Raw genomic sequence first — 57,671 nt, 5'->3', positions numbered from 1 at the left:
AATTTCTTCTTGCATATAAAATTCATTGCTCACAAAAAAACTACCGAAAGAAAATCTTTCGGTAGTTTTACTGTATTAACGATATAAACGAACAGCACCAGCAGAATTATCATCAGCTTGTCCTACTACTTCAAACTTCAGGCCAAGATTCGGTAAAATACGTCCTGCATCTGGAATCTGTTTATTAATATACGTTTTCGAATCATCAAACTTCGGTACACCTGCTAAGCCATTATACGTATACGTTCCGCGCGTTGGAGATACAACTTTCCAAGCTGGCGTTTTATCAAATGAGAACGCCGCATCAGCGATTTGGAATCGTGTACTACTTGCTACTGTTGGTTTACCATTTAAAGTTCCAACAATTGCTTCTGGATGAGAATCAACTACGCCAAGGAAACCATGTCCTGGATGTAAACCAACCCAGTTATCTGTATAAGCTGAGTCTGCATACCATACAACCATACCTGTGTTGTATTCTGGACCGCGAGCATATTTCAATGCGTTATCCGAACCAGCATAGTTTCTCCACTCTACATAATAGTTATGTTTTTTCTTCTCTGTTCCATTAGATACAGCGAATCCATCTAATTTGAACTGCGGTGTACCTTCTGCATCATCAGAGAATACTACTTTACCATCTACATTTAGTGATGCATTATCAAGTAGGAAACCGTTTAATGCTAAACCACCATCTGTAATGTACTCAAATGTTAATTTTACTTTCTTACCTTTGAATTGGCTTAAATCGTATGATTTGTCAATCCATTTTCCATTTGTTGAATGTGCATTTCCACTATTTGCTTTCTCACCAAGTTTTTCGATTAATGTTTGCTGACCATCTTCTGTTACAGCATGTACTTCAAGGAAATCATACTCTGCTTCAATTTCATACAATGACTTGAAATCAAATTTCGCAGTCGTTGCATTTGTTAAATCGAACAGTGGCGTCTCCATTTTTGTGTGAAGATTGTCACCTTTTGTGCTGTAGTAATACTGCTTACCAAATGCTGGAGCAATTGTTTTTATATCTTTATCTGGCAAGTTAACACGAATCATACCTGGGCGGTTAGATTTCGTAACACTTTGGTCTAAATATGTTGCTAGACCGATACCTTTATTTAATTTCTCGTAATCTACTTCTACGATATTTGCCCAGTTACCACCGATTGTTTTTTGGAAAAACTCTTTATTTTGTGGTGAGAAACTCGTTGGCGTTGTTCCTGCAATGTTACCAGCCCAGCTTCCGCCACTCATAACAGACCAAGCTTGAATTGGTTCACCGTCACCAGTATAGTCTGTATCATACTCATCTGGAAGACCTAAATCATGACCATATTCATGTGCGAATACACCAACTGCGCCATCTTCTGGTTCAATTGTGTAGTCGAATGCTGCGATCTTTCCGCCCCAATATGGAACTTTCGCTTGTGTACCTTCAATTGGGAATGGTTTTGGTCCAACAGTCCAGCGATGTGACCAAATTGCATCGTCACCTAATTTACCGCCACCTGCTTCTTGTCCAACACCCGCATGGATAATCATTAAGTGATCAATTAAACCATCCGGTTGTTTTTGATTTCCATCGCCATTTACATCATATTGATCGAATTGGTCAAACTCTGATAAATCAATACCGCTATCTACAGCTGCTTTTAATGCATCTTTTACTAAATCACGTGGTCCTTTTGGCCCTTTATTATCATGACCTGTCGCACCATCTGCACCGTAATCAGCAGCTTTACCAGGAACTGTTAACCATTTTGTAACTGTTCCGTCTACTGTATAACTACCGCCAGATTGCTCTTCGTAATATTGTTTAAACGTTTCGATTTTGCTGCCATCCTCTAATGCGAATGGCTCATTACCGAATAACATTTTTTCATAATGTTCTTTGTTAAAATCGTCAGTATACATATAACCAGGTTCTTTATCAATATTGTTATGTTTAAAGTCAGCGTACTCTACAAGTAAAACGAGTACTTTATCTTTACGAACTTCACCGTTATATTCTTTTCCCTTTGCTGGAGAAGTTGGTACTTTACCATTTAGACCACCCTTAACTGGGCCTGTTGCTGCAGGTGTTCCTGTTGCTGGTTTGTCTAACTTTTCTTTCGTATCAGCTTTCGCATCTTTCACTTTCTTTAAAAAGTCAGATGCTTCTTTCGTAAGTGGGTCCCCATTTGATACTTCTTTCCCAGGATTTTCACCCTTTTTGTTCTCTACGTATTTTTCGACGGCTTTCTTTGTTTCTGTCTCTGAAGCCTTCGAATCAATTACCCCACGGTTTTTTAGCGCATTCGCTAAACGTTCTTCTGGAATTAAATGATCATCGACTGGACTCGTAGCTGTCTTATTCACAGGTGTTTCAGCATATGCAGACTGGCCACCCGCTCCGAATGAAAGACCTAACACAGCTGTCAAAGCGATTGATGACAAAACTTTGAACGGTTTCTTGTTCATCCCTTATTTCCTCCCCTAATAAAAAATATGTATTACAAATTGAATTTTATTAAAAATTCAATATTTTTTCAATATTTAGTTATATTATGTAATTTTTTTAACATATTTGTAAAAATTCCATAGTTAGCATACGAATATATCACAATTCAACAATGTTTTCTGAAAATATTGAAAATATTTGTCAGAAACTTTATAATCGCCATAGAGGGAATTTAATGGGGATTTTATCTTTGTTTTATCTACAAAATATTTGATAATTCACTATATAAAACACAAAATACGATTGCTTATCATATATTCTGTAGCAGCAGTTATGACCGATAATTAGGGAGGAATTACATTTGTACAAAGATAAGACTGACGCACTGGACCAAGAATGGATTGATTTAATACTTGAAGCTCTAGACGCTGGTATCGCCCTGCAAGATATCGAACATTTTTTCCAACGTATGAAGCCATCCAGTCAGGCTCAATAGGCTTGTTCTTTTTAACGAAGTTTATGTTATAATAATGACATCATAAGACGACTACATATTGATAGAAAGGTGCGCAAATATGATTGGAGAACGTATAAAACGCCTTCGCTTACAAAAAGGTATTTCATTAACTGAACTTGCCGAAAAAGCTGGTGTTGCTAAATCTTACATTAGTTCTATAGAACGAAATTTACAAAAAAACCCTTCCATTCAGTTTCTTGAAAAAATTGCAGCAGTTCTACAAATTCCAGTTGATACTTTACTTCATGATGAAACAACAAAGGAAACTAATCTAGACTCCGAATGGACACAGCTTGTTAAAGATGCAATGAACTCTGGTGTCTCCAAAGAACAATTTCGTGAATTTCTTGAATTTACAAAATGGAAGCAAAATCAAAAATAATAATAGAAAGAAGTGCTAACAACCAGCACTTCTTTTTCTTTATAAAAAAAGCGGGGGATACCCGCTTTTTTATTATTTTTCTTCGCCAGCTTCTTGGTTAGCATTGAATGTCCATTCTAAATTCAATGAATCACCTTGGAAGATATTTTGTTCTTTCCCATTATCTACAAATTCAAATTGTACCCACAGATAATCCTCTGTGCCTGCTTCTAATCCACCCTTTTCTCCCCACTCAGGAGCAAAGATGTCTTTAGCTAAAAGATCTGGATCAGCATTTTGTAAATCAGCTAAAGTTGTTTCATATACAGGCTCACTTTGTTTATCCCAGTTCCAAAGGAATTTCACTTTAACGTGCTTACCAAAGTCTTCACCAGCATTATCGCCTTTTGCATCTTTCACAGTATACTTTGTCGCTAGTTTAACGTCTTTAATTGTTAATGAACCGCTATTCTTTAATAAGAACTCTTTCTTAATAGAATCCCCTGGTTTTAAATCTTTAATATCTACAAGCGTTTTAGGGTCTAATGTAAGATCTAACGTCCCAGCTGCAAATGTATTGTTCGATACTTCTTTATCGCTAAAGTAAGCGAATGTTCCTCCACCAATTAAAGATAACCCCAATGCTGCTGATGCAACTCCCATACCTAATTTCTTTTTCAGACTCACAATCAATTCCCCCTAGCTGTTTTTTATATTTTTGTCTCTTATTTTTCAATAAGAGATATAAAGAAAACTATATTAGCTTAGCTAATGTTCGTTCTCTTTTAAAAACCTTAAGTTCATTATAACGAACATCACTCTATAAATACAACAAATATTTATTAGTATTTTCAATTATTTTTATTTCTCAATATTATTTCGTTTTTTCTGAATTCTTATGTTTATATTTTAAGAAATACAATAAGTGCGGGGGCAAATACTCCCTCACACTCATATACATCATTTTTATACCGGTCGTCAGTTTATTCTGATGATTTCTCATTATGATCCGTGGTAGTAGCCTTTTCATGAGTTCCTTGCTCAAGTTTTTTAGCTGTCTCTACTTGTTTCTGCTCTTCTACCTTCTTCTGTTCTTCTACTTTCTTCTGTTCTTCTACTTTCTTCTGCTCTTCTACTTTCTTCTGCTCTTCTACCTTCTTCTGTTCTTCTACTTTCTTCTGCTCTTCTACTTTCTTCTGCTCTTCTACTTTCTTCTGTTCTTCTACTTTCTTCTGTTCTTCTATTTCATTCTGTTTCTTTACTGTTTCATCTTTTAATAGTTTTTGTAAAGTCTGAATTTGTTCATCAATAGCTTGCAAACTAACTTCTTTCACGATATAATCTCGCTTCTCTTTTATACTGAGAAAACCTTCATTCACATATACGGCCACTTGTTGAATCGATTCACTTTTATTCACTTTTAATTCTTCTTGTATTTGATTATAAGGAGTTTCTATTGCAGTATATACATTTTGCAGCGCTTCCTCCTCAGAAGCAATTTTCTCACGTCCTTGTTGCCACACTACAATTGCCTGTTCAATTTCTTCTCTAGAAGTTACTGCCAACTTCCCCTTCATTTCTCCATACTGATGCTCAATAAACTGTTTATGTTTCTCAGCTTCCTCTTTTAACGTATCAACTGTCTTTGGAAATATAATCGCTGTAGAAAGAGCGGCTTCCACTTTCGTTTCATGAATAAATGCAGCTTCTGTATACGTCATTATTTGAGAGCCTAAATAAAACGTAATGGAGCACATACAAGGCAATATAAGCATCTTTTTTAATTTGCGAGGTGTTTTCAGCATCTTAATCTCTCCCATCGAACAAGATGTTCTCTATATAGAACGTTACTTTTATTATAATAAAGAACGATACAAAATGATAGCTATATACTAGAAAAATAGAAAAAGGGCTATCCATTTGATAGCCCTTTTTCATATTATTTTGTTTCACCTTCTGTTTGTTGTGCATCAAACGTCCAAGTTAATTGTAACTTATCACCCTGGAATTCATTTTGATCTTTTTTATTATCAACGAACTCAAATTTCACCTTGAATTTATCAGATTTACCTGCAGAAATACCTTTTTCATCCCAGAACCAAGCAGCTAAATCATTATCTACTGCTGTAAGTGTATCACCCTTCAATTTATCTAATGTAGTTTGTTTCACAATCGTCTCATGCTTATCTACATTTTTTAAGAATGTTACTTTAATATGTTTACCAAAATCATCTTTATTATCTTTCTTCGCATCTTCTACACTATAGTCTGTTTTTAATAGAACTTTTTTAATATCTAATGTACCTTTATTTTCTAATTTAAATTCTTTTTCAACTGTATCACCAGGTTTTAAATTCGATACATTAACAACTGTTGATGGATTTAATGCTAAATCCAGTGTACCAGCCGCAAATGTATTGTTTGACACTTCTTTATCACTGAAAAATGCAAATGTTCCTCCGCCAACTAATGCTGCCCCTAACACTGCTGATGCGATACCCATACCTAATTTTTTCTTTAAAGTCATGTCCATATCCCCTTAATCTATATATTTGTTAACTTCCTAAACGGAAAGTATAACCAAACAAACTAGACGGATTGTTCTACTTTTTTCTCTTTCTTTTCCCCTTCAATGCTGCGAATCGCACCAAAAATAGAAATCGCGGAATAGCCCAGTAAAAAGACCCCTGGAATAATAAGAAGCAATGCAGCTCCAGCCTTTGAACTAGCATAATTTAATGCATATCCTGCATAAGGAACTGTAATATCCGCATATTTCCCAATGACATTCTCCGCACGTACTGGTTCTAAATCAGGGCCGTTGTTGTTATCCCCTTTTGTTTCATACGTTACTTTTCCATTTGTATCTTTCACACCGATAATACGGTGAGTGATAATTTTTTCATCTTTCTCTTTAAAGGTAATAACATCACCTTTTTGATATTTCGAACCATCTTTCGTCGGTTCTATCGCAATGATTGATCCTGTTAAAAATGTCGGTTCCATCGATCCTGATAGCACTGATTTAAATTGATATCCCAGCACTGTTGGATCTCCGCCACTCGCTTTTGACGAAATAACTATAAAAGCTAGAAAAACCATTAATGCAAATAAAACAAACGAGATAACGTTGCTAATCACTTTCCAAATTAATTTCATCGTCTCTCTCCCTCTCCGTTGTTTTATATTATTTGGAGTATATAATACTAAATCAGTTCTTTAACAAGAACACAACTAAATAATATAACGAACAACTCGTAAATGCAATAAGAAAATTTACAATTATTAGTTATTTTACATATACAAAAAAGACTGTGACAAAGTCTCTTCACAGTCTTTTTACTAGTAATTTATTTTTCTTCTGATTTCATTTCTGTTGTATTTCGGCGTAGCACTACAAATAAAATGGCTCCAAATAGTACAGCGGCACCTATCCCAATGCTTATTATTTTCACATTTGATTCATTTACTTCAGGCGTAGCCGTATCTTTTTTAGGCATCGCAAAAGTAACATCTTCTTTTGAAAGAACATTTATCGTCGCAATTGTTTGATTATTTTTCGTGATGTCAACTGCACCAACTACCTCACCACGATGAATTCCTTTATGATACAAAGAATCTTTATCTAATGAAGCCGCACGGAAAATCGTCCTCACATTTTTACCTTCATCTTTCTTAAGCATAAGCTCTGCACTTTTTTCAAGCTCGCTATCAATATCTTTATTTAAATACGTTGCCTTTTGATGCCAGCTATGTTTATCTAATACAGTTTGCTTCACAAATTGACCGAAAGAATAATCCGCCATCTGCTTCAAATCTTCATAAATTTCAGGTCTTTGGGAAGCCATTACTACATTTATAATGCGATTGCCATCCTTCTCATTTAATAGAACGAGTGTATTACGCGCTTCATTTGTAAAACCCGTCTTCCCGCCAATGCTATATGGATTTTCAAAATAAGTAGACTTATTAAAAATAGAAACCGTCTGGCTAGATGTCGTAACCGTCGTCCTTTTCGTATTCATCGCTTGTAAAATCTCAGGATACTTTTGTACACCTCTCGTAATCATAGCCATATCATACGGCGTCGTATAATGGTTTGGATCATGCAATCCATTTGGCGTTACAAAGTGACTATCTGTAGCCCCTAATTGCTTTGCTTTCTCATTCATCATATGAGCGAACTTCTCAACATTTCCGCCAATACGCTCCGCAATCGCATACGACACATCATTTGCACTCAGCACCATTAAAATCATAAGCGCAGTATTTCTATTAATCGTCTCACCAGGTTGAAATTCAATTTGATAATTACTCTTCTCTTGATCTAATGCTAATTGTGAAAACGTAAATTGATCCTCTGGCTTCGTATGCTCCATAAGTAAAATCGCTGTTAACACTTTCGTCATACTAGCCGGAAATGCACGATGATGTGCGTTTTTGTTATACAAAACATCTCCAGTTTTTGCATCAATCGTAGTTGCAAACTGACTAAAAACATTTGGTCCTTCCGCAGGTGGTGGTGCCACTTGTTCTGGATTCACTCCAACATTCGTCTCCGCACGTAACGTCATAGGTGTCAAAAAAAATAAACAAATAACGGTAATAAAAGCCAAAACTTTCTTAAAATTTACCATATGACTCTCCCTTTTCACTATACTCTCACAGTTTAAAAACTGAATCTACCAATCCATATGTAATTTGTATTAAATTGGAAGAATATTCACTGTTTTTTACTATATCATATTTTTACGATGAAGAACATAAATATACAATAAAAAATAAGAAGGAGTTATTCTTTCTTATCCTTCTCATCAATCAACGAATCTATTAAATTTTGACTAGCTTCCTCGGGTGTAATCTCATCTGTCATCCCCATAAACGACCAACCTTTAGAATCGACCCACTCAACAAACTCTTGTAAAAACTCATCATGTGTAACATCCACATCAAGAATCGAGCCATTAATCGAAATCGTTCTATTTTTAGATACACGCATCTTGAACGTTTTTCTTACCATTACAATAATTCTCCCTCTACTACTGAATATTTATAAAGTGAAACTTTAATCAGCCTTCACCAATCGGGCTTTTACGAGCAGCCTGCCACCACCTAACTTCTTTGCTTTCGCTAAATTTTGAGGTGGGGATCTTACCGTCCGCAAATAGCGGGGTAAAATAATCTTGTATCTCTGTTATACATGATTTTAAGTAAATTGTAAAAAGGATATATTGGCCAATTTGCATATTGAAACTGAAAACCTATCAACATGCAAAAATATCAAACGGTATATAAATGATCATAAATGACTAAATAAATCCACATAAAAAACAAAACAACTTACATTTTATCACACCAAATACAAATGAATTTCGTACAATATAATGGAATATACTAGAAAAAACCTTAATATGAGGAGGAACTCTATGGCGCGTTGTACGTATTGTAAAACGAAGTGGACAATAAAAGATGTATGGTCAATACTCGTGACATTTGAAAAAGATTGTCCGTATTGTTTCAGAAGACAATATCTATCAAAGAAAACATTGAACGCTATGCCAGAACTTATAAGCTTACCTTTACATTTCTTATTCCCTTTTCTAGTTGATTTGAGTGATGAGGGGCCTTTGGATTGGTATCGGAAGTCATAACACCTCAGTATCTTCTATTTATTACATATAAAAACATACATACTAATACACCTCTAAAATAAAAACTATTTTCTATTACACTACCTCTTTAAAAACTTACTACACAAAAATATTGTAAATTTTCAGTTAATTATGTATAATTGCTTTAACATAATGATTAAAATTACAAATACATAATCATTTTTGAAGATCCCGTAGCTCAGCAGGGAGAGCGCCACCTTGACAGGGTGGAGGTCGTGAGTTCGAGCCTCTCCGGGGTCATAAAAAAAAGAAACCATATCAACCTTCTACGTGATATGGTTTCTCTTTTTTATGTAAGTCAATCACTTCCCACCAAACATCTTCTCCAAAGACTTCACATTAGCAAACAATACTTCTTTCAAGTTATCATCTGCAACGATTTTATAGTCGCCATCTTTGTTTTTCTTTAAGTTCAATGTAACTTCGCGAGTTGCCATGATTGCATCTTTATCTGATAAGTGTTTGACGATTGCTGATGTCATCGTTTTTTCGATTGCTTTTTCAGACTGTTCTTTGTCTTCGCTAAATGCGCTAGCAAAGGCCATTGGCATAACTTCTCCCATTGCTTTTGTTACAGCAACAGATAGATCAGCAGATGTAATTTCCACTTTCACTTCTGCTTTGTCATCTTTTTTCGATACTTCTTCTAGTTTTTCAAATTTAAAGTTTTTTGTAATTGCACTTAGCATTGCTTTTGCCTCAGCATCATCTGTTTTTTCATTTAGTTTGTTAAATTCCTTGTCACTCTCAACAAATGTACGAGCCTTTTCTATATCACCTTTTTGTATCGCTGTTAAAAATTCTTCTGTAGTATCTTTCGGATTTGCACACCCTGCTAAAACGCCTACTGTTAATCCTACTACCATCATTAACAGTAATAGTTTCTTTATCTTTTGCATGATCATTCTCCTCTTATCTTTTCTAGTAAGTCATCACTATATAATAGTATAAAACTGACATTACAAACATTTTTTAGTATAGCATTTATATGATTCCTTTTCTATTCATTCCCAAAAGATAAAGAGCCTTGCAGCTTTCCTACAAGGCTCTTTTCTATCAATCCGTATCCGTGGCACAGATGAACCACATTTTCTGCTTCTTACTATCTAACACCATCCAAGTAGCATCCCACGCAACATCATAAAACCAATCTGTCCAAGGGCTATAGCTTTCAAAAACTTTAATATCTTCGTATCGATCTTGGAACATATATTGACATAGATTAACTGCTAATTGTTTTGCGATAACTGGTCGTTCCTTAAATGTTTCATATGCTCCGCCCGACAAAATTTGAGCGGCAATGCTACCATCAAGCATGACTGCCCATTGCTCTTTAAAACGAAACTTATATTTTTCTGACGTATGTATTTTTAACTCTTCTAAGCTATTGATTATATCTAAAGAGTTACAGATTCTTCTAAAGAAGTGCTCGTGTCCATCTTTCCAATATGGTATTTCTTTGAAAAAATTTTCGTTATGTACTTTAAAACAGCTTATAACCGCTCCGCCATTTACGTTTTGTTCCTTGAATGTATGTATGAGTTTCTCAATAGATGAGTCATTCGTTTCTATTTTTTCAAACGTTCCTGTTTTCCATCTCATAACGCCCACTACTCTCTATTAAAAATTTGTTTCTTCATTATAAATAGCAAAATAAAAACCAGCAACTTTAAGATTGCTGGCTTATCTCTTATTCATATTCGAAAAAACAATAACAATTGCTCCAATTATATAATGCCCCGCTACCATCCACATACTCCAATCAAAGATCATAAGCGATAACCAAAGCGATAGATTAATAGCAGCAAATAATACATATAAAATGAAGTCTCTCTTTTGTAGTGCTTCTCTATTCCTCAAAATATAAATAGCGCCGATTGGTGGAAGGATGAAGCAAAGGAAAAAAACAAACATTTTTTCTTAACGACCATGGATATGAAGTTACTGTCTGCATATGAGTCTCCTTTTCACTTTATAGTACATGTAACATCGGTCTTGCTATTCTATATTCGTCACTATAAGGCTCCTTTATGATTAAAGGTAGGTGAGGATCTCCCTCTTCTTCTATCATTATGAATACTTCTGTTTTTTCTTGTACTATGTTGGATTCACTGTTTTTAGTAGGTTTTTTACTTGCTTCAATTTTCTTCGTTACTTCTCCAAGCCTTTGTCCAACTTTTTCAGCTTCGGCAGGTTCATTCGTAACGTAGTATTCTTGATCCTCCCATACTAACATAGGTAGCACTTGTTCTCGTTTGTTACATATTATATAAGTAATACTAGCTATAAGTAGTAGGCATGTTAATAAAAAGAAGATAGTTTTTTTATTCATATACTATGCTCCCTATCTATCATTTTATTAAATTATATAATATCCATTATATGTAGTAAATGGATTTCATAGGATTTTTTGGATTTTGTATCAAAAAGAAAAACCTTACTACAGTAAGGTTCCATTTTCATATTCTATAGTGATTGATTTATTAAAACGATCATTACGATAATCGCTATAAACATAACGACTAAACAGCCGATCATTTTATAAAAGCCTCTTTTCGTTAACGTCCCACCTTGAACGTCTTTACGAATAAATAAGAATACGGCTAAAAATAATACAAGTCCAATGCCAAAAGCATACATCATTTGCATATGTTAATCTTCCTTTCTCTCTTCCATCTTAATATCTTTTCGATAAAACAACAAATGAGATAAAAACTGTACTCATCGTAAGTGCCATAAGTATGTTTAATAGTTCAACCGCAGATAGTGTAATTACGTGTAGATTTAAACCGAAAGAGAAAAGAAGGTAATATGCCGTTAGCGCAAAAAAGCTGAAGAACATTCCTTTATAACGAATGAGTTTCATTCGCTCATCTTTTTCTTTAAATTGCGGATGTAAGTAACTTAAGCAGAAACACATAATCATCATCGCAAGTACTGTATACGTTGGAGCCGGTGGTGCGGAATGCGTCATTATGCCCGCTAATATCATGGTTCCACTCATAATAAAGAAAATAATTCCCATAATTAAAAAGTACTTTTGTGAATAATTCATCCCTATTCCCCCTCTTCTTTTCCTTCATAAATAAATACATGTTCTATCGTTGTCTGAAATGTTTTCGCTATTTCAAATGCTAATAGAAGAAACTTTTTCATTTTCAGCACGTCTATTTTGAAATGAAACATGGAACACTGTAATGAACCGTTACTATATTTCCTCCTCTCTAATTTTAAAATTTAATATCTCCCTATTTGTTTTATCCTTTTAAAATATTTCATTTATCTCTTTATTCCACAAAATGCGTTATTGGTTTTACGTTGTTTTTCGTCATATTTATAGAAACTAACTGTTTATGAAGCATTTTTTATGTTTAGCAACTTTTTTTGTAGAAATCCTTCGCTTTCCTTTCAATATTTAACACTATCTAAACAAAGTTTACGATAAATTCATAATTTTTTATTTTTTATACTATATTCCGTTATATTGTTGTATAATATCAATGAAAGCGCTTATTATTTCAATATACATAATTCGAACTCATTTTTATCGAAACATTCTAATTATTATACTTATATTTACATGCAACAATTTTAGTTATCCGTGTAGATATACCAAATATATCCACCCTATTTTTCTGTAAAATTACTTTATAACATGAAAGATTAACTTGGGTGATAAGTTATTGTGAATGTTTTTTTACAAAACAGATAAGTAATAGTGTTTGGTATTATGTAAATTATTGTAATAACATAAGAGTAAAGAAAACATTTACATTGATTATTGGTTCATCAATTATTGAAAAGAGCAAAATGCACCTTTTGTTTGGAAAAAGGATTATATGCATTGGGAGGTTTAAACAAATGACGAGGAAGAATACAACGACAAACCCTTGGGCCAAGTTCCATGGTCCGAACCTTGGTTATGTTATTGAGCAGTATGATCTTTACGTAACTGGAGCAGGTTCTGTTGATCCGGAATTACAAGAGCTTTTTGAAATTTTTGGAGCTCCTTCGTTTCAAGATGATGTCGTAACAGGGGACAACACAGCAACACATTTTTCTCCTCAAAACACAGGGAACATTGAAAAAATTCTTAAAGTCGTTCAGCTTGTTGAACAAATTCGTTCATTCGGGCATACGTTGGCTCACATCAATCCGATGGAAGATGCTGCTAATGGACAATCTCTTCTTGAGAAAGCAATGAACGAACTGAGCGATGCTGACTTGAAAGCGATTCCAGCGAAAACAGTATGGCAAGATGCACCAGAAGGTATTCACACTGCACTTGATGTAATTCATAGATTAAAAGACGTTTATACAAAATCTTTAGCTTATGAATTTTCTCATATACAAGATAGTGAAGAACGCGCGTGGTTGCATCAAATGGTGGAATCAAATTCATTGCGTCAACCACTATCAAATAAAAAACGAACTGCTCTTTTAAAACGTTTAACAGCTGTTGAAGGTTTCGAGCAATTCTTGCATAAAACATTCGTTGGGCAAAAGCGTTTCTCTATCGAGGGCGTTGATATGCTTGTACCTGTTCTAGATGAAATTGTTCTCGAAGGTGCAAAGGGCGGCGTAGAAGATGTCATGATTGGTATGGCTCACCGCGGTCGTCTAAGCGTACTTGCACACGTATTAGAAAAACCATATAGTCACATGTTTGCTGAGTTCAAACATGCAAAAATAGAAGGCGCAGTGGCAAATTCTGGATGGACTGGCGACGTGAAATACCATTTAGGTAGAGAACAAGTCGTTAGTAACGAAGAAGTTAGCACTCGCGTTACATTAGCAAATAACCCAAGTCACCTTGAGTTCGTTAACCCTGTTGTAGAAGGTTTTGCACGTGCGGCTCAAGAGAATCGTAAAAAATCTGGTCTTCCAGAACAAGATACTTCAAAATCATTCGTAATTTTAGTTCATGGTGATGCTGCATTCCCTGGTCAAGGTATTGTATCTGAAACGTTGAACTTAAGCAGATTGAACGCGTACCAAACAGGCGGAACAATTCATGTTATCGCAAACAATGCAGTTGGCTTTACGACTGATAGCTATGATTCTCGTTCTACGAAATATTCAAGTGACCTTGCAAAAGGTTTCGATATTCCGATTGTTCACGTGAACGCTGATGATCCAGAAGCTTGTCTTGCTGCTGCTAACCTTGCGATTCAATATCGTACATTGTTCAAAAAAGACTTCTTAATCGATTTAATTGGTTACCGCCGCTACGGACATAACGAAATGGATGACCCAGCAGTTACGCAACCACAAGTGTACAAAAAGATTAAAAATCACCCGACTGTAAGAGCGATTTATGCAGATCAATTACAAGCTGCTGGTGTTCTAAATGCAGATGAGGTTGAAACAATGACTCAGTTTATACAAGAGCAATTAAAATCTGACTATGCACAAGTACCGCCAGCTGATACGAGCGCTGCAACAATTGACGTTAAAGTGCCAGATGTTGTTGCAAAAGGCATTCAGCCAATTGATACTGGTGTTGAGATTGACTCACTTCGTGCAATTAATGAAGGTCTACTATCTTGGCCAGAAGGCTTTAACGTATATCCGAAAGTAAAGAAAATTCTTGAACGCCGTAAAGACGCTCTTGAAGAGAACGGTAAAATTGAATGGGCACTTGCTGAGTCATTAGCATTCGCTTCTATTTTACAAGAAGGTACGCCAATTCGTTTAACTGGTCAAGATTCACAGCGTGGTACATTCGCGCACCGTCATATCGTATTACACGATACTGATACAAATGAAACATATTCGCCATTACATCGCTTGCCAAACATTAATGCATCCTTCTCTGTTCATAACAGTCCGTTATCAGAAGCTGCTGTTGTTGGTTATGAGTATGGCTATAACGTATTCGCTCCAGAAACTCTTGTTATGTGGGAAGCGCAATATGGTGACTTCTCAAATACTGCGCAAGCATTATTTGATCAATATGTTTCAGCAGGAAGAGCAAAATGGGGTCAAAAATCTGGTTTAGTTCTTCTATTACCGCACGGTTATGAAGGTCAAGGACCAGAGCATTCTAGTGCACGTCCAGAGCGATTCTTACAGTTAGCCGCTGAGAATAACTGGACAGTTGCAAACTTAACGAGCGCGGCACAATACTTCCATATTTTACGTCGTCAAGCATCTATCTTAGGAACAGAAGCTGTTCGACCATTAGTATTGATGACGCCAAAGAGTTTATTACGTCACCCACTTACGCTTTCAACTGCTAGTCAGTTAAGCGAAGGACGTTTCCAACCTGCTCTAGAACAAGAAAACCTTGGCATGAAACCAACTAAAGTAAAACGTCTTGTTTTAAGCACAGGTAAAATGGCGATTGACTTAGCAGCAGAAATTGAGTCTGGTAAACATGAGTATAACTTAGATGAAGTTCATGTCGTTCGTATTGAACAGCTGTACCCATTCCCTGCTGAGAAAGTTCAATCTATTATTAAACGCTTTAAAAACTTAGAAGAAATTATTTGGGTTCAAGAAGAACCTCGTAATATGGGCGCATGGCATTACATGGCTCCAATTCTGTTCGAACTTGCTGGAGATAAAGTGAAAACAGGTTACATTGGACGCCCAGATCGCTCTAGCCCATCTGGTGGCGATCCATTCGCTCACAAAGCTGAGCAAGAACTAATTGTTGCACACGCTTTAGATGTGAAGTATAACTTCCGTCAAGATAAACAAGAAATTGAAGTTTTCAGCAACTGAAAGTAACAATGAAGGTTTCTAGCTTGTTCCCCGGGCAGATCTTCTGCCCAGGGGCAGGCTAACAAATGGAGATTACCGAAGACAAAAGAAGAAAAAACACACCGTTAGGCAAATAAGGGGAGGACATTTAAAATGATCGAAATTAAAGTACCTGAGCTTGCAGAATCTATTACTGAAGGAACTATCTCACAATGGCTTATCAACGTAGGCGACAAAGTTGAGAAAGGTGGCAGCGTTGTTGAGCTTGAAACTGATAAAGTCAATGTAGAAATCATTGCAGAAGATTCAGGTATTGTATCGAAGTTACTAGGCGAACCTGGGGATACAGTTGAAGTTGGTGCAACTATCGCAATTTTAGATGCAAACGGAGCACCAGTTGCAGTAAGTACACCTGCACCGGCTGCTGAACAGCCAAAACAAGAAACAACTGAAGCACCGAAAGCTGCGGCACCAAATGCTGAGCAAACTACAACTTTACAAGGTTTACCGAATACGAACCGTCCTATCGCATCACCAGCTGCTAGAAAAATGGCTCGTGAATTAGGTATCGACTTAAACGACGTACGTAGCACAGATCCACTTGGACGTGTGAGACCACACGATGTACAAGCTCATGCTGCCGCACCAAAAGAAGCACCAGCTGCTCCAAAAAGTCCAGCTCCTGCTCCAGTTGCAAAAACGGAATTCGAAAAACCAGTTGAGCGCGTGAAAATGTCCCGCCGCCGTCAAACAATTGCAAAACGCCTTGTAGAAGTTCAACAAACATCTGCAATGTTAACAACATTTAACGAAGTTGATATGACTGCAATCATGGAATTACGTAAAGAGCGTAAAGATGCTTTCGAGAAAAAACATGATGTACGTCTTGGCTTCATGTCATTCTTCACAAAAGCAGTTGTTGCAGCATTAAAACAATTCCCATTATTAAATGCTGAAATTCAAGGCGATGAGCTTATCATTAAAAAATTCTATGATATCGGTATTGCAGTAGCAGCTCCAGATGGATTAGTTGTTCCAGTTGTACGCGATGCTAACCAATTAAACTTCGCTGAAATCGAAAGTGAAATTCGTAATTTAGGTATGAAAGCACGTGACAACAAACTTTCATTAAAAGAGTTACAAGGTGGTACATTCACAATTACAAACGGTGGTGTATTCGGTTCTCTAATGTCAACACCAATCCTAAACAGCCCACAAGTAGGTATTTTAGGAATGCACAAAATCCAAGTACGTCCAGTTGCAATTGATGCAGAACGTATGGAAAACCGTCCAATGATGTACATCGCTTTATCTTACGATCACCGTATTGTTGATGGTAAAGAAGCAGTTAGCTTCCTTGTTGCTGTTAAAGATATGCTTGAAGATCCAAAATCATTATTATTAGAAGGTTGATAGATTAATAATCTATTACAGGCTGTAGAATGAATTATTCTACAGCCTTTTTTTATTGCGTTCATATGGGACAAATTTCATAACATAAGCTAATAATGTATGCCTAAAACGTAAGGAGGATTAAAATGAATAACCTTCCAATTGATGCAAAACTTAAAGCAAATAAGGATACTTTTTTCCTCCCCGACTCAAACGGGGGTGTCTATTTTCGAAATAATGCCAGTTCATTTCGTATGGACGGTGATGGAATTTACAACTGGATTGAAAAATTAATGCCAATGTTTAACGGGAATTATTCTTTAGCAGAAATAACCGATGGTCTCCCTCTCCCCTATCAAAATCGTGTATTTGAAATTGGAGAGATTTTATATGAAAATGGTTTCGTTCGGGATGTAAGTCAAGATGCACCTCATGAATTAAATAGCGCATTACTTGATAGATACGCTTCACAAATTGAATTTTTAGAAGCTGATTCTCATTCAGGCGCTCTAAAATTCGAAACGTATCGCGCGGCAAACGTCCTTATAATTGGTTCTGGAGATATGCTTACTTCCTTAGTTTCTTCTTTATTAGAATCAGGATTACCTACCTTTCATTACCTTGTTACAGATTATGAGGAAACAAATTACGATCGCATTCATGAGCTAGTAGAACTTGCACATGAAGTTGATGATCATGTCCTTGTTCAGGAAATAGATACGACAATTGATCGTCCCCTGCATGAAGTGTTCGAGCCTTTCGACTGGATTTTGTATGTTTCTCAAAATGGAGATATTGAAGGCCTAAGAGCAGTTCACACGATTTGTAGAGAAGTAGGAAAGAACTTCATACCTGCCGTCTGTTTATCAGCACTTGGTATAGCCGGCCCTATCGTAACAGCTAATCGTGAAGAATGTTGGGAATCCGCATGGCATCGGCTACATGAAACGACTTTACAAAATGAACATTCATCAGCATCATTTTCACCACTTCCATCTGCAATGTTAGCAAATATAATCGTATTTGAATTACTTAAGCATGTCGCTGATGATTCCTACCGAGAAAAAGAACCACAATTCTTTTTATTAAATTACGAAACACTCGAAGGAGCATGGCATCCTTTTATAAAACATCCTCTCGCAACTGATGAAAGTTTTACAATTGATACGATAGAAAATCTTTCTGAACAACTTGAGCAGCGGTCCAACCAACATACCTCAACTGATTTATTCCGCTTTTTCGACTCATTAACTTCTAAAGAAGCTGGTTTATTCCATGTATGGGATGAACAAGATTCATATCAATTACCGTTATCACAATGCCATATTCAAGTAGCTACTCCACTATCAGATGGTCCTGCTTCCCTCCTGCCTCTTATGACTTGTGGTGGTTTAACTCATAATGAAGCGCGCCGAGAAGCTGGTTTAGCAGGAATTGAAACATATGTAGCGGAAATTATGCACCGCCTTATTCCTGAACATAATGATATCGGTATTGGCGCTGGAGAAACGATGACAGAAGGTGTATACCGGGCGCTACAACAACATTTAAATAATAAATTGTATGAGCGGCAGTCACATATGCTAGAAGAAATTACGACGATTGATTTAACTGCAATTCATGATAAACATTGTAGATTTTATTACGATGCTCTCTCTACAATTCATGAAACACCTAAAATAGCAGTAAGTGAAGAGATTCTCAGCTTTCCTGTCGTTTGGGTCGGTATAAATGATCGCTGGTACGGTGCATCTAATATTAATATGACGTTAGCCTTACGAAACGCACTACAACTATCACTACTTCATATTCAAAATGAAGAGACTCCTTACAGAGCTAATATCTTGCCTGAATCCTCTATTATTTTATATGACACGGATTCTTTTAGAGTGGAAATACAAGCGGAAGAAGAAGTTCCAGGTGTGCAATCTGTGCAGCTTGCCTTGCAACATTTAGAAGAACATAATTTTTATCCATTCGTGTTTGATTTAGCCATTGAATCATTTTTGAAAGAAAACTTAGATGGTGTGTACGGTGTATTAATTGCAAAGGAGGACAGTCTATGACTCAAAATATATTGCTTATAGGAGATGGCTTACTTGCAAACTATGTACATGATCAACTATGCAAACAATATTCTATCATTCGCCAACATAACCTTACAGAAGAACTCCCTGAAAATATTCATCTCGCTCTCGTATTACATGATGGCTCTCCTTCTACTATTCATCATGATGCCGAGCTAATGTTTCGATCGAATCATATTCCATGGCTACGTGCATTCACTTCATTTGGTGAAGGTATTATCGGTCCTTACATTCATCCTCTTGCAACTGGCTGTTCCAACTGCTCTGATGGACGCCGATTTATCGCTGGATTTGATCAACAAGAAATGTGGGCACTACAGCGGAAATATGCGTTAAAAGCAGATAATGTAACAAGGCGTGATGTACGTGCCACCCAAAATGGTATGTTACAAATGTGCCATCTTATTCGTGCAGAAACAGAGAAAATATTAACTCATAACCATTCTTCTTTAGAAAATGAACTCATTTTACTAAACTTACAAACACTGCAATGTACGCGGCATTCTTTTCTTCCCGATCCGCTCTGCCCTGTATGTAGCAATTTGCCTGATGATACGGCAGATGCAGCAACGATTTCGTTACAACCGAGCTTAAAAACAAGCGAAGCAACATATCGCTGTCGTTCCATTCATGAACTAAACACATTTTTAACGAGAGATTATTTCGATTATCGCGTCGGTATGTTGAACGGAAAAATGCAGCATTCTTTATTACCATTTGCTGACGTTATTATAAACATGCCATTAATGTTTGGAAACGAAGGTGTTGCAGGCCGAACTCATTCATTTGCAATGAGTGAAGCGACTGCTATTTTAGAAGGTTTAGAACGATATTGTGGTATGTCACCTCGAGGAAAAAAGACAAATGTACACGGCAGTTTTCGTGAGTTAGAGGATCATGCACTTAATCCCCTCTTGCTCGGTGTACATACAAATGAACATTATAATCGGAATAGTTTTCCGTTTAAACCGTTTGATCCTGACTATGAACAAAACTGGGTATGGGGCTACTCTTTATTACAAAACCGGCCAATTTTAGTTCCTGAATCAATTGCTTATTATAGCCTCGGTCATCGAGATGCTTTCGTGTATGAAACATCAAATGGATGTGCAATTGGTGGTAGTTTAGAAGAAGCAATTTTTCATGGCATTTTAGAAATTGTAGAGCGTGACGCCTTTTTACTCACTTGGTATGCCGAATTACCTCTCCCTCGCCTTGATCTTAGTTCAGCAAATGATACGGAATTACAATTAATGATTCAGCGGCTATACACGATTACTGGGTATGAATTACATGCTTTTAACGCAACGATGGAACACGGTATCCCAAGCTTATGGGTAATTGCGAAAAATACGCGTGAAAATGGAATGAACGTTGTTTGTGCGGGAGGCTCTCATTTAGACCCTGTCCGCGCTTTAAAGAGTGCCATTCATGAAATAGCAGGCATGTTACTAATAGCAGACGATGAACTCGAACAAAAAAGAGAGCATTACGAAAACTGCTTACAAGACCCTTATCTCGTAAATAAAATGGAAGACCATAGTATGCTGTACGGATTAAAAGAAGCAGAAGAACGTCTTCACTTTCTTTTACGTGACGATGCACCGATGCAATCATTCCAAGAAATGAATGCATTACAATCAGTTGATCTAGATTTAACATCCGATCTTCATCAACTTTTAAACCGTCTGCAGCAATCTGGACTTGACGTAATCGTTGTAAATCAAACAGTACCTCTTATAGAAAAAAACGAATTACATTGTGTAAAAGTCATTATTCCAGGCATGCTACCGATGACGTTCGGCCACCATCTCACTCGGGTTACAGGACTGGATAGAGTATATACTGTGCCGATGACACTTGGATATACAAACGAACCTTTAACGAATGAACGATTAAATCCACATCCGCATCCGTTTCCATAGTAAAGGAGGGGATTCTATGCAGCTGGATACTTTTTTACATCATCTTCATTTTTCTATAGACGAAATTATGCCAAACCATGAAGTGGACTGGGAAGATGCACCGCTCCCTTATAAATTATATCGAAATGTCCCTATCATTCCACTCTCTTTAGAAATCCCATTATCTTTACCTAACTCTTCTACTACACCTACTTTAAAAGAGATTGGTCATTACCTTTGGTCCTCATTTGGTTTAACACAGTTATGTCAGCTAAATAGCGAGAAAATTTTATTCCGAAGATCTATCCCTTCAGGCGGCGCTTTATATCCAAATGAATTGTATATATATTTAAAGATTGATGATTATCCAGACGGTATTTACCATTACGACGCTGCGCACCACCGACTTATTTTACTTCGCGAAGGAAATTTCGATTCTTACATTACAGAAGCACTTGGCAACCGTTGTAACATACAGTCTTGTTTTGGCGCTGCATTCGTATCCACTATGTTTTGGAAAAACTACTTTAAATACAATAATTTTTCGTATCGACTTCAAGGATTAGATAGTGGTGTTCTCATCGGACAATTACTTGCATGTGCCAAACAATTCGGTTACAAAAATGGCGTATACTTTCAGTTTCTAGACCGGGCAATCAATCATTTACTCGGACTGTCAGAAGGCGAAGAAAGTGTGTATGCTGTCGTTCCTTTAAGTACAGAACCGCAAACGAATTGGTTTCACAATGATTACCGTGAAAATAAAACAGTTACTTCTCATGAGTTGTTACAGCAAATTCCGCCGTTAGCACACGAACATTTCGTTCGCTCAAAACATGTAAATGAATATCCAATGATAACAAAAATAAATGAAGCTTCTATGATTGAATCGACAGCACACTTCCAAACACTACATCATGAAGAGCACTATCAACATCATGCGCACGCTGTACAGTTGCCGCAAGTAGAACGGTTATCGTATGATTTCTTACAACTTTGTAAAGAACGGTATTCCCCTGATGCTGACTTCACTTTAACGAAATGGGATGCAGCAGGGCTCGCTACTTTACTACAAGAAGCGAGCCTCGCCTTCCCTTATTACAACGACCTTGATGGTCAGTATGTAAATGAAAATGCGCGCGTCTCCTTATATGGATGTTTTTATAACGTAAAAGATATAGAAAACGGCGCTTATTCTTATAACAGCAAAAATCATTCCATACAGCCACTTCGATATGGAGACCTTCGTTATCCCCTTCAATCCAGTATGACGATGGATAACGTAAATCTTTTTCAAGTACCGCTTTGCCTACATGTAGTCGGAAAGAAAGATTACTATACACGTGCATTAGGCTATAGAGGATACCGTATTCACCAAATGGAAGCTGGCATACTCGTTCATAACCTCGTTTTCGCCGCAACCGCGATGAGGATGGGCGGGCATCCATTACTAAGTTTTGATACAAATTCATGTGATCAGTTATACGGGATAGATACTGGAACTGAAACGTCTCTTATTCAAATTCCTGTTGGGGCGTATCGAGCACGGAATTGGTTAAAAGGGGATTTGCTTAATTAGAAGCACGCCGGTGGACGGCGTGCTTTTTTACTAGATTAATTTAAAAATACTCTTAATTTGTCTCGCGAATAACCAATTTTTCGTACCGTAGTTATCATTTAAACTATCTAAATTGATAGATTGTCCGTTAGCAAACTTTAATTCTAACGTTGTATTTTTGTCATTTGTTTTTAAGTTGCTATGTGTAATTGCTTCATACTTTAATTTTTCGATTTCAACATATTCATCTTTTTCTTGTCCAATCACGACATGATCTTGGAAGAAGAACAATACTTCTACTTTCTTACCGAAACAAAATACATTTTTCGTATAAATTAATGTCGCATTATCAAGTCCGACGCATACTTCTTTCATTTCTTCAACAACGTTTCCAAAGTCTTCTTCCTGTCTTGCGTTTGATTCAGCAATCCATTCTTCGATTGTTTTCATGTTAATTGCCATACTGTGCCCCCTGGTTCGTTCATTGCTTTATTAAAAAATAAATACTATATGAAAATATAAGCGATAAGTACTATGTTTTCAAGGGCGAACGGTATATTCGAAATAAAGTGAAACTTTAATTAGTAGAGGTTTTCTTCATCCCCCACTGATTATCAGCCCTCACTAATCGGGCTCTTACTGCCCGCAAATAGCGGGATAAAGTTAAATTTCAAATTAATCTATTAGAGGCACCGATTTCATTATATTTTAAAAGTTTGAACGAGACATTCTTCATCATCGATTAACTTTGTTTTTTCATCAAATTCGATGTTTAGCTCCCTATATACTTTCTTCCAAAAAGAAACAGCTGGTACATTTTTCACAAGTTCGATAACGAAATATTGTCCTCGTTTCTCTTTTAGTACATTCTCAATAACTTGTTTACCGATTCCTTTTCCCTTGTACTGATTCAATATGAAAATGTCATTAATACAAAAGTCATTTTCTTTTTTCAAAAATGGACGTTCCAGTAGTAATAAAAATCCTACAATATCATTATTACTTTTAATAAAATACGGAGTGATTCCGTCATTTTCCCAAAACATGTACAAATCTTTGTATTCAAAAAATCCATTTGCCCCAATCTTTATATTAGGAGTGAATGTAGAGAGGTCATGAAGATATAGTGCATATAAATTACGTAATATTTCTTTTTCTGATTCTTGAACTGTTTGAAGTGTTACAAACATTTTTAATGATCCCCTTCCCTATATATAACTATTTCCAATTCGCTTCTTTCGCCAAAAATAATGATTCCCCTTTAACGAAAAAAATAGCACTTAAAAAGTGCTATTCTGCTCTCCTTGCCGCTTGCTGAATTGGATCCCAAACGCTGTTATATGGTGGTGCGTAACTTAAGTCGACATCTTCTAAATCGTGAATGCTCATTTTATTGAAAAGTGCCATTGCGATCACATCAATTCGTTTATCTACACCTTCTTCTCCAATTACTTGTCCACCTAATAATTGTTTCGTGTCAGAACGATATAATAATTTCAAGTAAAGTGGTTTCGCATTAGGATAATAGCCCGCCATATTTGTGGAGTCTACTTTGACTGTTTTATACGGAATATGTAGCCCTTTTGCTTCTTTTTCATTTAAACCTGTTCTTGCGAGCGTCAAATCCATAAATTTAATAATGCCTGTACCTAACGTTCCTTTAAAAGCTCTTCGTTTATCAAGCATATTCAGTCCTGCAAGTCGGCCTTGTTTATTAGCAGTCGTTCCGAGCGGGATATGATCATGAATTTCCTTTATAACGTGGTAATGTGTTGCGCAATCACCAGCTGCATATACGTCCTGCACATTCGTTTGCATGTATGCATTTACTTCAATTGCCCCTTTATGATTTGTACGTATATTTGTTCCTTCAAGAAAATCAGTATTTGGCTTTACTCCAACCGATACTAAAACAAGATCTGCTTTATACGTACCTTTATCCGTTTCAATTTGTTCCACTCTTTCATTTCCTTTAAATGTTTTCACATTTTCATTCGTTAAAATTTCAATATTGTGTTTATCTGCTTCTTTATGTATATATTCAGCCATATCTGCATCATAAATCGTACCGATATGATCATTTCGCTCAATCATTCTTACTTTCTTACCAAGTTCGACGAATGTTTCTGCCATCTCCAGTCCAATCGCACCACCGCCAATAATGGTTACATCTTCAACTTTATTCGTTTCTAGCGTTTTTAATATACGCTCAGCATCTGGAATTGTTTTTAAAAGATGAACGCCTTGCAAATCTCGGCCTTCCCACTCTGGCATAACAGGACGTACGCCAGTTGCAATTAATAAACGATCGTACGGAAATTCAAAAATATCTTTCGTCTTCGTATGCTCTGCGTACACCACTTTCTTTTCCGTATCTACTTTCGTTACTTCATGTCGTACTTTCGCATCAATTCCATATTTATCACGAAACGTCTTCACATTTCGCGCAATTAATTTTTCCGTTGAAGCGATAGCACCACTAATGACATATGGTAACCCACACTGCGCGTACGAATAAATTTCACCTTTTTCTAACGTTACAACAGTTGCATTTTCATCACTTCTAACAATTTGCATAGCTGCACTCATACCAGCTGCATCTCCGCCAATAATGACATAGTTCACTTTACCACTCCTTCTTTTCTACATACTCTTTACGATTTCCATATTTTTCAGAAATAACACCTACTTCCATTGTAAAGAAAGATAATTTCATCTTCAAATTTGGTGCACAAAACTATGCCTGAATAGGTAGCCGTCGTGTCTTATAAATAATATGTTTAATATGCTATAACAGTAACTATCGAAAGTAGGTGAAACATATATGTGTGCCGGCCTTCTCGCTCAAACTCCAGAGGAACCGCAAGAACCGAAACCCGCCGTGTCACTTGACCAAGAATTTTCCATTAACGCAACATTATACAGCGCTCGCGCTTGGTTATCTAATGATGAAACCTTCGCACAAACGATTTGGAAAGGCTCTCACTTCGCTTCAGCATCACACGCTGGCAAGTCTATCTTACCAATCGGTACTGTAAAAATTTTAAACTTATCTGATGATACAATAACAGTTACTGCATCATCAGAATCAGATGATGCTCTCAAAATAGTGGTACCGCCTCATTCTGAAGGTGTGTTAACATCTAGTGCATTATCTGATGTGCAAGCAAGTACATCAGGAGGAGCAAGTAAAGTCACATTCCTCTTTCATATCTTTTTTTCAAGGGATCCTGGTTCAGCTAAAAAAACATAGAAAAGGTACAGTTGTGCACTGTACCTTTTTCACGTGTTCTATTCTCTTGATTTGATTAGTTCAACATTATAAGATTCAATCTTCAAACTGAGTCCCACACTTTGTACATACATACATACATTCATTCATTCAACCACCTTTTCTTTAGAGGCCAGTTAATCCCTGTGTAAAGGCTCGAATTATCGTGCTAATGTAAGACCACAGTACAATGAATGTTGCAATTCCGATTAAAACATTTGCGATAAGAAGTGTGTAAATAGGATCTAATCCGCCGTTATCTAATTTTACTATAGCTACAATTATACTAATTCCCATATATGTTGTAGCCAACCCTAATAAGATTGGTAAGAAGATTAATAAAAAACTAAAAAGAAAAGAAAGAACTAATATAGCAATAGCTGGCGTCGCTATCGTTCCCCATATACCGAATACTTCAAGAAACGAAAAAGGTGATTTCATCATCTTACCACTTACAAAAATAATAAATCCGACAAATAAAGTTAAAATTAGTAAAAATAAAAAGACCTTTATAGACTCGCCAAAGAAAGAAGGCGTAGATACATCCGGTGCAAATGTTCTTTTAACATTCGCCGCTACGCTCATGATTCTATAAAAAATACACGCTCCTAAAAAACAAATAAGTACAAGGCTTGTAATTCCATTTCGCACTTCGATATTGCCGCTTTTTATACTGGCAGACGGTGATTTAAAAGCATTTTTAAAGAACTGAAAATAGCCACTCGCAAACCGCTTCGCCTGCTCTACCGTTTCATTGGGGCGAGTTTCCTTTGCCTTTGCTACGTGTGCTTGTTCTGGCCCTTCTTCTTGGCCACTACTTGCCACTACTTCCTCCGTCAACGAATGTCCACAATTCCCGCAAAACTTTGCCTCTGCTGCATTTTCCGTCTGACACGCAGGACATTTCATTCTCTTATCCCTCCTTGAGCAGATACCATATAGGGTGTTACAAATTCAATATATGACTTTGTACATAAAACATGACTACAAGAAAAAGATTTTGAAACCCTTCTTTCAAATGAAAATATATGTGCTAGCAATCTTGAGAAATAATGCTATTATGAAACAGAGCAAATAACATTTTTAACAGATTGGATGACAGGCAATGGAATTGGTAAACTCAATTTTTCAAATACTCCTTACAAGCGTAATCCAATTATTTTCCTTAATTGGCGTTATCATTGTAATTGGATTTCTATTAGGCTATTTAGAATCTCTCACACGAATGTATTGGTCGAGAGCTTTCGGAAGAAAAGGATTCCTTTTAACGGCTTGGATCGGTGTTCCTATTCATGAACTTGGACATGCCATTATGTGTGTACTATTTCGTCATAAAATTGTAGCAACGCAGTTTTTCCCAACAGATACAAGTCAAGGTGCTTTAGGCTACGTACAACATCAATACAATCAAAAAAGTGTATATCAACGAATTGGGAACTTCTTCATTGGAATCGGTCCTATTATTTCCGGTATTACTGCGTTAATCCTTTTAATGCGCTATTTCGTACCAAATTCATATTTCTTATTTAATACAACTCTCGAAAAAACAATCGCTTCTACTTCTATTAATATAGAAATGGTTCAAAACATGCTTTTATCGACTTTTGTATTATTGAAAAGCTTATTTACAATAAGTAATTTATTAAATCCTTCTTTTTGGTTATTTTTATTTATCGCCATTTGTATTTCTGCACATATCGCTTTAAGTAAACCAGATATTAAAGGATCAATAGACGGTGTTATCGTCATGTTTATCGTATTATTTTTATTCAACATAATAGCAGGACTATTTCAGTACGACAGTAACCAGCTCCTTGGAAAAGTGATGAAGTATAATATGTACCTCATTGCGTTTTCTAGTGTGGCTCTGCTGTTCTCTTGTATTTCTACACTTGTTAGTTTGGGATTTTATAAAATAAAAGGAGGGCGTTCTTTTTGAACACCCTCTTTTCCTCAATTATTTCTCTTATAATCACACTGCTCAACCGGCACACGAGCATGTCCTTCTTCATCTGTACACCATGACTGCGACTGAAAGGCAAGAAAGATCCCGGTCCATTCTTCTTCCTTTTCAAAGTGAATGAGTATTCCCCCGTCTTGCCATATACCATTATCACCTTTCCATTTCTCTACATTCCCTTGATTCATGTGAATATCATGTATACCGTTTCCTGGTTTGAAATGAAAATAGGAATCTGGTGTATTTTCTTCTGGTCCCCATCTTTCACCGAACGCATAAATAGTTGCCTTTTCTTCTATCGCTCGTTTTATATAACGTTCTATTTTTTCGTTTAAATCATTATCTGTTCCTGCTTTTTCGGGAGGTAAAGGAATCATTTGTTTTGGGTCAAATAGATTTCCTCTTACATAATCTAAAGCCACTTTCGGCTCATTATTTTTTACTTCCGTAAAACCAAATGGTAATGTCGATAAAATATGAATCGCCTCTGACCTAATATTGTTACTCGCAAAATATAAAACTTCTGACGGATAACTTTGCGATTTTACGTTAATTGCAATACGATAATCTACTCCTGTCTCTCCCTGTAAATGAACTTGATAATGAGGTGTTTTCCCTTTTCCAATCTTTGATTGTATAACTGTACCTTTTAACACACCGTAGTTTTTTAGGGGCATACATTTCATCTCCTATTCATTTAGTAGAAGCTTTACATAATAAAAACATTATCCAATCATAAAAAAAATCCTCCTATGTTAGGAGGATTTTTAATTTCTCAACATATACCAAACACTAACCTCTACCACTACAAGCAACACCGCACCAAAAATCATTAACGTCGTCTTCTTTAATAGTTCATTTTCACGATACGGTATATTACATAAATAAGCACCTAACGTAATCCTTGACGGGCAAGCGATTGTCGCTACTGACGATGCTGTGTTTTGAAGTGTTGTAACGTATTGCCACGGAAGTGCTACGTTTTGCGCAGTTTGCATTTGTAGTTTGATGAACATCGCATTTGATCCTGCATTACTACCTGTTAAAAAGCCACCGATTCCACCGATAAACGGAGCAACGAAAACGAAAAATGGACCGAATGTTTCACCAGCTGTTTTTGCCAGTAATGAATGCATGCCAGATGCACCCATTAGTTCTGAAATGGCGATAAACATTGTCGTCGTAATCGCAAAAGGAATCCATTGTTTTATCGTTTGCGAGATTGATTGTTTAATAATATGAGATGGAATACGGAAGAAGATAATAGTAAATAAGCATGTCATACCGAGCCAAAATCCTGGTGAATATAGTAGCTCTAGCTTGTAAGAGTATGATTTCAAATCAAGAACGGCATATGATCTGAATACATCATGTAATGCTGGTACGAGGCGAGAAAGTAAAATACAAACTGTTAGGAATATATAAGGGCTAATAATTTTTATAATAGATACTTCTCTCTCCGTTGTAGCAGCATGTTCTGTTATTAGGTTTTGTTCGTTTTTTCCTTTTAATTTAACGATAAGAAAGCCAAATGTAATTGTAACGATAGAACTTAATATACCTGCAAGTTCAACACTTACGTATGCGTTAGAAAGATAGATTCCGAGAGAAAATAATAAAAAGAAACCGAATCCTTCCTTCCACTTTTCAATCACCGCCTGCCAGCCACCTACAATGTGTAAGGAAAGAATGACAAAATAAGCAAACATCGGAATGCTTAGTAGTGCTGTATTTGTGCCAAGTGTTGTAAGGGGCATGTTTATAAGCTGCGAACCGATAATTGTACCAGTTGCCATTGCCCCCCATGAACTAGCTAGTAAACCAATAAATGAAAGTAGTACAGCTTGAAACGGTTTATAGCCTAATGATAGAAAGATCGGTGCTGCAACCATGAAGCCAATTCCGAATCCACTTACTGATTCGATTAGCGGACAAATACCAAAACACATAAGGAGCATTTGTAATAAACGATCGTGCGTCACTTCTTCTAGAAAACGTGCTACTTGATCGATGTACCCCATTTTATTCATGAGGTGAAATAAAAAAATACCGAAAAACAACACGTACCCGACAATAAAACAAATTAACCAACCTTTAATCGTTGCGTGCACAGTTTCACTTATCCCTAGTTGAAACGTTGGCGAGAGTAAAACGATTCCAACAGACACAACGTAAGCAATTAAAGAGGATCGTAATGACGTTTGTTTAAATAAAAATAAACAAATGAAAATCATCATAATTGGGATAAGTGCCAACAATATGGCCATGTTATCATCTCTTTTCATTAAAAATACAATTTTTAACTATTATATAACAGATGCCATAATTTTCAATTGTTTTTACTACAGATTCAAAAAAGGAGCCATTTAGCTCCTTTTTTGAATCACTCCCATTTTCTTTTATCCTGAAAAACGCTCTGCTGTCCAACTATTTTGTCTAATACAACAAACACAATATAAGCACATATTACTTGCAATACAACATTTCCAAATTTCATTAATTCAAATGAATGGATCCAGCGAAATAATTCGTTTAATAATACAATCGAAACGATACTAAATAGTTCTATACTAATCGAAAATATACATATTTCTAAAATAGATTGCTCTTGAATGCGATTTAAGTTGGAAAAGATGAATACATATCCTAAAAATAGAGCCATTACCTCTATTTTCGTCATGCTAATGAGCCAAGCGTATAATGGTACAGTTAGAAGAAGATATAGTAGTTTACGTCTTAGCATGCTTTCTCACCCTCTAAGTTATATGTATTTTCTGTATATTTTAACATTTATTACGTAAAACAAAAAGAAGAGACTTATGCCTCTTCTTTTTGTTTTGTTGCCTGTATTAATTCACATATTTCTTCTCGCTTTTCATTTTCTAACAGCTCGATGACTTTACTTCCAACGACTACTCCATCACATATTGTAATCATTTCTTCTACATGTTCCTTCGTTGAAATACCGAACCCTGCCACTACCGGTAAATGTGTATGTGATTTTACTTTTTCTAAGTAACTATGAATCTCACCTTTAAAGTTTTGACGTACTCCTGTTACGCCCGCTACTGTAACAGCGTAAACGAACCCTTCCGATTCACTCGTAATTTTTTCAATTCGCTCAATTGGGCTCGTTACTGTAACGAGTGGAATTAGCGCAATGTTTGCCTCTCGAAGTAACGGGGCAATAATATTTTGTTCTTCATACGGTAAATCCGGAACGATCATACCGTCTACACCTGCTTCTATACAGTTTTCGATGAATCGTTCTTTTCCGAATGCGAGTACTGGATTTAAATATGTCATGAGTACAAACGGAATTTGTACTTTTTTCCTTACCTCTATTAATGCTTGAAAAATGCCTTTTACTGTTACACCGCTATCTAGCGCTCGTTTCCCTGCTCTTTGAATCGTTGGACCGTCTGCGACTGGATCTGAAAACGGAATACCGATTTCAACGATACTTGCTCCTGCTTCGTCTAGAAAACAAATTCTTTCTTTTAATTTTTCAAGGCCACCATCTCCGCCCATTACGTACGGAATAAATGCTTTCTTACCATTTTCAAACGCTGCTTTAATTTTTTCTACTCCCATTTTTTACACCTCTTCCATATAACTTTTTATACTCTCTACATCTTTATCCCCGCGGCCAGATAAACAAATGACAAGCCCTTCGTCTTTCTTCATTTGCGGCGCTAATTTTAATGCGTATGCGACAGCATGTGAGCTTTCTAACGCCGGAATAATCCCTTCTTTTTTCGTTAATAATTGAAATGCTTCTAACGCTTCTGCGTCTGTTATCGAATGATAAGAAACGCGGCCAATATCTTTTAGCAAGCTATGTTCTGGCCCAACACCTGGATAATCGAGTCCCGCTGAAATAGAATGCGCTTCTTGAATTTGTCCTTCTTCATTTTGCAGAAGGTACATCATCGATCCGTGTAAAACACCAACGCTTCCTTTCGTTAAAGTCGCTGCGTGCTTTTCTGTGTGAACGCCTTTTCCAGCTGCTTCTACGCCGTAAAGAGCGACTTCTTCATCGTGTACGAACGGATAAAACATGCCCATCGCATTACTACCACCACCAATACATGCAACGACTGCCTCTGGTAATTTCCCTTCTAACGCTTCATATTGTTTTTTCGTTTCTTTCCCAATTACACTTTGGAAATCACGAACAATTTGCGGGAATGGATGTGGTCCAAGAACGGATCCCATAATGTAGTGTGTATCGTGTACATGTGAAACCCAGTAGCGAAGCGCCTCGTTTACCGCATCTTTTAATGTGCCGCTACCTGCCGCTACGCTTTCTACTTTCGCTCCGAGTAATTCCATTCGGAACACATTTAATTTTTGACGTCTCACATCTTCTTCTCCCATAAAGATGACGCATTCTAATCCGAGTAGGGCACATACAGTAGCTGTTGCAACTCCGTGTTGTCCTGCTCCTGTTTCAGCGACAACTTTTTTCTTGCCCATTCGTACTGCAAGAAGTGCCTGACCGATTGTATTGTTAATTTTATGAGCTCCTGTATGGTTCAAATCTTCACGTTTTAAATAAATCTTTGCACCGCCGCAATACTTCGTCATATTTTCAGCGAAATAAAGCGGTGTTTCTCTTCCGATGTACGTTTTTAAATAATGATTTAATTCCTTTTGAAACCCTTCATCTTGCATTGCTTCTTTATATGCTTCTTCTAGTTCTAATACAGATTGCATTAACGTTTCTGGAACGTATCGTCCTCCGTATATACCGTAATGACCTTTTTCATCTGGATATGCGTAATTCATTTGGAACACTCCTTCGCTTTTATAATAAATTGTTTTATTTTCTCTACATCTTTCTTTCCTTCTGTCTCCACTCCGCTACTTACATCGACCATGTATGGCTGAATCGTTCGAATCGCTTCTTCTATATTAAGAGCGTTTAACCCACCAGCTAATATCGTTTTCTCTCGCGACTCTTTTGGCATATGTGCGAGTAACTCCCATGAAAATGTCTTTCCATTTCCCCCCTGAAACTTTTCTTTCGGACTATCAAACAATATATAATCCGTTTCATATGTTTGAGCATTTTTCATATCACTCTCTGAAGTTACCCCAATTGATTTTATAGACGGAATATTCAATCTTCTAATTTGATGATTGTCTTCATCCCCATGTAGTTGCACATGTGTTAACCCGCAATCATCTGCAATTTTCTCGATCACTTCTACTGATTCATTTACGAAAACACCAACCTTTAACACGTTTGTTGGAAGCTCCTGAATGATTTCTTTCGCTAGCCTTGGAGTAATTTTTCGCTTACTTTCTGCAAAAACAAATCCGAGTGCATCAGCTCCGTATTCGCAAGCACGTTTTGCCGTTTCAACATCAGTGATACCGCAAATTTTCACTTTCATATGTTCACCTTACAATCTTCAAAAAAGGTATGAATAGAAGATGATGTCATAAGTGCTTCTCCAACTAATACACCTTTCGCTCCAGCTTTTTTAACACGGATAATATCTTCCTTTAAATGAATCCCACTTTCACTAACCCAAAGTAATTTCTCCTCGTTTAATCGTTTTCCAAGCTTTTCTGTTTGGCTTAAATCGACTTCGAATGTTTTTAAATTACGGTTGTTAATACCGATAACGTGCGGATTTAATTGAATTGCAATTTCTAATTCCTGCTCATCATGAACTTCAACAATTGCTTCTAATCCTTTTTCTAGTACGTAGCTGTACAGCTCTTTTAATTTTTCTTTCGTTAACGCCGCTACAATTAATAAAATAATATCTGCTCCAGCTTCATACGCCCTATCAATTTGAATCGTATCAATTATGAAATCTTTACATAAAAGCGGAATGTTACTTTCTGCTCTTGCCGTTTGTAAATCGTGAAACGACCCTTTAAAAAATTGACCATCTGTTAAAACAGATACTGCTCCTGCGCCGCATTCTTCATATGTTTTCACTTGTTTTCGTACATCAACGTGTAAATTAATATCTCCTTTTGATGGTGATGCTCGCTTTACTTCTGCAATGACAGTAAACTGCTGTAACGCTTCTACAAGTGAATGTGTCTTTCTAATTTCTTTTAATGGTGTATACGTTTCATATAATGCCGCAACTTCCTTTTTCTTTTGGTCTACAATTTTGTCTAAAATCGTCCCCACTTTAATTCACCCTTTCTAATTTTTCATTGCTTGCTGCAATTAATAAGTTTAGTTTGGCTAATGCTTTTCCAGAGTCAATGCTATGTGCCGCTAGTGTAATTCCTTCTTCGATCGTTTCTGCTTTTCCATTTGCGAAAAGGGCTAGACCTGCATTGAATAAAACTGTATCGCGGTAAACATTCTTTTCTCCGCTTAATACTCCGAGCGTAATCTTTGCATTTTCTTTCGAATCCCCGCCTCTAATCTCTTCGTTTTTCACTATTGAGAAACCATATTTCTTAGGTTCAATACTCGTTTCTACTATTTCATTATCTTTCAAAATGACAACATAATTCTCTCCTTGTAATGATGCTTCATCTAAAAATCCACTTCCGTTTACGACAAGCGCTTGTTTTCTGCCTAGTTTCTGTAATACTTGCGCAACTGGTAGTAACATATCTCGTTTATAAATGCCGACAAATTGTGTTTCTAAATTTACCGGATTTGTTAAAGGACCAATTAAGTTAAAAATCGTCGGCACATTCAATTCTTTTCTTATTTTCATAATGCGTCTTAATGCTGGATGCATCGCTGGTGCAAATAAAAATGCGATGCCGACATGCTCTAATAAATAATCAATTTCGTTTGGCGTACTGCTAATATTTACACCGAGTTCTTCTAATAAATCTGCACTTCCTGTTTTACTAGAAACAGCTCGATTACCATGTTTTGCAACCTTTACGCCAGCTCCTGCCAGTACAAATGCCGATGTTGTACTAATATTAAACGTTTGGGCACCGTCACCACCCGTCCCACAATTGTCCATCGCTCCTTGTATATGGTTCGAAAACGGTAATGCCTTTTCACGAAGAGCTCGAACAAGGCCGTATATTTCTTCTGCTGTTTCACCTTTCGCTTTCAGTAATACTAAGAAAGCTGCAATTTCACTCTCCAATATGTTTTCATTTAATAAAAGAAGCCCTGCTCTATACATCTCCTCTTCTGTTAAATGTTGTCCCTCCACTAATTTACGAAGATAGTTATTCATACTCTTTCCTCCTCCTTCACTTCTGTTAAAAAGGCACGTATTAACTTTCCACCTTCTTCTGTCGCGATTGATTCCGGATGAAACTGTAATCCGAATAGCGGATAATAATTGTGACGAACTGCCATAATTTCTCCATCGTCCATCGCTGTCGCTAGTATGTCAAAACACTCTGGCAAGCTCGTTTGCGCTGCAACAAGGGAATGGTAGCGCATCGCCGTTAATGGCTGTGTTACATATGAAAAGATTGAAGTTCCATTATGTTTTACACGTGATGTTTTACCGTGTTTAATGCGTCCTGCTCTTACAATGTCTCCTCCAAATGCTGATATAATTGCTTGATGACCAAGGCAAATACCTAATATGGGAACGTTCTTATAAAAATGACGAATCACTTCGATACAAATGCCAGCATCCTCTGGTTTTCCTGGTCCTGGTGATAGCACAATTCCTGTTGGATTCATCCCTTCTAACTGTTCTATCGTTATTTGATCATTTCTAACGACTACAATATCTTCTTCGTATTCACCTAACAGTTGATACAAGTTATATGTGAATGAATCGTAATTATCAATTAGTACAATCATTTCATTACCTCCAATAGTGCTCTCGCTTTATTTAACGTTTCTTCATATTCAGCTACTGGGTCTGAATCATAAACAATTCCCGCTCCTGCCTGAACGTATGCTTTTTCATCCTTTACAACCATCGTTCGAATGGCGAGCGCCATATCAAGGTTCCCTGAAAAACTAACGTATCCAACTGCACCTGCGTATACATTTCTTTTTTCATTCTCTAGCTCATTTATAATTTCCATCGCTCTAATTTTCGGAGCTCCCGACACTGTTCCTGCTGGTAGGCAATACGCTAATGCATCAAATCCACCCATTAGTTTTCGCAATGTTCCGTAAACTTCAGATACAATGTGCATAACGTGAGAGTATTTTTCTACTTTCATATATTTATCTATCGTCACGGATCCAATTTCACTTACTCTGCCAATATCATTCCGACCAAGATCTACAAGCATCATATGCTCCGCTCGTTCTTTCTCATTTTCTAACAGTTCTTTTTCAATTTCCGCATCTTGCTCCTTCGTTTTCCCTCTCGGCCTCGTACCCGCAATTGGATTCGTCATCACCTTATCTTCTCTAACTGATAACAAACTTTCTGGCGAAGAACCGAGTACAACATAATCTTGAAAATCGATATAGAACATATATGGTGATGGATTGGTAATTCGAAGCTTTCGGTATAACGCGAATGGATCACCGATACATTCGCTTTGCAAACGCTGAGATAATACGACTTGGAATATGTCCCCGGCCCGAATGTATTCTTTCGCCGTTTCTACCATCGTGCAAAATTCTTTTTCTGTTATAGAAGAAGTGAATGATAATGTTGATCTTATTTCAGTTACTTCTGCTTCTTCTCCTTGTAACACTTCCTCTTTGTATACTTGCAATCTTTCATATACTTCTTCATAAGAAGCTGAATCATCTTCCCTGCATACATATACAAATGATAATTTTTGGCGTAAGTGGTCATACACGATAAACTCACGGTACAGTAAAAGGTGTACTTCCGGAATATTCAATGGATCGTGTAAATCTTCTCCAATGTTTTCATATTGCCGAATGACGTCATAACCAATATAACCAACTGCTCCTCCGCAAAACGGGAATGGACTGTCTACTTGAGCTGACGCGATTTCTTCTTCTAACACTTGTAGTACGTTACCTTGCAACTTTTCTGCCCTGCCGTAAATCGTTCGTTCTACTTCCGTACCAACACTTTTCACTTCACCATATGGATTACATCCTAAGTAAGAATAGCGTCCTTTATCTTGATGAAGCTGCGAACTTTCTAATAAAAACTTTTTCTTTCCTTTCATACGTCTATATAAAGAAATTGGCGTAATGCTATCTCCTTCTTCTTCAGCGATTACTAAAAATGCTCTTCCCTGTTCTTTTTTCTTCATAAATTCCTCTTTTGTCATCATGCCTTTCACCTCAATCTGAAAAATAAAAAAGTCCCCTACATATCGAAAATATGTAGAGGACGATAAATTTACCGTGGTACCACCTCATGTTGGACGCAAAAGCATCCCGCTTTGTTCAGGTACAAAATATATACCTTATCCTTGTAACGGCGGAACCCGGGTTGCCTACTGAAAATAATTGTTCAGCATACCTCTCGTAAGCCCATTCCGTATATAGCACCGCACCGGGCTCCCACCTATCCCCGGCTCTCTGTAACGTCTCCAATATACGTACTCTTCTTACTTCAACGATTTCATTTATTTAATTTTTTGTACACAAAAAGGGAGTACTCATCCTATAGAAAGGACGGGTACTCCCGTGGTGCCACCTTAATTCGTTACGAATGTAACGCACTTTACCGTATCAAAAACAATACGTGTCTCTTGTATCGATGAGATCATGTCGCCAAAGCCTACTTCTTTCGTTTCGGTTTGGAAGCTCCGAAGCCCATTCCACATCAATCCCATACTGATTCGCACCAACCATCAGCTCTCTGACATGTTCATCATGTGTACTCTTCTTCATCAACGCTTGCATTTTTTTAAGTTGCACTCATTATAGACCTGATTTTTTTCACAAGTCAATACTTTTCAAAAAAAAATATTTTTCTTTCCTTTCAATATTATATTGACAAAACAACCTCTTTTTATGTAAATATAATAAATACTCTATCAAAAATAAGGTTTTTTGTATGAATATTATATATTAAAAAAATAAAATGATGTCAAAAAACGCTTACATTTCTGAAAATTCGTATTTCTGTATGGATTTTTCAGAATAATCATGATAGATTATAAATATGCATAACGCATCAAAAGACATGACAAAAGGAAGGGGAACTACATGAGTACGCAGATGTTAACTTTAACTTCTATCTCTATTTACATGCTCGGGATGTTAGTAATTGGCTATTTCGCCTATAAACGAACGTCCAACTTAACAGATTATATGCTTGGCGGGCGTACACTAGGCCCCGCAGTAACAGCATTAAGTGCTGGAGCAGCTGATATGAGTGGTTGGCTTTTAATGGGCTTACCCGGTGCAATGTTTAGCGTTGGATTAAGTAGTAGTTGGATTGCGATCGGCCTAACATTAGGCGCATACGCAAACTGGATCTATGTCGCTCCTCGCTTACGTACCTACTCTGAAATTGCAAACAACTCTATTACTATCCCAGAATTTTTGGAACACCGTTTCCACGACAAATCCCATATGCTACGCCTAGTATCTGGACTTGTTATTATGATATTTTTCACGTTTTATGTAGCTTCAGGATTTGTCTCTGGCGCTGTATTATTTGAAAATTCATTTGGACTCAATTACCATGTTGGTCTTCTTATCGTTGGTGGAGTTGTCGTAGCTTACACATTATTTGGTGGATTTTTAGCTGTAAGTTGGACAGACTTCGTGCAAGGAATCATTATGGTAGTCGCTCTTATTCTTGTTCCAGTCGTAACAATTATGCACGTAAATGGACTTGGTCCAGCATTTGAAACAATTAAATCTATCGATCCGGCATTATTAGATATTTTTAAAGGTACTTCTGTATTAGGAATTATTTCATTATTCGCATGGGGCCTTGGTTATGCTGGACAACCACATATTATCGTACGCTTTATGGCGATTTCTTCTGTAAAAGAAATTAAAAGCGCACGACGTATTGGTATGAGCTGGATGATTTTCTCTGTTGTCGGAGCTATGTTTACTGGCCTTATCGGTATTGCATACTATTCAAAAGCAGGTTTAAAACTTTCTGATCCAGAAACGATTTTCGTTGAACTTGGCACTATTTTATTCCATCCACTTATTACTGGATTTTTATTAGCAGCTATTTTAGCAGCGGTTATGAGTACAATTTCATCTCAGTTACTCGTTACTTCTAGTGCTATAACAGAAGATTTATATCGTACATTCTTTAAACGTTCTGCTTCTGATAAAGAACTTGTATTTGTCGGCCGTATGGCTGTACTTGTTATTGCATTAGTTGGGTGCGCATTAGCGTTTAAACAAAATGATACGATTTTAGCTCTTGTTGGATACGCTTGGGCTGGATTTGGTTCTTCATTCGGACCTGCTATTTTATTAAGCTTATATTGGAAACGTATGACGAAGTGGGGCGCACTTGCTGGCATGATTTCTGGTGCCGCTACTGTTATTATATGGACTCAGTTTAAATTCTTAAAAGAATTCTTATATGAAATGATTCCTGGTTTCACTATTAGTTTACTAGTAATCGTAATTGTTAGTTTACTAACACAAGCTTCAAAAGAAATTGAAGAGCAATTTGAGGATTTCGAAAAACAACATAGTCATAATCTATAAAAGAAAGCTCTGCTGTTATCATATCAGCAGAGCTTTCTTTTTATGAAAGTTCGACAATCTTCTACTCGAATTTAACAATTTCTTTATGTTTCGTTAAATTAAACATAACACTACTCCTTTATAGTAGTACTATCAGCACTTATACAGAAAGGGGACTCCAACATGTTAGCAGCTTTCCAGCAACAACAAACACGAAAATTTTCACCTATTACAAATACTTCTGCGTCTTGTTTGAACGTACAACCTAATCCACCTAAAATTTCAATCGCTCCTTCTGTTATTTCAGTCATTGGTGTTCATATGGAAAAAAATAAGTTGAAAGTAAGAACTGGACAAAGCACTGATTTATCAGCTTCCGTTTTGCCAGTGCAAGCAACGAATAAAGAACTTATTTGGACAAATATGAATGCTGATGTTATCACAATGTATCCAAAAGGTGATACGGTAACGATTACTGGAAAAAGTGCCGGAAGAGCAGTCGTAATTGTCACAACTACTGAAGGAAAGTTCCGTGACCTTTGTATTATTCATGTACAACCTTATATGACAAATCCAAAGTAAAAGAGTGGCTTTCTAGCCACTCTTTTACTTAATTTCAATGTGTGAATTTTTACTTGTAACAAGATTGATGAATTGGTCTTTATCTTTAGGAGAAATAATCTCTGTTTTATGTGCGCCGTAAACAATTTCAAGTCGATCAAATGACAATGCATGAGCAGCTATTGGATTTTTCGTATTTGAAATTTGTTTTATATCTCGTATAAATATGCTTTTTTTAACGAGACCTGATCTAATTGTAATTGTTTCTTCTCCGACGATGTATTTTGTCGAAAACCAACTCCACATAAATAATATTGCTAACGGAATTGTAAAAAATAAAAGAAAATACTCTTTTCCTGCAAATAGAGGAGCAAAACACGCCCCAATGATAACGAAAAAAATCGGATATAACCATATATCTTTTTTTGATGGAAATTCCATTAAACTTCCCTTCCTCCCCTATATTTCTGTAAAACAAAAAGAGAAGTATCACAACTTCTCTTTTCTCCTCTAACATTATAATTCCTGTGTATACGCCGGCTCATTTACTACATTTTTTGCTGTTCGTTTTTGTTGCTGTAGTAAGAAAACAGATACACCAAACAATACGAGCATGCTACCGATAATTTGCATGGCATTTAGTCTTTCACCGAGTAAGAAGAACGCTAATATAGATGCTCCAACTGGTTCACCTAAAATACTCATTGAAATTGTTGTTGCATTTACGTAGTTTAATAACCAATTATTAATGACGTGTGACACTGTCGGCACAACCGCAAGTAAAAGAAAAACGGTCCAATCCCACTTCGTATAACCTGTAAAAGGCACTTGCAATACTATATTATAAATCCCCATAAAAATACCTGCGAATGCAAAAACTGTAAAGCTATAAATCCAATGTGATACTTTCTTTACTGTTGTTTGCCCGATAAATAAATAACCGACAACCGCTATTACACTTAAAAAGGATAATATATCTCCATAAATTGCTTGTTCACTTAATCCTAAATCTCCCCACCCAATACACATTACGCCTAGTATCGCTATTCCCATTGTCGCAATGGCTGAGTATGTTGTTCTTTCTTTAAATAAGAAAAAACCTCCAACTAAAGATACGATTGGTTGAAGTGCTAAAATAATCGTCGAACTAGCAACTGTCGTATGCTTTAAAGATTCAAACCACAAAAGAAAATGAAGCGCTAAAAAGAAACCAGATCCAATTAAAAATCCCCAATCTTTTATTTGAATCTTACTAAACTCTTCCCTTTTTTTCCAAACGATAGGCAGCATAATAAGTACGATAATCCATAATCGATACATACTTAATATGGAAGATGGTGCTGAGGACATCTTTACAAAAACTGCTGCGAATGAAATGGCTATAATGGAAATTGCTAATGGTAGTGCGATTGATCTTTCTTGTTTCAAATTCCGTCTCCCCTCTCACCTGTCAAAAATCCCACTTCATTATATCCGTTTTCTTTCACAACTTAAATACTAATTTTTTAGATTCTTCGTACCATTATGGTAAAATAGAAACGAAAGCACTTATTAGTGAATATTTCTTACTTTTTCACTACAAGCGTCGCTCTTACAATCATTACAGTAAATTTTTATTTAGGGGGATCTACATGAATCAAACAATAGGGAGAATTGAAGAAATTTCATTTTATAGCGCATCACTTCAAGAAGATGTTATACTTCTCGTTTACTTACCGGTAAATTACACACCACTGCACAAACATACAGTTGTAATTGCACAAGATGGTAGAGATTATTTTCAGCTTGGTAAAGCTCACCGTGTAATTGAGCGCCTTCGTGAAACTGAAGAAATTGACCGTACAATTATTGTCGGTATTCCATATAAAAATGTACACGATCGTAAAGAAAAATATTTTCCAAACGAAGTGAAAAACGCTGCGTATATTCGTTTCCTTGCTCATGAACTTGCACCATATATCGATGAAAATTATCCAACTTACCAAATGGGAAAAGGTCGTGTGTTAATTGGTGATTCTCTTGGCGGGACAGTTTCCTTCATGACTGCACTTATGTATCCGCATACATTCGGTAAAGTCGTTATGCAATCACCATTTGTGGATGAAACAGTGATGAGCTTAGCAAAAGACTTCAAAAATCCGGAGGCGCTAGACCTTTATCACGTCATTGGGACAGAAGAAACAGCCGTAAAACGCACTGATGGACAAGTTTCTGATTTCGTACAACCGAACCGTGAGCTCAATACGCTTCTGACAGATAGAAATTTCATCACGCATTACGAGGAGTTTGAAGGTAACCACACGTGGAAATATTGGCAAACTGATTTACCGAAAGCTTTCTCTCATATTCTATCAATGAAATAATAGAGAGCGGTATTCAGAATAATTTGATATAATAGATTAAGAGATTTATTTTCTCAAAATCTAACTAGACTTACAAAGGGAGGAATTGGAACATGAAATTAGGCATTGTAATTTTTCCATCTAAAATGATTCAAGATAAAGCGAACGGATTGCGTAAACGTTATGATCCGCACTACGCATTAGTTCCGCCACATATTACATTGAAAACACCCTTTGAGACGCAAGATGAACAATTAGAATCGATTGTAAAAGAATTACATACAATCGCAAGTAAAACGAACCCTTTCACCCTTCATGTCGGAAAAGTTGGTTCATTCGCACCTGTTAATAATGTTCTTTATTTTAAAGTAGAAAAAACACCTGAACTTACTTTCTTAAATGAGGAAATGCATAGCGAATTCTTTATACAAGAACGCGAGTACGCTTTCGTACCTCATTTAACAATCGGACAAGGCTTATCCGATGCAGAGCATGCTGATGTATTAGGTCGATTACGTATGAAAGATTTCTATTATGAACAACCAATTGATCGCTTCCATCTTCTATATCAATTAGAAAACGGAACGTGGACTGTATACGAAACATTCCACCTTGGAAAGGGGAACAACTAATTTGCACGCACAGATCGTACAAACGGACGAACAACTAAGAGATGCATTCTCTGTACGTAAACAAGTATTTGTAAATGAACAAAAAGTTTCTGCTGACGAAGAGTATGATGAGTTTGAAGAAACTTCAACACACGTTGTTATATATGATAATGATGTTCCAGTTGGTGCTGGTCGTTTTCGCATACTGGATGGAATAGGAAAAATGGAACGCATTTGCGTACTAGCTTCCCATCGTAAAAAAGGCATTGGAAAAATTGTTATGGATGCACTTGAAGCGTATGCGAATGAAAACTCGCTATCAAAATTAAAGCTACATGCCCAAACACATGCTGAAGATTTCTATAAGAAACTTGGATATGTAACGCATTCTGATGTATTCATGGAAGCAAATATTCCTCACATCGTTATGATAAAAGAATTGTAATTTGAAAACAGGAGGTATCCCCTCCTGTTTTTTACATTGCTATTTTCTTTTTCTTCCGCTAAAGTTAAATGTTGATGCTATAGTTTTGAAGGTGAATATATGACACAAGAAAAATTTTCACAAAAATCATTAACGCACGCTGATATTCCGCGTGCAACATACCATATTCCGAAAACATCTACCCATTTAATTATGGAAGAAGATGCAGATGCGGCGTATTTTCGCGCTCTCGAACAACAAAATGTTTTTTTAAATGAAAAACAATTAGAGGCTGTGCGAACGACAGAAGGCCCTGTCCTTACATTGGCTGGTGCCGGAAGCGGGAAAACATCTGTTTTAACAACCCGCGTAGGTTATTTAGTAAATGTAAAACAAGTTCATCCACGAAATATTTTATTGCTTACATTTACACAAAAAGCAGCTGAAGAAATCCGAAACCGTGTAGCAAATTTACCAGGTATGAATCGTGCTGCAAGTAGCTACGTTGTTGCTGGTACATTCCACTCTGTCTTTTTAAAATTGCTTCGTAGTCAAGGATATAATCAGCAAATTTTAGCAAATGAAAAACATAAACAAATTATGATAAAGAAAATCTTGAAAGAATTGCGTCTAAAAGACGATTATGATGCTGAAACAATGCTCGCTATGATTTCACTTGAGAAAAACAAATTGAATCGTCCGAAAGATGTAACAGCAAAAACACCCGTTGAACAAGAATTTAAAGAAGTATACGAGCGTTTTGAAGAAGTGAAACAACGATATAATTATATTGATTTCGATGACATCTTATTAGAAACATATTATATGTTAGAAAATAACGCTCCTTTGCTTACCCAATTACAACAACGTTTCCACTATATTGAAGTAGATGAGTTCCAAGATACATCGTATGCACAATATGAAATTGTAAAATTGTTAGCCACGCCAAGAAATAATTTATTTATCGCGGGTGATGACGACCAGGCGATATATGGCTGGCGAGGAGCAAGTCACCAAATTATTTTATCTTTTCCAAAAGAATTTGATAACACTACGATTATCGCACTGAATACAAATTATCGATCCAATCCTTTTATCGTCGGACTTGGAAATGAAGTTATCAAACTAAATCAAGAACGTTTTGATAAAGAGCTATATTCTGTGCGTGAAGAAGGTGTACAACCTTTTTACGCAAGACCTGCTACGACTCTTGATGAAGCAAATCAAATTTTGCAGCTCATTCAAGAAAAAGTAGATAGCGGCGAACGCAACTATAAAGATTTTTGTTTACTGTATCGCACACATTCTGTAAGCCGTTCGTTACTTGATCAGCTTACAATTCACAAAATCCCATTTATTAAGCACGGGGCGAGTCAATCATTTTATGAACATTCTTTAATTAAGCCTGTATTAGATCATCTAAGACTGGTGATTGAACCGTTTCGACTAGAATCACTTTCAAATATATTGCCAACTATGTATATCGGGCGTGATGATTGTATTTCATTTATTGAACGTGAACAATGGAAATATGGTGAGGGGCGGTTCCCTTCTCTTCTTCATTTCTTATTATTAAATCCGAGCTTAAAACCTTTTCAAGTAAAAAAGGTAAATGAGCGTATCGATTTTATTAAATTTATAAAAGAATTAGAACCGAAAAAAGCATTAAAAGAAATTATTCATGGTAAAGGAAAGTATTTAGAGTACTTACAAAGTAACGATCGTTCTTCCTTTACGATGCATAAAGATATACAAGAAGAAATGTTAGAAGAATTAATGGAGTCAGCAACTCGTTTCACCGATATTCCAGCTTATTTACAATTTATTGATGAAGCAATTCAAGGTCAAAAAGAAATGGAAGCATTAAAAACAATGCCGGAAAAAAATGCTGTTTCGCTTATGTCTATTCATAACGCAAAAGGCCTTGAATTTCCATGCGTCTTTTTACTTGGAGCGAGCGATGGTATTCTTCCCCATACTTCTTCTTTAAAAGATGCAAATGATCGTGTTACAGAGACTTCTGAAGCTTTAGAAGAAGAACGTCGACTACTTTATGTCGCAATTACACGTGCGAAAGAAGAACTTTACATTTCCTCTCCGCAATTTTTTAGAGGAAAAAAATTAGATATATCTCGTTTTTTATATACTGCGCGAAAAGATTTACCTGAAAAGACATCCACTAAATAAGGATGTCTTTTTTTATATTGCATTATGTACATCCCTACTATATAAATTCCCTGCTTTTATCGTAAGAATTAACGTAATATCAACCATATCTCATTCATATTGTAATAGTGTATGTCAGAACTCACGATAAGGAGTGAACATAATGAGCTGCAATTGTAACGAAGACCATCATCACCATGATTGTGATTTCAACTGTGTATCGAATGTCGTTCGTTTTATACATGAATTACAAGAATGCGCAACTACAACATGTGGATCCGGTTGCGAAGTTCCATTTTTAGGTGCACATAACAATGCATCAGTAGCGAATACACGTCCTTTTATTTTATACACAAAGACTGGAGAACCTTTTGAAGCATTTGCACCATCTTCAAGCCTTACTAGTTGCCGATCTCCCATTTTCCGCGTAGAAAGTATAGATGATGATGACTGTGCTGTACTCCGTGTATTAACTGTAGTTTTAGGTGATGGTACCGCTGTACCACCTGGTGACGACCCAATCTGTACGTTTTTAGCTGTACCAAATGCAAGACTAATATCAACCTCCACTTGTATTACTGTTGATTTAAGTTGCTTCTGCGCTATTCAATGCTTACGCGATGTTTCTATATAAAACTAAATACTGATTTAAGCATGGATTGGGTGGCAGAATTATCTGCCACCCAATCCATGCTTAAAGAGTATTATTATGTAAATTTCTTAAAATTGGGAACTTGTCTAGAACATAGAACCTGTCCCTTTCATTAACTGAAAGTAGAAACAGATAAAGGAGTGAAAAACATGTTCTCTTCTGATTGCGAATTTACTAAAATCGATTGCGAGGCGAAACCAGCTAGTACACTACCTGCCTTTGGTTTTGCTTTCAATGCTTCTGCACCTCAGTTCGCTTCACTATTTACACCACTACTATTACCTAGCGTAAGTCCAAACCCAAATATTACTGTTCCTGTAATCAACGATACAGTAAGTGTCGGAGATGGTATTCGAATTTTACGAGCTGGTATTTATCAAATTAGTTATACATTAACAATTAGTCTTGATAACGTACCTACTGCACCAGAAGCTGGTCGTTTCTTCTTATCATTAAACACGCCAGCTAACATTATTCCTGGATCAGGTACAGCAGTTCGTTCTAACGTTATTGGTACTGGTGAAGTAGACGTATCCAGTGGTGTTATTCTTATTAACTTAAATCCTGGTGACTTAATTCAAATTGTACCAGTTGAGTTAATTGGAACTGTAGACATCCGTGCAGCAGCATTAACAGTTGCTCAAATTAGCTAGTAAAAAGCGGTATTTCTAATACAGAAATACCGCTTTTTATATGTATAATAAAAAACACTCACAGTAGCATGAGTGTTTCATTCTTCATAGTGTTTTATTTTGTTCTTCTTTTTCCCACAATTACATCCCTTTTTCTTCACAAATCCTTGTTGTTGTAATTGTTCTTGATATGCCTGTTGTTGTGCATGGTGCTGTTGCTGTATTTGATACCATTGCTGCAGGTCATATGAATTTTGCCTTGGACTATTACTCACAGCAAACATCTCCTCTACTGTCAATTCTGTCTATTCACTATATGAACAACTCTTTATTTCCGTTCCCTCATTCTTTTAAACTCCGCTTTTTCTCGTACTATGAAAATATATTATTCTCCCATAAAATATCCTGTAATCGTTTCAATGATTGCCGCTGCTCCTGCAATAGCTAATAATGCAAGTAAAGGCTCTGCAACGATAGGAATCCAATTATATAAAACTAATAAAAAAGCACTAACCCATACACCTGTACACCAATAACAGCTTAATAATTCGCCAACCCACTTTCTTAATCCTTTACCTTTTACTTTTGTAAAAGTTGATATACTTCCATCTGGCTCTGTAATCTCTAACTCATCAATAAACGGTCTTCGCAAAAAGGCTGTAATTTTATCATAAACAATTAAACGAGTGAGCCTAAAGGCAGCTAACGCAAAAATAAAAAATAAAAGCCAGCTTGTAAACAGCATGATTCCACCTTCCCTTATCTTCTTTCGCCTATTTAAAAAAAAAGGTCTTGAGATTGTGACCAAATCTCCTCGACTCCAATATCTTATTAATGTAAATACAAACAAGAAGATAAGGAGTGACATTAATGAGTTGTAACGAAAATAAACACCATGGCTCTTCTCATTGTGTAGTTGACGTTGTAAAATTCATCAATGAATTACAAGATTGTTCTACAACAACGTGTGGATCTGGTTGTGAAATCCCATTTTTAGGTGCACACAATACTGCGTCAGTAGCAAATACACGCCCTTTTATTTTATACACAAAAACTGGAGAACCTTTTGAAGCATTCGCACCATCTGCAAGCCTTACTAGCTGCCGATCTCCAATTTTCCGTGTGGAAAGTGTAGATGATGATAGCTGTGCTGTACTACGTGTATTAACTGTAGTTTTAGGTGACAGTTCTCCGGTACCACCTGGTGACGATCCAATTTGTACGTTTTTAGCTGTACCAAATGCAAGATTAATATCGACAACTACTTGCATTACTGTTGATTTAAGTTGTTTCTGTGCGATTCAATGCTTACGCGACGTTTCTATCGTTAAGTAAACTAAAAAACTATTGGGGTGGTAGAAGCTTTCTACCACCTTTACATATTTAAAAGCCGGCCATACTAATCGATTGGATATCATCTATAGACAACTTAATATCTCTCATACTATTTTGCGGCATAATAGATACAATGCCATTACGATACGATATGATCGATCCCACATAAGAAACTGTAGCTGTTTTTATTCTGCACCTTACTTTTGGAATGTAATGAGGGCGGTTTAATAAAAAATGAATTTTTTCTTCATTATTCATATCCTTAAATGATTTATTATACGGGACAGTTCTTACTGGCCCTTGCTGTTCTTGTTCTTCTTGTTCTGCGTGTTCTTCTTTTTCCTCTTCTTCTATTTTTTCTTCCACTTGCTGCTCTTCTTGTTGTTCTTGTTCTATTACCTCTTCCACAGCACTGCTTACAATATTTTCATTTCTATTACTTTTCTCTTTTTGATCTTCATTTTCAAAGTTTGTCAGGATAATCCTTTTTATTTTTGGTGCAGTAAGTTCTAAACTTACTTGCGTGATATATAACAACGGTTTTCCAACTGTTGAACTTTTATTTTTATTCTTCACACTCGTCCCTCCCACTTCCATACGTAGCTGAATAAATCGTGTACTATTATAGTTATATTCATCACGTGGTAAGAACTTTCGTTAAAAATCGTTCTTTCTAAGAACAAATAAAAAGGACAATCTCAGCATTTAGAGATTGTCCTTTAAAAATTAATATTATATTTATCCTAGAATATGATACCCTGAATCAACATGAATGTTTTCTCCTGTTACGCCGCGTGCTAAATCACTGAATAAGAATACTGCTGTATCCCCAACTTCTTCTGGAGTTGTTGTACGACGAAGTGGTGCGCGCTCCTCAATTTCTCTTAAAATTGAGTTAAAGTCGCCTACGCCTTTTGCAGATAACGTACGAATTGGTCCTGCAGAAATAGCGTTAACGCGAATGCCGTGTTGGCCTAAATCGTTAGCTAAATATTTTACGCTCGCTTCTAATGAAGCTTTCGCAACACCCATAACGTTATAGTTTTTCACAACGCGCTCGCCGCCAAGGTATGTTAACGTTAAAATATTTCCGCCTTCTGTCATTACTTTCTTCGCTTCTCTTGCTACAGCTGTTAAAGAGAATGCACTAATATTTTGTGCAAGTAAAAATCCATCGCGAGAAGTATCTACAAATTCACCTTTTAAATCATCACGATTTGCAAAAGCAATACAGTGTGCAACACCGTGAATTGTACCAACCTCTTGCTTGATTGTTTCAAAGCAAGCTGTAAGTTCTTCATCATTTGTTACATCACAAGGTAATACAAGTGATTCTTGTCCTTCTAATGTGTCCGCTAATTCACGAACGTTTCTTTCTAAACGTTCTCCTGCATATGTGAATATTAATTTTGCACCTGCATTATGCAAAGAGCGAGCAATTCCCCACGCAATACTTCTTTGGTTCGCAACGCCCATAACAACAAATGTTTTCCCTTGTAATAGTTCCATGATATATCCTCCCAGAATTGCTTATACTTGTTATTAGTACCTGATACTATAATTATAGTACCATAAAACCTCTTAAAGGCAAACAAAAAAGTCATTAACTTAAATTTTGTTAATGACTTTTTGTTTCTATAAAAAACCGCTCTAATCCTTCTTCCCAAGAAGGCATTTGTGAAAAACCATTTAATCGTAGCATGTTATGTTGGAAAACAGAATATTTCGGTCTAGCTGCCGCCGATCCAAATTCTTCGGTTGAAACAGGTAATACATTCACTTTCATATTTGCATCCGAGAATATTTTTTTGGCAAATTCAAACCAAGAACATGAGCCTCTATTTGATACATGATACGTACCGTATAAAGAAGTGTGAATGAGCTTATTAATCATCACATTTAAATCCGCCACATAAGTAGGAGAACCAATTTGATCCGCTACAACAGATAATTCTGCTCTTTCTTTTCCTAACCGCATCATCGTTTTCACAAAATTGTTTCCATACTTACCATATAACCACGATGTTCGAACGATAAAATATTTATTATGTAACTCTTTGACAAACTGCTCTCCCGCATACTTAGAAGCCCCGTATACATTTATTGGTGATGGATTATGAAACTCATGATAGCCATCTGGTCTGTCACCTTGAAATACATAATCGGTACTAATATAAACTAATTTCGCCCCTACTACTTGTGAAGCAACCGCTACATTTCGAGCTCCTATTGCATTTATTACATAAGCAAGGTCTTGTTCTTTCTCAGCATGATCAACCTTCGTATACGCTGCACAATGAATAATTATATGTGGCCTTATTTCTTGTACCACTTGCTGCATTCGGGATATATTTGTTATATCTAGTAACTTTTTATCAAATGGATATATGTCATATTCTTCAGCATTTAACTCTTCTTGTAGTTGCTTTCCCAATTGACCATTTGCTCCCGTTATGATAATCCGCTCTTTCATTTATATGCCCCTTATTTTTCTTTTAGTGGTTTCCACCATTCTATATGATGTTCATACCATTCCACCGTTTCTTTTAGCCCCTGTTCAAACGTATACTGCGGTTCCCACCCGAGCTCATTCTTCATCTTTTGTGCATCAATCGCATAACGACGATCATGCCCTAAACGGTCTGTAACATACGCAATATCTTCTTTCGTTTTTCCTAAGAGAGAGATAATTTGTTCCACAACATCTACATTGGTTTTTTCATTATTTCCACCTATATTATATACTTCTCCTATACGTCCCTTATGCAGAACAACGTCAATCGCACTACAATGATCCGTTACATGTAACCAATCTCTTACATTTAATCCATCGCCATATAACGGTAGTTTTTTTCCTTCCAGCGCATTCGTAACCATTAACGGAATTAACTTTTCAGGATATTGATACGGCCCATAGTTATTGGAGCAACGCGTTACTATAACTGGTAATTGATATGTTTTATAATAAGATAAAGCTATCATGTCGGCGCTCGCCTTGCTTGAAGAGTATGGACTATTTGGAGCTAACGGGGTTTCCTCGGTAAATCGCCCTGTTTTCCCTAAAGAGCCGTACACCTCATCTGTTGATACTTGCACGAGTTTAATATGTGGATATTTTTTTACTAATTCTAATAATGTGACTGTCCCAATTACATTTGTATCATAAAAAGGGATCGGATTTTCAATACTACGGTCCACATGTGATTCAGCTGCGAAATTTACAATCACATGGACGTCTCGCTCTTTTATGACATGCTCTAGCAGCTCTCCATTTTGAATTTCCCCTTTTACAAAAGAGTAATTAGGATACCCTTGAAGAGACTTCACATTATTTAAATTCCCGCTATATGTTAATGCGTCGTAATTAATAATTTTATATGTTTCATAGCTTTGTAACATGTAATGAACAAAGTTACTTCCAATAAATCCAGCCCCACCTGTTACTAATATATTCATAAACAACTCTCCTACTCAAAAGCTATCTTCACATTCCTGAAGCAACGGTAATATTCGATCTTTGTCAGACAAAATAGGATTTGTTACCGGCCATGGAATTGCTAATTCTTTATCTTCCCAAAGTACCCCTGAGTCATGATCAGCACTATAATACTCATCTACTTTATACATAACAATAGTATGCGGCACAAGTGTACAAAAGCCATGTGCAAATCCTTTTGGCACTAACAATTGCCGATGATTATCCGCGCTTAAAATATATCCTCTCCACTGTTTAAACGTTGGTGAATCTTTTCGCAAATCAACGATAACGTCATAGATTGCTCCTTGCATAGCTTGAATAAGTTTCGTTTGTGCTTTCGGATTTTTTTGAAAGTGTAATCCCCGAATCGTTCCCGCTTCTGCTGAATAAGAAACATTATCCTGCACAAACGAATACGTAACCCCTAATGTTTCTAGCACCTTCTTATTATAACTTTCAGTAAAAAAGCCACGCTCATCTCCAAATAACCTCGGTTCTAACAATTTTGCGTCGGTAAAGTTTGTTTCTACAACTTTCATATTCTCACCTATTCTCCGTTAAACTGTTTACCAAAGTTTATATCCCGCGCTAACGTATTCGCCTTTTGAAGAGAAATATGAGTTCCCGCATCAGTCCACCAACCGCTCATTTCATTATAAGTAAGTACCCCTCGTTTTAAATACCAATTATTAATATCAGTAATCTCAAGTTCCCCCCTTGCAGAAGGTTTTAATTCTTTTATATAAGAAAAAACTTTCGAATCATACAAATAAATTCCTGTAACTGCATAGGAACTTTTCGGCTCTTTCGGTTTTTCTTCAATTTCAATTATTTTTCGGTTTTGAATGTTTGCTACACCAAATCTCTCCGGATCATCTACAGATTGCAGCAGTACTTTCGCACCTTCTTTTTGATTTGCAAACTCTTCAACATACGGACCAATGTCATCAGAAAAGATATTATCCCCTAATATAACTACCATGCGATCATTCCCAACGAAATTCTCACAAAGCCCTAATGCTTGTGCAATTCCGCCAGCCTTATCTTGCACACGATACGTAAAGGACACGCCAAACTCTTGACCGCTCCCTAAAAAACTAACAACATCCCCCATATGCTCTTTACCTGTAATAATCATAATATCTGTAATCTCGCATTGTTTTAGTTTATATACCGCATGATAAATCATTGGGTAACGTCCAACAGGAAGCAAATGTTTATTCGTTACTTTCGTTATTGGATATAATCTCGATCCAGTTCCACCTGCTAAAATAATTCCTTTCATCCTGCATCTCTCCCTTATGATGGAGATAGTATATCTTTGTAATGTTCTACAAACACTTTCCGATACTTCTCATATGTATCCGCATCAAACTCATCCCCGTTGTAATGAATACACCATAAATTTGCTTGATTAGGGATACCAATTAAATAACCCGCTTTTTGAAACTCTAAAGACTGCGACACATCATAAAAGTGGAATCCTTGAAACAAGTCTTCTCGCCATGGAATATCATATTGTGTAGCCATTAATAATCCATCAATTGCCTGAACTGACATAAATGATTGATTCCCATAAAACAGCTGATCCAAATTTAATAGTTGATAATTCTGTCTTCTGTACTCAATCACTTTCCCTACTAAATTTTTCCCTTCCCACCATATCCCGTTACTCGGTAAAAACTGCGCACCAGCTACGCCAATTAAACCAAGTTTTTCGTTATCTTTAAAAAGTGAAATGAGTGTATAAAACATCTCTCGATTAATAAGATAAGTATCTTGATGTATATAAACCTTATACTTCGCGGGATATGCAAGTGCTCGGTTATATGCACTTGCCATACTTTTCGCATCCCGTATCGGAAAAATTTGTACGACATAACCAGGGGGAACAAAAAGGTTTCGTATTTGTCTCTCGCATTGTTCAAATAGCTCTTCATTATTTATACAAACAACGACTAATATTGTATGATCTTTCATTTTGTAGCCCCTCTATTCGTCTTGATTTACATCTGACATATAGTGCTCCACAAATATCTTTCTATACTTTTCATAGTTCGTCATATTCACATCAATATGATAATGAATGCACCACGCATCACGCTGTACAGGAACCCCCACTGTATAGCCAGCTTTTCTAAATTCAAATGATTGAGACACATCATAAAAGTCAAACCCATCAAACAAGTCTTCCCGCCACGGAATATCGTATTGCGTTGCCATCAATAAACCGTCAATACATTCAACGGGCATAAATGTTTTTGACTCATGGTACGGTTTTTCTTGACTGGCCATATAAAATAAATCATTCATATAACCAATTACTTTTCCAACAACTCCTCTGCCTACATTCCATGTTCCATTTGGAGGAACATATTGGGCTCCAACCATACCAATCATTCCAAGATGTTCATGTTCCTGAAACAATTGAATTAATCCGTATAAAAATCCCATATTTACAATGAAAACATCTTGATGTATATACACTTTATATTTCGCTGGATGCGAAACCGCTTTATTATATCCGCTCGTCATACTTTTTGCATTCCGAATCGGCATAAACTGTATCGTATATCCTGGAGGAACTGGCAATTGTAATATATGTCGCGCACATTGTGCATACATTTGCCGATCATTTATACACGTAACAAATAATATTGTTTTATCTGCAGCACTCATAATTGTGATTTTTCTGCTTCAATAATATATTGAAATACAACCGTCTCAGCCATGAAGCCACTTCCAAGACGATATTTTTTACAAATTCCATATAATTCCTCAATAAGCGGTTCATACATTTTATGATCAACATATACACGATCTACTTTACTAATTGAATAGCCTGCTTTTAAAAACATTCGTAGCATTTCATTAAATGTAAAGAAACGAATATGTGTTTTATCTAATAAACCATATTCTGTATACGTCCAATTTCCAGCAAGTAAGGGAGCTAATACTGAAATGTGTGAAACGTTCGGGATACTAGCCAAAATCACACCATTTTGCTTTATATATGGTTTTACTTTTTCTATTACAGCCCACGGATCAAATAAATGCTCTAATACGTCACCAAATATAATGCAATCAAATTGCTCCTCCTCATACGGCATATCCATTGTTTCTATATCTCCTAAAACAACATGATCTAGTTTTTCTTTTGCTTGTTCTGCCGCCTCTGGGAATGCCTCTATTCCTGATACACGTGTGCCATTTTCTTTTATGGCAGCTCCCAGTGCACCACTCGAGCAACCGATATCAAGAACTTCTTTCCATTCCTTTTTTATATGCTTTAATAAATTCGGATTCACTGCATTATAATAATGCCCGGACTTTTCTTCGTATAAAGAATTTTTTGGGGAATTCATTTTACACACTCCTTATGCAAATTGAATTTGAAATATAAATCTCATCTAAAGTCTATAGATGTAACCAGTACTGGTTACATTGCCGATACTTTACTATATAGCCAATCTATTAGAGTTAGAATCGTAATAAAAACGCAACCTATAACGATTTATATTGTTCATCAAAAACACTCCGAAAATATTTGCGATTGTATTCAATTGCAGCATTATTCGGAACATAAGAAGCTGCTAATTCATTGTAATAATAAGCTTTATCTTGCTCGCCTAACTTGCTATAACAAATACACATTTGTAAATAGGGAATCCATGTGTAGCTAGCTGGACTGTGAAAAGGACTCTCTGTTGCCATTGTCACTTCTGTTGCAAGTTTAAACCAAAAAATTGCTTCATTGTATTTTTGTTGATCCATATATATATATCCTATTCTTGTACAATTCTCTCCTCTAGGGACATCATACCGAAATGACTTTACACAAGATTCAACTGCCTTCTCCCACATTCCAAGCTTTGCATAGCAATCTCCTAATTTACCACATGCATAAATTTTCTCTTCATACCAACCTTCGTCTTGATTAAGAAATGTTTCATATAGCAGAACTGCATCATCATATTTTTGATTATCCATAGATTCATTCGCGTAATAAAACAAATCTCTCGGACTCAATTCCTCTCCAGCTGCTACAGCATCTTGAAAAATTTTCAAATTACGATTCGTTACTTTCTTTTCTTTCTTATGTGTAATCGCCACATTACTATTAAAAATCTCACCAAAAATAGCTAAATACTCATGCACCTTTCCAAACCATTCAAATTGTTTTTCACGCTTTACAAGCCGATATCTTTTTGTACAGTATAAAGGTTTCCCATTAGAATCCATTACAAGATGATAAGGCATTGAAACAGCATCAACATTAGGATCTAACTCTCTTTTTAATAACTTCAATGCCTCTTGAGCGTCTTCTAATAACACATCATCAGCATCTAGCCATAATATATATTCTTGCGTTGCTTTCGAAAAAGAAAAATTTCTAGCTGCCGAAAAATCATTAATCCATGGAAAGTCATATATGTTAGAGGTATATTGAGCTACAATTTCTTTCGTTCGATCAATGGAACCTGTATCAACTATAATAATTTCATCCACAATTTTTTCCACTGCGTCTAAACATCGACCTATTGTATTTTCCTCATCTCGAACAATCATACATAAACTAATTGTAATTCCTTGCTTGTTCAACATAATCACCCTCTTCCAAATCAATCATATGTTATACATACAATAAACTTTCCATTTTTTTAACTTGCACAAGCTGTTTAAGATTTCTTTTCAATAATTCAAATGTCCGTGTCATTTTCTTCCGGTTTTGCATCTACTATATAATGAACGCTTTATGGAGGTGAATTTATGTCAAATAATAATTATTCAGATGGATTAAATCCCGATGAATCTTTATCAGCTAGTGCATTTGACCCTAATCTTGTAGGACCAACATTACCACCAATACCACCGTTTACCCTTCCTACCGGGCCGACTGGACCGACTGGACCAACTGGGCCGACTGGGCCAACTGTACCAACTGGACCTTCTGGACCAACTGGACCGACTGGGCCGACTGGACCGACTGGACCGACTGGACCAACTGGGCCGACTGGGCCAACTGTACCAACTGGACCTTCTGGACCGACTGGACCGACTGGACCAACTGGGCTAACTGGTGCTACTGGACCAACTGGTGCTACTGGCGCTACCGGTGCTACTGGACCAACTGGTGCTACTGGCGCTACCGGTGCTACTGGACCAACTGGTGCTACTGGCGCTACCGGTGCTACTGGACCGACTGGGCCAACTGGACCTTCTGGCTTAGGACTTCCAGCAGGATTGTATGCCTTTAACTCAGCTACAGTTTCTTTGGCTCTTGGGATTAATGATCCAGTACCATTTAATACCGTTGGATCTCAGTTTGGTACGGCAATTTCTCAAATGGATGCCGATACTTTCGTAATTAGTGAAACTGGCTTCTATAAAATTACTGTTATTGCTTATACAGCGGCAGTAAGTTTATTAGGAAGTCTTGGAATTCAAGTTAATGGAGTTAATGTACCAGGTGCGGGCACAAGCTTGATTTCACTTGGAGCTCCTATCGTTATCCAAGCCATTACACAAATTACTACAACACCATCACTCGTTGAAGCAATTGTTACAGGAATTGGATTATCACTAGCTCTTGGTACAAGTGCATCAATTATTATTGAAAAAATCGCTTAATTTTGTACGTAGCAGTAAAACTGATATCAGTTTTACTGCTTTTTCATTATTAAATTCAATCATTAAATCTTTCTTTTCTACATAGTCATAATGTTGTATGACATTCCGCAGGAGGCACTTATATGGAAAATAAATCAGCTGTCCAGCTTTATCTCGAGTTATTAAAGAAAACAATTTTATTTGAAATATGGTTAGAATACGAACCATACTTACCTGCTTCGTTACATATATCTAAAGAGCTATCATATGAACCAGTTACAGTTCCACTTCCTTTATTTCTTAAGCAATACGTAGAAAATCACAATTTAAAAATCGTTGATCCTAACGTTTCAAAAAATGCGCGTCAAGGTGGCAAGGATTGGCCAAGAGCAGCACACAGTATGGTTGGTCGAAAACGTATGAATCAATTACATGAGGCTATGGAAACTGTTGTAAGGGA

At 36.5% G+C, this 57,671-nt stretch carries 61 protein-coding genes, 1 tRNA gene, 2 pseudogenes and 2 other annotated features (1 of these 66 only partly in view); of the genes and pseudogenes, 22 read left to right on the top strand and 42 right to left on the bottom strand.

Annotated elements, in window-relative coordinates; all coding sequences use genetic code 11:
* Positions 1-75: 75 nt before the first annotated feature.
* Entirely contained in the window at positions 76-2,463 is a 2,388-nt protein-coding gene (gene inhA1, locus ABH961_RS01795) for a M6 family metalloprotease immune inhibitor InhA1 (protein WP_001035922.1), read from the bottom strand.
* A gap of 341 nt (positions 2,464-2,804) precedes the next feature.
* On the opposite strand from inhA1, the gene ABH961_RS01790 reads away from it, so the two are divergent.
* The gene (locus ABH961_RS01790; protein ID WP_000276217.1) at positions 2,805-2,939 is read left to right on the top strand and encodes an anti-repressor SinI family protein; all 135 of its coding nucleotides are present in this window, start codon (positions 2,805-2,807) and stop codon (positions 2,937-2,939) included.
* 79 nt (positions 2,940-3,018) lie between these two features.
* Positions 3,019-3,342 carry a helix-turn-helix domain-containing protein gene (locus tag ABH961_RS01785; protein ID WP_000578885.1) on the top strand — a complete coding sequence of 108 codons (324 nt, stop codon included), beginning with the start codon at positions 3,019-3,021 and terminating at the stop codon, positions 3,340-3,342.
* Positions 3,343-3,414: 72 nt separating this feature from the next.
* Here the strand turns inward: ABH961_RS01785 and calY are convergent, their stop codons facing one another.
* The 6 genes from calY to ABH961_RS01755 all read right to left on the bottom strand — a co-directional run bounded on the left by calY (position 3,415) and on the right by ABH961_RS01755 (position 8,341).
* Positions 3,415-4,008 carry a biofilm matrix protein CalY gene (gene calY / locus ABH961_RS01780; RefSeq protein WP_000053728.1) on the bottom strand — a complete coding sequence of 198 codons (594 nt, stop codon included), beginning with the start codon at positions 4,006-4,008 and terminating at the stop codon, positions 3,415-3,417.
* Between the two features lie 296 nt (positions 4,009-4,304).
* The gene (locus ABH961_RS01775) at positions 4,305-5,126 is read right to left on the bottom strand and encodes a DUF4047 domain-containing protein (protein WP_048545059.1); all 822 of its coding nucleotides are present in this window, start codon (positions 5,124-5,126) and stop codon (positions 4,305-4,307) included.
* A 134-nt stretch (positions 5,127-5,260) separates the two neighbouring features.
* Positions 5,261-5,848 carry a CalY family protein gene (locus tag ABH961_RS01770; protein WP_098068926.1) on the bottom strand — a complete coding sequence of 196 codons (588 nt, stop codon included), beginning with the start codon at positions 5,846-5,848 and terminating at the stop codon, positions 5,261-5,263.
* A gap of 62 nt (positions 5,849-5,910) precedes the next feature.
* Complete coding sequence (sipW, locus tag ABH961_RS01765) at positions 5,911-6,480, bottom strand: signal peptidase I SipW (RefSeq protein WP_048545063.1); 570 nt, start codon at positions 6,478-6,480, stop codon at positions 5,911-5,913.
* A gap of 191 nt (positions 6,481-6,671) precedes the next feature.
* Complete coding sequence (locus ABH961_RS01760) at positions 6,672-7,958, bottom strand: D-alanyl-D-alanine carboxypeptidase family protein (protein WP_048545066.1); 1,287 nt, start codon at positions 7,956-7,958, stop codon at positions 6,672-6,674.
* A gap of 155 nt (positions 7,959-8,113) precedes the next feature.
* Entirely contained in the window at positions 8,114-8,341 is a 228-nt protein-coding gene (locus tag ABH961_RS01755) for a hypothetical protein (protein WP_000251858.1), read from the bottom strand.
* 406 nt (positions 8,342-8,747) lie between these two features.
* Here ABH961_RS01755 and ABH961_RS01750 point away from each other — a divergent pair, with 406 nt between their 5' ends.
* Both ABH961_RS01750 and ABH961_RS01745 read left to right on the top strand, forming a co-directional pair.
* The gene (locus ABH961_RS01750) at positions 8,748-8,972 is read left to right on the top strand and encodes a hypothetical protein (RefSeq protein ID WP_016133931.1); all 225 of its coding nucleotides are present in this window, start codon (positions 8,748-8,750) and stop codon (positions 8,970-8,972) included.
* Positions 8,973-9,160: 188 nt separating this feature from the next.
* Positions 9,161-9,233: transfer RNA gene (locus ABH961_RS01745), tRNA-Val, on the top strand.
* 62 nt (positions 9,234-9,295) lie between these two features.
* Here the strand turns inward: ABH961_RS01745 and ABH961_RS01740 are convergent.
* The 7 genes and pseudogenes from ABH961_RS01740 to ABH961_RS01710 form a co-directional block, all read right to left on the bottom strand.
* Positions 9,296-9,892: a hypothetical protein gene (locus tag ABH961_RS01740; RefSeq protein WP_141519989.1), complete on the bottom strand. Its 597-nt coding sequence runs from the start codon at positions 9,890-9,892 to the stop codon at positions 9,296-9,298.
* A gap of 157 nt (positions 9,893-10,049) precedes the next feature.
* A complete protein-coding gene (locus tag ABH961_RS01735) occupies positions 10,050-10,595 on the bottom strand; it encodes a hypothetical protein (protein ID WP_404518813.1) in 546 nt (181 codons plus the stop codon).
* An 81-nt stretch (positions 10,596-10,676) separates the two neighbouring features.
* Positions 10,677-10,947: pseudogene (locus ABH961_RS01730) on the bottom strand (hypothetical protein).
* A gap of 18 nt (positions 10,948-10,965) precedes the next feature.
* Positions 10,966-11,325: a hypothetical protein gene (locus ABH961_RS01725; RefSeq protein WP_098203762.1), complete on the bottom strand. Its 360-nt coding sequence runs from the start codon at positions 11,323-11,325 to the stop codon at positions 10,966-10,968.
* 134 nt (positions 11,326-11,459) lie between these two features.
* Positions 11,460-11,642 (bottom strand): DUF3976 domain-containing protein, encoded by a 183-nt coding sequence (locus tag ABH961_RS01720; protein ID WP_001178300.1) that lies wholly within the window; start codon positions 11,640-11,642, stop codon positions 11,460-11,462.
* Positions 11,643-11,670: 28 nt separating this feature from the next.
* Positions 11,671-12,048 (bottom strand): hypothetical protein, encoded by a 378-nt coding sequence (locus ABH961_RS01715; RefSeq protein WP_064476765.1) that lies wholly within the window; start codon positions 12,046-12,048, stop codon positions 11,671-11,673.
* A 2-nt stretch (positions 12,049-12,050) separates the two neighbouring features.
* Positions 12,051-12,137 (bottom strand): annotated as a pseudogene (locus ABH961_RS01710) (transcriptional regulator); the annotation flags it as partial.
* Positions 12,138-12,854: 717 nt separating this feature from the next.
* On the opposite strand from ABH961_RS01710, the gene odhA reads away from it, so the two are divergent.
* The 5 genes from odhA to ABH961_RS01685 all read left to right on the top strand — a co-directional run bounded on the left by odhA (position 12,855) and on the right by ABH961_RS01685 (position 22,663).
* A complete protein-coding gene (odhA, locus tag ABH961_RS01705) occupies positions 12,855-15,722 on the top strand; it encodes a 2-oxoglutarate dehydrogenase E1 component (protein ID WP_046958279.1) in 2,868 nt (955 codons plus the stop codon).
* A gap of 132 nt (positions 15,723-15,854) precedes the next feature.
* Positions 15,855-17,114, top strand: a complete 1,260-nt coding sequence (gene odhB / locus ABH961_RS01700; protein ID WP_000569906.1) for a 2-oxoglutarate dehydrogenase complex dihydrolipoyllysine-residue succinyltransferase — start codon at positions 15,855-15,857, stop codon at positions 17,112-17,114.
* 125 nt (positions 17,115-17,239) lie between these two features.
* Complete coding sequence (locus ABH961_RS01695) at positions 17,240-19,159, top strand: putative thiazole-containing bacteriocin maturation protein (RefSeq protein WP_048545080.1); 1,920 nt, start codon at positions 17,240-17,242, stop codon at positions 19,157-19,159.
* Positions 19,156-21,105, top strand: a complete 1,950-nt coding sequence (locus ABH961_RS01690) for a TOMM precursor leader peptide-binding protein (protein WP_262720978.1) — start codon at positions 19,156-19,158, stop codon at positions 21,103-21,105. Before ABH961_RS01695 ends, ABH961_RS01690 begins: the two co-directional genes overlap by 4 nt.
* A gap of 16 nt (positions 21,106-21,121) precedes the next feature.
* Positions 21,122-22,663, top strand: a complete 1,542-nt coding sequence (locus ABH961_RS01685; protein ID WP_404518810.1) for a SagB family peptide dehydrogenase — start codon at positions 21,122-21,124, stop codon at positions 22,661-22,663.
* 30 nt (positions 22,664-22,693) lie between these two features.
* On the opposite strand, the gene ABH961_RS01680 is transcribed toward ABH961_RS01685, so the two are convergent.
* The 3 genes from ABH961_RS01680 to ABH961_RS01670 all read right to left on the bottom strand — a co-directional run bounded on the left by ABH961_RS01680 (position 22,694) and on the right by ABH961_RS01670 (position 25,267).
* A complete protein-coding gene (locus ABH961_RS01680) occupies positions 22,694-23,104 on the bottom strand; it encodes a DUF3908 family protein (RefSeq protein WP_000996802.1) in 411 nt (136 codons plus the stop codon).
* Between the two features lie 239 nt (positions 23,105-23,343).
* Positions 23,344-23,832, bottom strand: a complete 489-nt coding sequence (locus ABH961_RS01675; RefSeq protein ID WP_262720980.1) for a GNAT family N-acetyltransferase — start codon at positions 23,830-23,832, stop codon at positions 23,344-23,346.
* Between the two features lie 100 nt (positions 23,833-23,932).
* Positions 23,933-25,267 (bottom strand): FAD-dependent oxidoreductase, encoded by a 1,335-nt coding sequence (locus tag ABH961_RS01670; RefSeq protein WP_404518807.1) that lies wholly within the window; start codon positions 25,265-25,267, stop codon positions 23,933-23,935.
* Positions 25,268-25,466: 199 nt separating this feature from the next.
* On the opposite strand from ABH961_RS01670, the gene ABH961_RS01665 reads away from it, so the two are divergent.
* Complete coding sequence (locus ABH961_RS01665; protein ID WP_048545089.1) at positions 25,467-25,895, top strand: hypothetical protein; 429 nt, start codon at positions 25,467-25,469, stop codon at positions 25,893-25,895.
* Positions 25,896-26,039: 144 nt separating this feature from the next.
* Here the strand turns inward: ABH961_RS01665 and ABH961_RS01660 are convergent, their stop codons facing one another.
* Positions 26,040-26,822: a zinc ribbon domain-containing protein gene (locus tag ABH961_RS01660; RefSeq protein ID WP_048545090.1), complete on the bottom strand. Its 783-nt coding sequence runs from the start codon at positions 26,820-26,822 to the stop codon at positions 26,040-26,042.
* 196 nt (positions 26,823-27,018) lie between these two features.
* Between ABH961_RS01660 and ABH961_RS01655 the strand changes: the two genes are divergently transcribed.
* Positions 27,019-27,852, top strand: a complete 834-nt coding sequence (locus tag ABH961_RS01655) for a hypothetical protein (protein WP_048545093.1) — start codon at positions 27,019-27,021, stop codon at positions 27,850-27,852.
* A gap of 14 nt (positions 27,853-27,866) precedes the next feature.
* Here the strand turns inward: ABH961_RS01655 and ABH961_RS01650 are convergent, their stop codons facing one another.
* From ABH961_RS01650 to trpE, 10 genes are all read right to left on the bottom strand, one after another.
* Entirely contained in the window at positions 27,867-28,550 is a 684-nt protein-coding gene (locus ABH961_RS01650; RefSeq protein ID WP_048545095.1) for a DUF2278 family protein, read from the bottom strand.
* A 90-nt stretch (positions 28,551-28,640) separates the two neighbouring features.
* Entirely contained in the window at positions 28,641-30,140 is a 1,500-nt protein-coding gene (locus ABH961_RS01645; RefSeq protein ID WP_098077786.1) for an L-lactate permease, read from the bottom strand.
* Between the two features lie 116 nt (positions 30,141-30,256).
* Entirely contained in the window at positions 30,257-30,616 is a 360-nt protein-coding gene (locus tag ABH961_RS01640) for a DUF4029 domain-containing protein (protein ID WP_087984759.1), read from the bottom strand.
* A 74-nt stretch (positions 30,617-30,690) separates the two neighbouring features.
* The gene (trpA, locus tag ABH961_RS01635) at positions 30,691-31,467 is read right to left on the bottom strand and encodes a tryptophan synthase subunit alpha (RefSeq protein ID WP_098077783.1); all 777 of its coding nucleotides are present in this window, start codon (positions 31,465-31,467) and stop codon (positions 30,691-30,693) included.
* Between the two features lie 3 nt (positions 31,468-31,470).
* Complete coding sequence (gene trpB / locus ABH961_RS01630; RefSeq protein ID WP_048545101.1) at positions 31,471-32,664, bottom strand: tryptophan synthase subunit beta; 1,194 nt, start codon at positions 32,662-32,664, stop codon at positions 31,471-31,473.
* Positions 32,661-33,275, bottom strand: a complete 615-nt coding sequence (locus tag ABH961_RS01625; protein ID WP_048545103.1) for a phosphoribosylanthranilate isomerase — start codon at positions 33,273-33,275, stop codon at positions 32,661-32,663. Before ABH961_RS01625 ends, trpB begins: the two co-directional genes overlap by 4 nt.
* Positions 33,272-34,033, bottom strand: coding sequence for an indole-3-glycerol phosphate synthase TrpC (gene trpC / locus ABH961_RS01620; RefSeq protein ID WP_098077777.1), 762 nt, complete (start codon positions 34,031-34,033; stop codon positions 33,272-33,274). The genes ABH961_RS01625 and trpC overlap by 4 nt, the downstream gene beginning before the upstream one ends.
* Position 34,034: 1 nt before the next feature.
* On the bottom strand, positions 34,035-35,060 hold the full coding sequence (gene trpD / locus ABH961_RS01615; protein WP_098077774.1) for an anthranilate phosphoribosyltransferase: 1,026 nt from the start codon (positions 35,058-35,060) through the stop codon (positions 34,035-34,037).
* Positions 35,057-35,644 carry an aminodeoxychorismate/anthranilate synthase component II gene (locus ABH961_RS01610; protein ID WP_098077772.1) on the bottom strand — a complete coding sequence of 196 codons (588 nt, stop codon included), beginning with the start codon at positions 35,642-35,644 and terminating at the stop codon, positions 35,057-35,059. The genes trpD and ABH961_RS01610 overlap by 4 nt, the downstream gene beginning before the upstream one ends.
* Positions 35,641-37,059: an anthranilate synthase component I gene (gene trpE / locus ABH961_RS01605; protein WP_141519987.1), complete on the bottom strand. Its 1,419-nt coding sequence runs from the start codon at positions 37,057-37,059 to the stop codon at positions 35,641-35,643. The genes ABH961_RS01610 and trpE overlap by 4 nt, the downstream gene beginning before the upstream one ends.
* Before the next feature lie 52 nt (positions 37,060-37,111).
* Positions 37,112-37,356, bottom strand: a binding site (T-box leader).
* A 42-nt stretch (positions 37,357-37,398) separates the two neighbouring features.
* Positions 37,399-37,636: a binding site (T-box leader), on the bottom strand.
* Between the two features lie 306 nt (positions 37,637-37,942).
* Here trpE and putP point away from each other — a divergent pair.
* Together putP and ABH961_RS01595 are read left to right on the top strand one after the other, a co-directional pair.
* A complete protein-coding gene (putP, locus tag ABH961_RS01600) occupies positions 37,943-39,421 on the top strand; it encodes a sodium/proline symporter PutP (RefSeq protein ID WP_098077766.1) in 1,479 nt (492 codons plus the stop codon).
* A 162-nt stretch (positions 39,422-39,583) separates the two neighbouring features.
* Positions 39,584-39,982 (top strand): Ig-like domain-containing protein, encoded by a 399-nt coding sequence (locus tag ABH961_RS01595; protein ID WP_098077763.1) that lies wholly within the window; start codon positions 39,584-39,586, stop codon positions 39,980-39,982.
* A 24-nt stretch (positions 39,983-40,006) separates the two neighbouring features.
* On the opposite strand, the gene ABH961_RS01590 is transcribed toward ABH961_RS01595, so the two are convergent.
* Both ABH961_RS01590 and ABH961_RS01585 read right to left on the bottom strand, forming a co-directional pair.
* A complete protein-coding gene (locus tag ABH961_RS01590; RefSeq protein ID WP_404518802.1) occupies positions 40,007-40,402 on the bottom strand; it encodes a PH domain-containing protein in 396 nt (131 codons plus the stop codon).
* A 75-nt stretch (positions 40,403-40,477) separates the two neighbouring features.
* On the bottom strand, positions 40,478-41,389 hold the full coding sequence (locus ABH961_RS01585; RefSeq protein ID WP_000808244.1) for a DMT family transporter: 912 nt from the start codon (positions 41,387-41,389) through the stop codon (positions 40,478-40,480).
* A 203-nt stretch (positions 41,390-41,592) separates the two neighbouring features.
* Between ABH961_RS01585 and ABH961_RS01580 the strand changes: the two genes are divergently transcribed.
* From ABH961_RS01580 to exsF, 6 genes are all read left to right on the top strand, one after another.
* Positions 41,593-42,324 (top strand): alpha/beta hydrolase, encoded by a 732-nt coding sequence (locus tag ABH961_RS01580; RefSeq protein ID WP_098630550.1) that lies wholly within the window; start codon positions 41,593-41,595, stop codon positions 42,322-42,324.
* 92 nt (positions 42,325-42,416) lie between these two features.
* Positions 42,417-42,935 (top strand): YjcG family protein, encoded by a 519-nt coding sequence (locus ABH961_RS01575; protein ID WP_000765870.1) that lies wholly within the window; start codon positions 42,417-42,419, stop codon positions 42,933-42,935.
* 1 nt (position 42,936) lies between these two features.
* Positions 42,937-43,359, top strand: a complete 423-nt coding sequence (locus ABH961_RS01570; protein ID WP_048545116.1) for a GNAT family N-acetyltransferase — start codon at positions 42,937-42,939, stop codon at positions 43,357-43,359.
* Positions 43,360-43,458: 99 nt separating this feature from the next.
* Complete coding sequence (locus ABH961_RS01565; RefSeq protein ID WP_098077761.1) at positions 43,459-45,525, top strand: ATP-dependent helicase; 2,067 nt, start codon at positions 43,459-43,461, stop codon at positions 45,523-45,525.
* Between the two features lie 142 nt (positions 45,526-45,667).
* Complete coding sequence (gene cotY / locus ABH961_RS01560; RefSeq protein WP_048545119.1) at positions 45,668-46,138, top strand: spore coat protein CotY; 471 nt, start codon at positions 45,668-45,670, stop codon at positions 46,136-46,138.
* Between the two features lie 167 nt (positions 46,139-46,305).
* Positions 46,306-46,809 carry an exosporium protein ExsF gene (gene exsF, locus ABH961_RS01555; RefSeq protein WP_000492942.1) on the top strand — a complete coding sequence of 168 codons (504 nt, stop codon included), beginning with the start codon at positions 46,306-46,308 and terminating at the stop codon, positions 46,807-46,809.
* A gap of 77 nt (positions 46,810-46,886) precedes the next feature.
* On the opposite strand, the gene ABH961_RS01550 is transcribed toward exsF, so the two are convergent.
* Both ABH961_RS01550 and ABH961_RS01545 read right to left on the bottom strand, forming a co-directional pair.
* Positions 46,887-47,072 carry a hypothetical protein gene (locus tag ABH961_RS01550; RefSeq protein WP_048545121.1) on the bottom strand — a complete coding sequence of 62 codons (186 nt, stop codon included), beginning with the start codon at positions 47,070-47,072 and terminating at the stop codon, positions 46,887-46,889.
* Between the two features lie 101 nt (positions 47,073-47,173).
* Positions 47,174-47,533, bottom strand: coding sequence for a DUF1360 domain-containing protein (locus ABH961_RS01545; RefSeq protein WP_000899655.1), 360 nt, complete (start codon positions 47,531-47,533; stop codon positions 47,174-47,176).
* Positions 47,534-47,658: 125 nt separating this feature from the next.
* On the opposite strand from ABH961_RS01545, the gene exsY reads away from it, so the two are divergent.
* Positions 47,659-48,123 carry an exosporium assembly protein ExsY gene (gene exsY, locus ABH961_RS01540; protein WP_001277740.1) on the top strand — a complete coding sequence of 155 codons (465 nt, stop codon included), beginning with the start codon at positions 47,659-47,661 and terminating at the stop codon, positions 48,121-48,123.
* A 48-nt stretch (positions 48,124-48,171) separates the two neighbouring features.
* Here exsY and ABH961_RS01535 read toward each other — a convergent pair whose 3' ends face one another.
* The 10 genes from ABH961_RS01535 to ABH961_RS01490 form a co-directional block, all read right to left on the bottom strand.
* Positions 48,172-48,720, bottom strand: coding sequence for a spore coat CotO family protein (locus tag ABH961_RS01535; RefSeq protein ID WP_141501746.1), 549 nt, complete (start codon positions 48,718-48,720; stop codon positions 48,172-48,174).
* A 141-nt stretch (positions 48,721-48,861) separates the two neighbouring features.
* Positions 48,862-49,632, bottom strand: coding sequence for an enoyl-ACP reductase FabI (gene fabI, locus ABH961_RS01530; protein ID WP_000421885.1), 771 nt, complete (start codon positions 49,630-49,632; stop codon positions 48,862-48,864).
* Between the two features lie 109 nt (positions 49,633-49,741).
* A complete protein-coding gene (rfbD, locus tag ABH961_RS01525) occupies positions 49,742-50,596 on the bottom strand; it encodes a dTDP-4-dehydrorhamnose reductase (RefSeq protein WP_048545126.1) in 855 nt (284 codons plus the stop codon).
* Between the two features lie 11 nt (positions 50,597-50,607).
* Positions 50,608-51,579: a dTDP-glucose 4,6-dehydratase gene (gene rfbB, locus ABH961_RS01520; RefSeq protein WP_098047544.1), complete on the bottom strand. Its 972-nt coding sequence runs from the start codon at positions 51,577-51,579 to the stop codon at positions 50,608-50,610.
* Between the two features lie 15 nt (positions 51,580-51,594).
* On the bottom strand, positions 51,595-52,140 hold the full coding sequence (rfbC, locus tag ABH961_RS01515; protein ID WP_048545130.1) for a dTDP-4-dehydrorhamnose 3,5-epimerase: 546 nt from the start codon (positions 52,138-52,140) through the stop codon (positions 51,595-51,597).
* Positions 52,141-52,148: 8 nt separating this feature from the next.
* On the bottom strand, positions 52,149-52,886 hold the full coding sequence (locus tag ABH961_RS01510) for a sugar phosphate nucleotidyltransferase (protein ID WP_098077755.1): 738 nt from the start codon (positions 52,884-52,886) through the stop codon (positions 52,149-52,151).
* 14 nt (positions 52,887-52,900) lie between these two features.
* Complete coding sequence (locus tag ABH961_RS01505; RefSeq protein ID WP_098077752.1) at positions 52,901-53,581, bottom strand: glycosyltransferase family protein; 681 nt, start codon at positions 53,579-53,581, stop codon at positions 52,901-52,903.
* Positions 53,582-53,593: 12 nt separating this feature from the next.
* Entirely contained in the window at positions 53,594-54,280 is a 687-nt protein-coding gene (locus ABH961_RS01500; protein ID WP_098077750.1) for a glycosyltransferase family protein, read from the bottom strand.
* The gene (locus tag ABH961_RS01495) at positions 54,277-54,966 is read right to left on the bottom strand and encodes a class I SAM-dependent methyltransferase (protein ID WP_098047546.1); all 690 of its coding nucleotides are present in this window, start codon (positions 54,964-54,966) and stop codon (positions 54,277-54,279) included. Before ABH961_RS01495 ends, ABH961_RS01500 begins: the two co-directional genes overlap by 4 nt.
* 139 nt (positions 54,967-55,105) lie before the next feature.
* On the bottom strand, positions 55,106-56,206 hold the full coding sequence (locus ABH961_RS01490; protein ID WP_098047547.1) for a glycosyltransferase: 1,101 nt from the start codon (positions 56,204-56,206) through the stop codon (positions 55,106-55,108).
* Positions 56,207-56,371: 165 nt separating this feature from the next.
* Here ABH961_RS01490 and ABH961_RS01485 point away from each other — a divergent pair, with 165 nt between their 5' ends.
* Together ABH961_RS01485 and ABH961_RS01480 are read left to right on the top strand one after the other, a co-directional pair.
* Positions 56,372-57,232, top strand: a complete 861-nt coding sequence (locus ABH961_RS01485; RefSeq protein ID WP_404518795.1) for a BclA C-terminal domain-containing protein — start codon at positions 56,372-56,374, stop codon at positions 57,230-57,232.
* Positions 57,233-57,354: 122 nt separating this feature from the next.
* Positions 57,355-57,671: the start of a TylF/MycF family methyltransferase gene (locus ABH961_RS01480; RefSeq protein ID WP_098077747.1), read on the top strand. Its footprint extends 529 nt past the window's final position; the window shows 317 of its 846 coding nt (coding positions 1-317); its start codon is at positions 57,355-57,357; its stop codon lies off the right edge, out of view.

The sequence above is a fragment of the Bacillus sp. RC251 genome (assembly GCF_044908765.1).
Classification (GTDB): domain Bacteria; phylum Bacillota; class Bacilli; order Bacillales; family Bacillaceae_G; genus Bacillus_A; species Bacillus_A wiedmannii.
This window is presented reverse-complemented; position numbering and strand designations above follow the sequence as displayed.

Excerpts from the sequence above, each read along its gene's own strand:
- inhA1 (WP_001035922.1), bottom strand. The coding sequence starts at position 2,463 with ATGAACAAGAAACCGTTCAAAGTTTTGTCATCAATCGCTTTGACAGCT.
- ABH961_RS01785 (WP_000578885.1), top strand. The coding sequence starts at position 3,019 with ATGATTGGAGAACGTATAAAACGCCTTCGCTTACAAAAAGGTATTTCA.
- ABH961_RS01775 (WP_048545059.1), bottom strand. The coding sequence starts at position 5,126 with ATGCTGAAAACACCTCGCAAATTAAAAAAGATGCTTATATTGCCTTGT.
- ABH961_RS01770 (WP_098068926.1), bottom strand. The coding sequence starts at position 5,848 with ATGACTTTAAAGAAAAAATTAGGTATGGGTATCGCATCAGCAGTGTTA.
- sipW (WP_048545063.1), bottom strand. The coding sequence starts at position 6,480 with ATGAAATTAATTTGGAAAGTGATTAGCAACGTTATCTCGTTTGTTTTA.
- ABH961_RS01760 (WP_048545066.1), bottom strand. The coding sequence starts at position 7,958 with ATGGTAAATTTTAAGAAAGTTTTGGCTTTTATTACCGTTATTTGTTTA.
- ABH961_RS01755 (WP_000251858.1), bottom strand. The coding sequence starts at position 8,341 with ATGGTAAGAAAAACGTTCAAGATGCGTGTATCTAAAAATAGAACGATT.
- ABH961_RS01750 (WP_016133931.1), top strand. The coding sequence starts at position 8,748 with ATGGCGCGTTGTACGTATTGTAAAACGAAGTGGACAATAAAAGATGTA.
- ABH961_RS01740 (WP_141519989.1), bottom strand. The coding sequence starts at position 9,892 with ATGCAAAAGATAAAGAAACTATTACTGTTAATGATGGTAGTAGGATTA.
- ABH961_RS01735 (WP_404518813.1), bottom strand. The coding sequence starts at position 10,595 with ATGAGATGGAAAACAGGAACGTTTGAAAAAATAGAAACGAATGACTCA.
- ABH961_RS01725 (WP_098203762.1), bottom strand. The coding sequence starts at position 11,325 with ATGAATAAAAAAACTATCTTCTTTTTATTAACATGCCTACTACTTATA.
- ABH961_RS01720 (WP_001178300.1), bottom strand. The coding sequence starts at position 11,642 with ATGCAAATGATGTATGCTTTTGGCATTGGACTTGTATTATTTTTAGCC.
- ABH961_RS01715 (WP_064476765.1), bottom strand. The coding sequence starts at position 12,048 with ATGAATTATTCACAAAAGTACTTTTTAATTATGGGAATTATTTTCTTT.
- odhA (WP_046958279.1), top strand. The coding sequence starts at position 12,855 with ATGACGAGGAAGAATACAACGACAAACCCTTGGGCCAAGTTCCATGGT.
- odhB (WP_000569906.1), top strand. The coding sequence starts at position 15,855 with ATGATCGAAATTAAAGTACCTGAGCTTGCAGAATCTATTACTGAAGGA.
- ABH961_RS01695 (WP_048545080.1), top strand. The coding sequence starts at position 17,240 with ATGAATAACCTTCCAATTGATGCAAAACTTAAAGCAAATAAGGATACT.
- ABH961_RS01690 (WP_262720978.1), top strand. The coding sequence starts at position 19,156 with ATGACTCAAAATATATTGCTTATAGGAGATGGCTTACTTGCAAACTAT.
- ABH961_RS01685 (WP_404518810.1), top strand. The coding sequence starts at position 21,122 with ATGCAGCTGGATACTTTTTTACATCATCTTCATTTTTCTATAGACGAA.
- ABH961_RS01680 (WP_000996802.1), bottom strand. The coding sequence starts at position 23,104 with ATGGCAATTAACATGAAAACAATCGAAGAATGGATTGCTGAATCAAAC.
- ABH961_RS01675 (WP_262720980.1), bottom strand. The coding sequence starts at position 23,832 with ATGTTTGTAACACTTCAAACAGTTCAAGAATCAGAAAAAGAAATATTA.
- ABH961_RS01665 (WP_048545089.1), top strand. The coding sequence starts at position 25,467 with ATGTGTGCCGGCCTTCTCGCTCAAACTCCAGAGGAACCGCAAGAACCG.
- ABH961_RS01660 (WP_048545090.1), bottom strand. The coding sequence starts at position 26,822 with ATGAAATGTCCTGCGTGTCAGACGGAAAATGCAGCAGAGGCAAAGTTT.
- ABH961_RS01655 (WP_048545093.1), top strand. The coding sequence starts at position 27,019 with ATGGAATTGGTAAACTCAATTTTTCAAATACTCCTTACAAGCGTAATC.
- ABH961_RS01650 (WP_048545095.1), bottom strand. The coding sequence starts at position 28,550 with ATGCCCCTAAAAAACTACGGTGTGTTAAAAGGTACAGTTATACAATCA.
- ABH961_RS01645 (WP_098077786.1), bottom strand. The coding sequence starts at position 30,140 with ATGGCCATATTGTTGGCACTTATCCCAATTATGATGATTTTCATTTGT.
- ABH961_RS01640 (WP_087984759.1), bottom strand. The coding sequence starts at position 30,616 with ATGCTAAGACGTAAACTACTATATCTTCTTCTAACTGTACCATTATAC.
- trpA (WP_098077783.1), bottom strand. The coding sequence starts at position 31,467 with ATGGGAGTAGAAAAAATTAAAGCAGCGTTTGAAAATGGTAAGAAAGCA.
- trpB (WP_048545101.1), bottom strand. The coding sequence starts at position 32,664 with ATGAATTACGCATATCCAGATGAAAAAGGTCATTACGGTATATACGGA.
- ABH961_RS01625 (WP_048545103.1), bottom strand. The coding sequence starts at position 33,275 with ATGAAAGTGAAAATTTGCGGTATCACTGATGTTGAAACGGCAAAACGT.
- trpD (WP_098077774.1), bottom strand. The coding sequence starts at position 35,060 with ATGAATAACTATCTTCGTAAATTAGTGGAGGGACAACATTTAACAGAA.
- ABH961_RS01610 (WP_098077772.1), bottom strand. The coding sequence starts at position 35,644 with ATGATTGTACTAATTGATAATTACGATTCATTCACATATAACTTGTAT.
- trpE (WP_141519987.1), bottom strand. The coding sequence starts at position 37,059 with ATGATGACAAAAGAGGAATTTATGAAGAAAAAAGAACAGGGAAGAGCA.
- putP (WP_098077766.1), top strand. The coding sequence starts at position 37,943 with ATGAGTACGCAGATGTTAACTTTAACTTCTATCTCTATTTACATGCTC.
- ABH961_RS01595 (WP_098077763.1), top strand. The coding sequence starts at position 39,584 with ATGTTAGCAGCTTTCCAGCAACAACAAACACGAAAATTTTCACCTATT.
- ABH961_RS01590 (WP_404518802.1), bottom strand. The coding sequence starts at position 40,402 with ATGGAATTTCCATCAAAAAAAGATATATGGTTATATCCGATTTTTTTC.
- ABH961_RS01580 (WP_098630550.1), top strand. The coding sequence starts at position 41,593 with ATGAATCAAACAATAGGGAGAATTGAAGAAATTTCATTTTATAGCGCA.
- ABH961_RS01575 (WP_000765870.1), top strand. The coding sequence starts at position 42,417 with ATGAAATTAGGCATTGTAATTTTTCCATCTAAAATGATTCAAGATAAA.
- ABH961_RS01565 (WP_098077761.1), top strand. The coding sequence starts at position 43,459 with ATGACACAAGAAAAATTTTCACAAAAATCATTAACGCACGCTGATATT.
- cotY (WP_048545119.1), top strand. The coding sequence starts at position 45,668 with ATGAGCTGCAATTGTAACGAAGACCATCATCACCATGATTGTGATTTC.
- exsF (WP_000492942.1), top strand. The coding sequence starts at position 46,306 with ATGTTCTCTTCTGATTGCGAATTTACTAAAATCGATTGCGAGGCGAAA.
- ABH961_RS01550 (WP_048545121.1), bottom strand. The coding sequence starts at position 47,072 with ATGTTTGCTGTGAGTAATAGTCCAAGGCAAAATTCATATGACCTGCAG.
- ABH961_RS01545 (WP_000899655.1), bottom strand. The coding sequence starts at position 47,533 with ATGCTGTTTACAAGCTGGCTTTTATTTTTTATTTTTGCGTTAGCTGCC.
- exsY (WP_001277740.1), top strand. The coding sequence starts at position 47,659 with ATGAGTTGTAACGAAAATAAACACCATGGCTCTTCTCATTGTGTAGTT.
- ABH961_RS01535 (WP_141501746.1), bottom strand. The coding sequence starts at position 48,720 with ATGGAAGTGGGAGGGACGAGTGTGAAGAATAAAAATAAAAGTTCAACA.
- fabI (WP_000421885.1), bottom strand. The coding sequence starts at position 49,632 with ATGGAACTATTACAAGGGAAAACATTTGTTGTTATGGGCGTTGCGAAC.
- rfbD (WP_048545126.1), bottom strand. The coding sequence starts at position 50,596 with ATGAAAGAGCGGATTATCATAACGGGAGCAAATGGTCAATTGGGAAAG.
- rfbB (WP_098047544.1), bottom strand. The coding sequence starts at position 51,579 with ATGAATATATTAGTAACAGGTGGGGCTGGATTTATTGGAAGTAACTTT.
- rfbC (WP_048545130.1), bottom strand. The coding sequence starts at position 52,140 with ATGAAAGTTGTAGAAACAAACTTTACCGACGCAAAATTGTTAGAACCG.
- ABH961_RS01510 (WP_098077755.1), bottom strand. The coding sequence starts at position 52,886 with ATGAAAGGAATTATTTTAGCAGGTGGAACTGGATCGAGATTATATCCA.
- ABH961_RS01505 (WP_098077752.1), bottom strand. The coding sequence starts at position 53,581 with ATGAAAGATCATACAATATTAGTCGTTGTTTGTATAAATAATGAAGAG.
- ABH961_RS01500 (WP_098077750.1), bottom strand. The coding sequence starts at position 54,280 with ATGAGTGCTGCAGATAAAACAATATTATTTGTTACGTGTATAAATGAT.
- ABH961_RS01495 (WP_098047546.1), bottom strand. The coding sequence starts at position 54,966 with ATGAATTCCCCAAAAAATTCTTTATACGAAGAAAAGTCCGGGCATTAT.
- ABH961_RS01490 (WP_098047547.1), bottom strand. The coding sequence starts at position 56,206 with ATGTTGAACAAGCAAGGAATTACAATTAGTTTATGTATGATTGTTCGA.
- ABH961_RS01485 (WP_404518795.1), top strand. The coding sequence starts at position 56,372 with ATGTCAAATAATAATTATTCAGATGGATTAAATCCCGATGAATCTTTA.